The sequence below is a fragment of the Pseudomonas sp. D3-10 genome (assembly GCF_051132175.1).
In the GTDB taxonomy this organism is placed as follows: domain Bacteria; phylum Pseudomonadota; class Gammaproteobacteria; order Pseudomonadales; family Pseudomonadaceae; genus Aquipseudomonas.
In genome coordinates, this window is the sequence record NZ_CP071669.1 from 57,672 (window position 1) to 111,652 (window position 53,981).

Annotated in this window: 69 protein-coding genes (2 of these 69 cut by a window edge); 32 read left to right on the plus strand and 37 right to left on the minus strand. The window is 54.6% G+C overall.

Annotated features, from left to right (window positions below; genetic code table 11):
- The 9 genes from J3P90_RS26455 to J3P90_RS26495 all read right to left on the minus strand — a co-directional run.
- Positions 1-324, minus strand: partial view of a hypothetical protein gene (locus J3P90_RS26455; RefSeq protein ID WP_434676730.1) — the 5' portion only. 144 nt of this gene lie to the left of the window's left edge; only the first 324 of its 468 coding nucleotides appear in the window; its start codon is at positions 322-324; its stop codon lies beyond the left edge, outside the window.
- A 473-nt stretch (positions 325-797) separates the two neighbouring features.
- Positions 798-1,049 (minus strand): hypothetical protein, encoded by a 252-nt coding sequence (locus J3P90_RS26460; protein ID WP_434676731.1) that lies wholly within the window; start codon positions 1,047-1,049, stop codon positions 798-800.
- Positions 1,050-1,282: 233 nt separating this feature from the next.
- Positions 1,283-1,771 (minus strand): hypothetical protein, encoded by a 489-nt coding sequence (locus J3P90_RS26465; protein ID WP_434676732.1) that lies wholly within the window; start codon positions 1,769-1,771, stop codon positions 1,283-1,285.
- 347 nt (positions 1,772-2,118) lie between these two features.
- Positions 2,119-2,799: a VRR-NUC domain-containing protein gene (locus J3P90_RS26470; protein ID WP_434676733.1), complete on the minus strand. Its 681-nt coding sequence runs from the start codon at positions 2,797-2,799 to the stop codon at positions 2,119-2,121.
- Positions 2,800-3,131: 332 nt separating this feature from the next.
- A complete protein-coding gene (locus tag J3P90_RS26475; RefSeq protein ID WP_434676734.1) occupies positions 3,132-3,356 on the minus strand; it encodes a DUF2188 domain-containing protein in 225 nt (74 codons plus the stop codon).
- Positions 3,357-3,425: 69 nt separating this feature from the next.
- Positions 3,426-3,701: a hypothetical protein gene (locus tag J3P90_RS26480; protein ID WP_434676735.1), complete on the minus strand. Its 276-nt coding sequence runs from the start codon at positions 3,699-3,701 to the stop codon at positions 3,426-3,428.
- A 35-nt stretch (positions 3,702-3,736) separates the two neighbouring features.
- Positions 3,737-4,705: a non-homologous end-joining DNA ligase gene (gene ligD / locus J3P90_RS26485; protein WP_434676736.1), complete on the minus strand. Its 969-nt coding sequence runs from the start codon at positions 4,703-4,705 to the stop codon at positions 3,737-3,739.
- A 326-nt stretch (positions 4,706-5,031) separates the two neighbouring features.
- Positions 5,032-5,244 carry a hypothetical protein gene (locus J3P90_RS26490; protein WP_434676737.1) on the minus strand — a complete coding sequence of 71 codons (213 nt, stop codon included), beginning with the start codon at positions 5,242-5,244 and terminating at the stop codon, positions 5,032-5,034.
- Positions 5,237-5,896, minus strand: coding sequence for an SOS response-associated peptidase (locus J3P90_RS26495; protein WP_434676738.1), 660 nt, complete (start codon positions 5,894-5,896; stop codon positions 5,237-5,239). Before J3P90_RS26495 ends, J3P90_RS26490 begins: the two co-directional genes overlap by 8 nt.
- A gap of 130 nt (positions 5,897-6,026) precedes the next feature.
- Here J3P90_RS26495 and J3P90_RS26500 point away from each other — a divergent pair, with 130 nt between their 5' ends.
- Both J3P90_RS26500 and umuC read left to right on the plus strand, forming a co-directional pair.
- Positions 6,027-6,452 (plus strand): LexA family protein, encoded by a 426-nt coding sequence (locus tag J3P90_RS26500; protein WP_434676739.1) that lies wholly within the window; start codon positions 6,027-6,029, stop codon positions 6,450-6,452.
- Positions 6,445-7,719 (plus strand): translesion error-prone DNA polymerase V subunit UmuC, encoded by a 1,275-nt coding sequence (gene umuC / locus J3P90_RS26505; protein ID WP_434676740.1) that lies wholly within the window; start codon positions 6,445-6,447, stop codon positions 7,717-7,719. Before J3P90_RS26500 ends, umuC begins: the two co-directional genes overlap by 8 nt.
- Before the next feature lie 140 nt (positions 7,720-7,859).
- On the opposite strand, the gene J3P90_RS26510 is transcribed toward umuC, so the two are convergent.
- The 5 genes from J3P90_RS26510 to J3P90_RS26530 all read right to left on the minus strand — a co-directional run bounded on the left by J3P90_RS26510 (position 7,860) and on the right by J3P90_RS26530 (position 12,557).
- A complete protein-coding gene (locus J3P90_RS26510) occupies positions 7,860-8,663 on the minus strand; it encodes a hypothetical protein (protein ID WP_434676741.1) in 804 nt (267 codons plus the stop codon).
- A complete protein-coding gene (locus J3P90_RS26515; RefSeq protein ID WP_011077952.1) occupies positions 8,660-10,126 on the minus strand; it encodes a 3'-5' exonuclease in 1,467 nt (488 codons plus the stop codon). The genes J3P90_RS26510 and J3P90_RS26515 overlap by 4 nt, the downstream gene beginning before the upstream one ends.
- The gene (locus J3P90_RS26520) at positions 10,123-10,575 is read right to left on the minus strand and encodes a hypothetical protein (RefSeq protein ID WP_434676742.1); all 453 of its coding nucleotides are present in this window, start codon (positions 10,573-10,575) and stop codon (positions 10,123-10,125) included. The genes J3P90_RS26515 and J3P90_RS26520 overlap by 4 nt, the downstream gene beginning before the upstream one ends.
- A 120-nt stretch (positions 10,576-10,695) precedes the next feature.
- Positions 10,696-10,971, minus strand: coding sequence for an HU family DNA-binding protein (locus J3P90_RS26525; RefSeq protein ID WP_434676743.1), 276 nt, complete (start codon positions 10,969-10,971; stop codon positions 10,696-10,698).
- Between the two features lie 95 nt (positions 10,972-11,066).
- Complete coding sequence (locus J3P90_RS26530; RefSeq protein ID WP_011077949.1) at positions 11,067-12,557, minus strand: DEAD/DEAH box helicase; 1,491 nt, start codon at positions 12,555-12,557, stop codon at positions 11,067-11,069.
- 258 nt (positions 12,558-12,815) lie between these two features.
- Here J3P90_RS26530 and J3P90_RS26535 point away from each other — a divergent pair, with 258 nt between their 5' ends.
- Both J3P90_RS26535 and yejK read left to right on the plus strand, forming a co-directional pair.
- A complete protein-coding gene (locus J3P90_RS26535; protein WP_434676744.1) occupies positions 12,816-13,364 on the plus strand; it encodes a hypothetical protein in 549 nt (182 codons plus the stop codon).
- Positions 13,365-13,389: 25 nt separating this feature from the next.
- On the plus strand, positions 13,390-14,391 hold the full coding sequence (yejK, locus tag J3P90_RS26540) for a nucleoid-associated protein YejK (RefSeq protein ID WP_434676745.1): 1,002 nt from the start codon (positions 13,390-13,392) through the stop codon (positions 14,389-14,391).
- Positions 14,392-14,457: 66 nt separating this feature from the next.
- On the opposite strand, the gene sppA is transcribed toward yejK, so the two are convergent.
- Entirely contained in the window at positions 14,458-15,393 is a 936-nt protein-coding gene (gene sppA / locus J3P90_RS26545) for a signal peptide peptidase SppA (RefSeq protein WP_169859603.1), read from the minus strand.
- Positions 15,394-15,848: 455 nt separating this feature from the next.
- On the opposite strand from sppA, the gene J3P90_RS26550 reads away from it, so the two are divergent.
- The 19 genes from J3P90_RS26550 (at position 15,849) to J3P90_RS26640 (ending at position 27,635) form a co-directional block, all read left to right on the plus strand.
- Positions 15,849-16,085 (plus strand): hypothetical protein, encoded by a 237-nt coding sequence (locus J3P90_RS26550; RefSeq protein ID WP_020190244.1) that lies wholly within the window; start codon positions 15,849-15,851, stop codon positions 16,083-16,085.
- Between the two features lie 283 nt (positions 16,086-16,368).
- Complete coding sequence (locus J3P90_RS26555) at positions 16,369-17,250, plus strand: prohibitin family protein (protein WP_011077945.1); 882 nt, start codon at positions 16,369-16,371, stop codon at positions 17,248-17,250.
- Between the two features lie 108 nt (positions 17,251-17,358).
- Positions 17,359-17,889 (plus strand): hypothetical protein, encoded by a 531-nt coding sequence (locus tag J3P90_RS26560; protein WP_434676612.1) that lies wholly within the window; start codon positions 17,359-17,361, stop codon positions 17,887-17,889.
- 270 nt (positions 17,890-18,159) lie between these two features.
- A complete protein-coding gene (locus J3P90_RS26565) occupies positions 18,160-18,903 on the plus strand; it encodes a hypothetical protein (protein WP_434676613.1) in 744 nt (247 codons plus the stop codon).
- Between the two features lie 271 nt (positions 18,904-19,174).
- On the plus strand, positions 19,175-19,516 hold the full coding sequence (locus J3P90_RS26570; protein ID WP_016974347.1) for a hypothetical protein: 342 nt from the start codon (positions 19,175-19,177) through the stop codon (positions 19,514-19,516).
- Between the two features lie 22 nt (positions 19,517-19,538).
- Positions 19,539-19,772: a hypothetical protein gene (locus J3P90_RS26575; RefSeq protein WP_434676614.1), complete on the plus strand. Its 234-nt coding sequence runs from the start codon at positions 19,539-19,541 to the stop codon at positions 19,770-19,772.
- Between the two features lie 39 nt (positions 19,773-19,811).
- The gene (locus J3P90_RS26580; RefSeq protein ID WP_434676615.1) at positions 19,812-20,048 is read left to right on the plus strand and encodes a hypothetical protein; all 237 of its coding nucleotides are present in this window, start codon (positions 19,812-19,814) and stop codon (positions 20,046-20,048) included.
- Between the two features lie 76 nt (positions 20,049-20,124).
- A complete protein-coding gene (locus J3P90_RS26585) occupies positions 20,125-20,349 on the plus strand; it encodes a hypothetical protein (protein WP_434676616.1) in 225 nt (74 codons plus the stop codon).
- Between the two features lie 66 nt (positions 20,350-20,415).
- Positions 20,416-20,769 carry a hypothetical protein gene (locus tag J3P90_RS26590; protein WP_011077937.1) on the plus strand — a complete coding sequence of 118 codons (354 nt, stop codon included), beginning with the start codon at positions 20,416-20,418 and terminating at the stop codon, positions 20,767-20,769.
- Positions 20,770-20,885: 116 nt separating this feature from the next.
- Positions 20,886-21,137 (plus strand): hypothetical protein, encoded by a 252-nt coding sequence (locus J3P90_RS26595; RefSeq protein ID WP_028622361.1) that lies wholly within the window; start codon positions 20,886-20,888, stop codon positions 21,135-21,137.
- A 105-nt stretch (positions 21,138-21,242) separates the two neighbouring features.
- Positions 21,243-21,692: a type II toxin-antitoxin system PemK/MazF family toxin gene (locus J3P90_RS26600; RefSeq protein WP_011077935.1), complete on the plus strand. Its 450-nt coding sequence runs from the start codon at positions 21,243-21,245 to the stop codon at positions 21,690-21,692.
- 358 nt (positions 21,693-22,050) lie between these two features.
- Positions 22,051-22,326, plus strand: a complete 276-nt coding sequence (locus J3P90_RS26605; protein ID WP_011077934.1) for a hypothetical protein — start codon at positions 22,051-22,053, stop codon at positions 22,324-22,326.
- Between the two features lie 12 nt (positions 22,327-22,338).
- A complete protein-coding gene (locus J3P90_RS26610) occupies positions 22,339-22,689 on the plus strand; it encodes a hypothetical protein (RefSeq protein ID WP_011077933.1) in 351 nt (116 codons plus the stop codon).
- A 58-nt stretch (positions 22,690-22,747) separates the two neighbouring features.
- The gene (locus J3P90_RS26615; protein WP_016502330.1) at positions 22,748-23,596 is read left to right on the plus strand and encodes an N-6 DNA methylase; all 849 of its coding nucleotides are present in this window, start codon (positions 22,748-22,750) and stop codon (positions 23,594-23,596) included.
- 377 nt (positions 23,597-23,973) lie between these two features.
- Complete coding sequence (locus tag J3P90_RS26620; protein ID WP_434676617.1) at positions 23,974-24,132, plus strand: hypothetical protein; 159 nt, start codon at positions 23,974-23,976, stop codon at positions 24,130-24,132.
- Positions 24,133-24,157: 25 nt separating this feature from the next.
- On the plus strand, positions 24,158-24,835 hold the full coding sequence (locus tag J3P90_RS26625; RefSeq protein ID WP_278917279.1) for a GNAT family N-acetyltransferase: 678 nt from the start codon (positions 24,158-24,160) through the stop codon (positions 24,833-24,835).
- A gap of 60 nt (positions 24,836-24,895) precedes the next feature.
- Positions 24,896-25,651 (plus strand): metallophosphoesterase, encoded by a 756-nt coding sequence (locus tag J3P90_RS26630; RefSeq protein WP_434676618.1) that lies wholly within the window; start codon positions 24,896-24,898, stop codon positions 25,649-25,651.
- 320 nt (positions 25,652-25,971) lie between these two features.
- Positions 25,972-26,379 (plus strand): hypothetical protein, encoded by a 408-nt coding sequence (locus J3P90_RS26635; RefSeq protein WP_434676619.1) that lies wholly within the window; start codon positions 25,972-25,974, stop codon positions 26,377-26,379.
- Positions 26,376-27,635 (plus strand): tyrosine-type recombinase/integrase, encoded by a 1,260-nt coding sequence (locus tag J3P90_RS26640; RefSeq protein WP_434676620.1) that lies wholly within the window; start codon positions 26,376-26,378, stop codon positions 27,633-27,635. The genes J3P90_RS26635 and J3P90_RS26640 overlap by 4 nt, the downstream gene beginning before the upstream one ends.
- Before the next feature lie 101 nt (positions 27,636-27,736).
- Here the strand turns inward: J3P90_RS26640 and J3P90_RS26645 are convergent, their stop codons facing one another.
- From J3P90_RS26645 to J3P90_RS26685, 9 genes are all read right to left on the minus strand, one after another.
- On the minus strand, positions 27,737-29,008 hold the full coding sequence (locus J3P90_RS26645) for a hypothetical protein (protein ID WP_434676621.1): 1,272 nt from the start codon (positions 29,006-29,008) through the stop codon (positions 27,737-27,739).
- Between the two features lie 65 nt (positions 29,009-29,073).
- Positions 29,074-29,559 carry a hypothetical protein gene (locus J3P90_RS26650; RefSeq protein WP_011600731.1) on the minus strand — a complete coding sequence of 162 codons (486 nt, stop codon included), beginning with the start codon at positions 29,557-29,559 and terminating at the stop codon, positions 29,074-29,076.
- Between the two features lie 144 nt (positions 29,560-29,703).
- Positions 29,704-30,063, minus strand: coding sequence for a histone-like nucleoid-structuring protein, MvaT/MvaU family (locus J3P90_RS26655; protein ID WP_434676622.1), 360 nt, complete (start codon positions 30,061-30,063; stop codon positions 29,704-29,706).
- Between the two features lie 187 nt (positions 30,064-30,250).
- Positions 30,251-30,877 carry a hypothetical protein gene (locus J3P90_RS26660; RefSeq protein WP_434676623.1) on the minus strand — a complete coding sequence of 209 codons (627 nt, stop codon included), beginning with the start codon at positions 30,875-30,877 and terminating at the stop codon, positions 30,251-30,253.
- A 65-nt stretch (positions 30,878-30,942) separates the two neighbouring features.
- Positions 30,943-31,932, minus strand: coding sequence for a hypothetical protein (locus tag J3P90_RS26665; protein ID WP_434676624.1), 990 nt, complete (start codon positions 31,930-31,932; stop codon positions 30,943-30,945).
- Between the two features lie 951 nt (positions 31,933-32,883).
- Positions 32,884-33,189 carry a hypothetical protein gene (locus J3P90_RS26670; protein ID WP_011077920.1) on the minus strand — a complete coding sequence of 102 codons (306 nt, stop codon included), beginning with the start codon at positions 33,187-33,189 and terminating at the stop codon, positions 32,884-32,886.
- Between the two features lie 393 nt (positions 33,190-33,582).
- Complete coding sequence (locus tag J3P90_RS26675; RefSeq protein ID WP_434676625.1) at positions 33,583-34,611, minus strand: ParB/RepB/Spo0J family partition protein; 1,029 nt, start codon at positions 34,609-34,611, stop codon at positions 33,583-33,585.
- A 232-nt stretch (positions 34,612-34,843) separates the two neighbouring features.
- Positions 34,844-35,977 carry a ParA family protein gene (locus J3P90_RS26680; RefSeq protein ID WP_016974331.1) on the minus strand — a complete coding sequence of 378 codons (1,134 nt, stop codon included), beginning with the start codon at positions 35,975-35,977 and terminating at the stop codon, positions 34,844-34,846.
- A gap of 201 nt (positions 35,978-36,178) precedes the next feature.
- Positions 36,179-36,658 carry a hypothetical protein gene (locus J3P90_RS26685; RefSeq protein ID WP_434676626.1) on the minus strand — a complete coding sequence of 160 codons (480 nt, stop codon included), beginning with the start codon at positions 36,656-36,658 and terminating at the stop codon, positions 36,179-36,181.
- Between the two features lie 1,049 nt (positions 36,659-37,707).
- Here J3P90_RS26685 and J3P90_RS26690 point away from each other — a divergent pair.
- On the plus strand, positions 37,708-38,574 hold the full coding sequence (locus J3P90_RS26690; protein ID WP_434676627.1) for a replication initiation protein: 867 nt from the start codon (positions 37,708-37,710) through the stop codon (positions 38,572-38,574).
- A 169-nt stretch (positions 38,575-38,743) separates the two neighbouring features.
- On the opposite strand, the gene J3P90_RS26695 is transcribed toward J3P90_RS26690, so the two are convergent.
- The gene (locus J3P90_RS26695) at positions 38,744-39,085 is read right to left on the minus strand and encodes a hypothetical protein (RefSeq protein ID WP_122810519.1); all 342 of its coding nucleotides are present in this window, start codon (positions 39,083-39,085) and stop codon (positions 38,744-38,746) included.
- 106 nt (positions 39,086-39,191) lie between these two features.
- Positions 39,192-39,506 (minus strand): hypothetical protein, encoded by a 315-nt coding sequence (locus tag J3P90_RS26700; RefSeq protein WP_434676628.1) that lies wholly within the window; start codon positions 39,504-39,506, stop codon positions 39,192-39,194.
- Between the two features lie 147 nt (positions 39,507-39,653).
- On the opposite strand from J3P90_RS26700, the gene J3P90_RS26705 reads away from it, so the two are divergent.
- The 4 genes from J3P90_RS26705 to J3P90_RS26720 all read left to right on the plus strand — a co-directional run bounded on the left by J3P90_RS26705 (position 39,654) and on the right by J3P90_RS26720 (position 42,972).
- The gene (locus tag J3P90_RS26705; RefSeq protein ID WP_434676629.1) at positions 39,654-41,156 is read left to right on the plus strand and encodes a 3'-5' exonuclease; all 1,503 of its coding nucleotides are present in this window, start codon (positions 39,654-39,656) and stop codon (positions 41,154-41,156) included.
- A gap of 80 nt (positions 41,157-41,236) precedes the next feature.
- Positions 41,237-41,602, plus strand: a complete 366-nt coding sequence (locus J3P90_RS26710; protein WP_434676630.1) for a hypothetical protein — start codon at positions 41,237-41,239, stop codon at positions 41,600-41,602.
- A gap of 17 nt (positions 41,603-41,619) precedes the next feature.
- Positions 41,620-41,805: a hypothetical protein gene (locus J3P90_RS26715; RefSeq protein ID WP_434676631.1), complete on the plus strand. Its 186-nt coding sequence runs from the start codon at positions 41,620-41,622 to the stop codon at positions 41,803-41,805.
- Between the two features lie 195 nt (positions 41,806-42,000).
- Positions 42,001-42,972, plus strand: coding sequence for a DNA replication terminus site-binding protein (locus tag J3P90_RS26720; protein ID WP_434676632.1), 972 nt, complete (start codon positions 42,001-42,003; stop codon positions 42,970-42,972).
- Positions 42,973-43,457: 485 nt separating this feature from the next.
- On the opposite strand, the gene J3P90_RS26725 is transcribed toward J3P90_RS26720, so the two are convergent.
- From J3P90_RS26725 to J3P90_RS26765, 9 genes are all read right to left on the minus strand, one after another.
- On the minus strand, positions 43,458-44,426 hold the full coding sequence (locus tag J3P90_RS26725) for an endonuclease (RefSeq protein ID WP_434676633.1): 969 nt from the start codon (positions 44,424-44,426) through the stop codon (positions 43,458-43,460).
- Between the two features lie 98 nt (positions 44,427-44,524).
- Positions 44,525-44,890 carry a hypothetical protein gene (locus J3P90_RS26730; RefSeq protein ID WP_434676634.1) on the minus strand — a complete coding sequence of 122 codons (366 nt, stop codon included), beginning with the start codon at positions 44,888-44,890 and terminating at the stop codon, positions 44,525-44,527.
- A 404-nt stretch (positions 44,891-45,294) separates the two neighbouring features.
- Positions 45,295-45,732: an RES family NAD+ phosphorylase gene (locus tag J3P90_RS26735; protein ID WP_432780649.1), complete on the minus strand. Its 438-nt coding sequence runs from the start codon at positions 45,730-45,732 to the stop codon at positions 45,295-45,297.
- Positions 45,729-46,178 (minus strand): antitoxin Xre/MbcA/ParS toxin-binding domain-containing protein, encoded by a 450-nt coding sequence (locus J3P90_RS26740; protein ID WP_432780651.1) that lies wholly within the window; start codon positions 46,176-46,178, stop codon positions 45,729-45,731. The genes J3P90_RS26735 and J3P90_RS26740 overlap by 4 nt, the downstream gene beginning before the upstream one ends.
- Before the next feature lie 415 nt (positions 46,179-46,593).
- Entirely contained in the window at positions 46,594-47,664 is a 1,071-nt protein-coding gene (locus J3P90_RS26745) for a hypothetical protein (RefSeq protein ID WP_434676635.1), read from the minus strand.
- Positions 47,665-48,038: 374 nt separating this feature from the next.
- Positions 48,039-49,283 (minus strand): DUF1173 family protein, encoded by a 1,245-nt coding sequence (locus J3P90_RS26750; RefSeq protein WP_434676636.1) that lies wholly within the window; start codon positions 49,281-49,283, stop codon positions 48,039-48,041.
- Between the two features lie 23 nt (positions 49,284-49,306).
- On the minus strand, positions 49,307-50,077 hold the full coding sequence (locus tag J3P90_RS26755) for a hypothetical protein (protein WP_434676637.1): 771 nt from the start codon (positions 50,075-50,077) through the stop codon (positions 49,307-49,309).
- Between the two features lie 67 nt (positions 50,078-50,144).
- Positions 50,145-50,513 carry a hypothetical protein gene (locus J3P90_RS26760; RefSeq protein WP_434676638.1) on the minus strand — a complete coding sequence of 123 codons (369 nt, stop codon included), beginning with the start codon at positions 50,511-50,513 and terminating at the stop codon, positions 50,145-50,147.
- Positions 50,514-50,628: 115 nt separating this feature from the next.
- Complete coding sequence (locus J3P90_RS26765; RefSeq protein ID WP_434676639.1) at positions 50,629-51,084, minus strand: RDD family protein; 456 nt, start codon at positions 51,082-51,084, stop codon at positions 50,629-50,631.
- 213 nt (positions 51,085-51,297) lie between these two features.
- On the opposite strand from J3P90_RS26765, the gene J3P90_RS26770 reads away from it, so the two are divergent.
- The 3 genes from J3P90_RS26770 (at position 51,298) to J3P90_RS26780 (ending at position 52,521) form a co-directional block, all read left to right on the plus strand.
- Entirely contained in the window at positions 51,298-51,531 is a 234-nt protein-coding gene (locus tag J3P90_RS26770) for a hypothetical protein (RefSeq protein WP_434676640.1), read from the plus strand.
- A 285-nt stretch (positions 51,532-51,816) separates the two neighbouring features.
- Entirely contained in the window at positions 51,817-52,086 is a 270-nt protein-coding gene (locus J3P90_RS26775; RefSeq protein ID WP_434676641.1) for a nicotinamide mononucleotide transporter, read from the plus strand.
- Positions 52,087-52,182: 96 nt separating this feature from the next.
- Entirely contained in the window at positions 52,183-52,521 is a 339-nt protein-coding gene (locus J3P90_RS26780; protein ID WP_434676642.1) for a hypothetical protein, read from the plus strand.
- Between the two features lie 115 nt (positions 52,522-52,636).
- Here the strand turns inward: J3P90_RS26780 and J3P90_RS26785 are convergent, their stop codons facing one another.
- Together J3P90_RS26785 and J3P90_RS26790 are read right to left on the minus strand one after the other, a co-directional pair.
- Positions 52,637-53,239, minus strand: a complete 603-nt coding sequence (locus J3P90_RS26785; protein ID WP_434676643.1) for a hypothetical protein — start codon at positions 53,237-53,239, stop codon at positions 52,637-52,639.
- 33 nt (positions 53,240-53,272) lie between these two features.
- Positions 53,273-53,557 carry a hypothetical protein gene (locus J3P90_RS26790; RefSeq protein ID WP_434676644.1) on the minus strand — a complete coding sequence of 95 codons (285 nt, stop codon included), beginning with the start codon at positions 53,555-53,557 and terminating at the stop codon, positions 53,273-53,275.
- 180 nt (positions 53,558-53,737) lie between these two features.
- On the opposite strand from J3P90_RS26790, the gene J3P90_RS26795 reads away from it, so the two are divergent.
- Positions 53,738-53,981, plus strand: the start of a protein-coding gene (locus J3P90_RS26795) for a PRTRC system ParB family protein (protein ID WP_434676645.1). Its footprint extends 1,517 nt past the window's final position; only the first 244 of its 1,761 coding nucleotides appear in the window; its start codon is at positions 53,738-53,740; its stop codon lies beyond the right edge, outside the window.

Genomic DNA, 53,981 nt, shown 5'->3' on the forward strand with positions numbered 1-53,981 from the left:
GAGTAATGGATCAAAACCATCATCAGTCAACGCAGGCAATCCTACCCGTATGACATAAACGGCTTCGTAATCTGTCGGTGGCATGGCGTTTGTGATCTCACCAACAAGGTTCACGTCAGCGCTGAACACGTCAGCCCAGCAATAATTGAGCGAACGCGCCTCAAACTCTTTGATATTGCGATCAGTACTGAAATGCATCAGATATCGAATTTCAGTGGCCTGGGGGTTACCCAGGATCGGAAGTTTTGTTGCGAAGGCCATGACATGGTTGAGGAGAGTTGTGGAGTTGTGCGTGCCGTAGCACTCGGGGTATAGATCAGCCAAGCTGTGATTTCCTTTTGAGGGGGACCGAATACTACCCCCGATACCCAAAATGCCCGCAGAGGCGGGCTGGTGGGTCATTCATCATCTTTTACTATTGCTTAACGAAAACAGCAGGAAAATGTTCTGCTGGATCTGCCATTTGGAAATGGCAAGCACAGGTTCTTTCGGATGTGAAGCCGGGAATGTAGACCGTAGGCTGATCCTTTGGACTCAGTATCAGCACCCAGCTTTCTCGTGATGCATCGGTTTGCACTAACGGCACAGCACTCCCTGCGTTATCGCCAGTGCAACTAAAAACCTTATCATAATCTTGCTCAAGGTATGTCGACGGCGAAAAGCTCACCTTGGTACTGCCAAAGGCCGCAAGGGGCTGGGTGGGGTGGCAACTGAGCTACTTTTCCGTGGATTCGTAAGTCGTTGGAAAACTTTTTGATCTTGTTCATTCCGCCACGCTTGGCAGCGGGTTGCCCGGTCTATTCCTGAATTCCATCGAGGGTCGAGTGCAGTGTCGCTAGCCCGGTGGGCTGTAGGGCCGCTCGCAGGTCGGCCCAGGGAAATTGCGGCTTGTCCTCAGCCACCGAGCAGCCGCACGCATGGTGGAATGCGAGGTTCTGCTCATACGAAGCGCGTTGATGTTGGCAGTCCACGCACTCGATCACCGCGCCGTTACCGGCGATCTGAGCGGGCAACAGGCGCCAGTTCTGGTGCCATTGTTCAATGTTCATGATCGTTTTCCTAGTGTATTCAGCGTTTCTTCTTCGCAAGATGCCTTGCGTAATTCATGGTTGTTCTAAGTTTCTGAAGAGCTCCAATGCTTCGTCGTCATTCGTCATTCATGAGCCTTTCTCCTGCTCGATCGTGGGGTGACAAGCGCCCCTCTCCACTGGCTCGGCCCAGGTTCTGATTGACCGGGGCTTGGGTGTACCCGGTGCGTTTTCCCGTTACTTCAAGCGCAATTCTATGCTGGATTAATATTATGGCTCAAAAATATTTGCTCATTTCTTATAGAGGTTTTCGTATAATTAATCGGTGGGTATTCACAATGGTTTTGGAAATACCACCACAACAGCTGCCCCTCAGCCTCGTGTAATGTTCCCCCAAATTTAGAGAAGTCACTAACCGCTATGCTGATTTTACCATACGCTTTTAAAATGTGCTCAAACTTTAACCTATTAGCTAATGAGGTTGTGTGAAGTTTAGCGTAGACAGCATATCGCTTTTTGAAGCTATGCTTTGTTTGGCCAATATAAAGTATGTCGCTCTCGCCTTTTAGACGAGCTACCTTTTTTTCCGCTCTTAGTATATAAACTATGTTTTTGTGCTTGCTAGCACACCCAGATTCATAGGCCTTACGGAAGCTCTCTTCTGATAAATCTTCTATCTCAGTTTCGAATCTATAAAACCTCTCGACTTCCTCATAGAAATTATTTTTATCTATTACTTTCATGATTTTTTTGCTGCCTCTGAAACAAGAAGAGTCATTTAAAAGTTTTTATTATCATCTCAATATAAACAAATCGTCAATCAGTCTCAACGACTTTTCTTCATCGGCTTCATAGAATTCGTACAAGGCAGCTTGGTCTGTAATCTTATATAGCTTAAAATAATTATAAAAAGCCTGTCCCATCCGCTGTTCTTGGAATTCGCCTATCTTCCAGAGCACTTGGAACTCTTCATATTTAAACTTTTCAATTTCAAGCCTTCGATTTACTATCAATTGCTATATCCGCAAAGTATTTGTTGATGTATGTAATGCTAAGGATGGTCTGAAGTAGCCGCTTGATTTCCTAAGCGTCATTGCTTTATCGCTTTCAGGCGGACCACCCCGCAGTCAAAACTCATGGGGGAAGCAATTCCTTCTGCAAACCGCAGTTGGGAATCCAGAAGCTTGTCGCTTGTCTTTACCTCTATCAGTTTCATTGCCCCACTCTGAATCACGATCAGATCTGGCCATCCAGCACGGTACTCATATGGAGCTGACGAGAATGCCAATAGGATGTCAGCGAGTTTGTCACTGCCCAGGTGGTCGAATAACTCCAGCATGAACGCTTCCTTCACCCTTGGAAAAAATGATGCGAGTGTCGAGCTCTTGGACAACTCGTTCACGTTCCGCGCAAGTGCATCTGGGGAAATGCTCCTGACAGTGTCTACGATCTCGGACGTGTGCTCCGCCAGAATCGTCATCTGCGCTTCCAGATACCTGTTAACTGCATCGACCCGATCGCCAAAAGAATTCCTTGCAGCTAGCGTTTCCAGCGCCGCAGCTTTCATGAGCAACAGGACAGACCCACCTTCGCAATAACTCACCCTGCCGCCGCTGCTAGCAAACATCTGGCCGACAACTTCCTCTGGTAACCCGGCTGGACCTCCATCCAACGACCAGAGGCGCTTGTCATGCTTCTGCGCCATAAATTCAGTCAGTGACCAGCCGACATTTGAACATTGTTCAGAAAGCGTGATTTTCTGCTGTGTCATTTTTTCCTCTGCTATCGGCCAGTAACGGATGCAACGCGAATCAGGTGTTTGAATTGTTCAGGGCGTAGCGAAGTTGCACGGCGGGGAGTCATTCGGGCTCTCTGTCAGGATTGGACGGGGATCGTGATCGTGGGCATGCCGAGACGCTGCCAGCTCGAAGGTGTCAGCGGATGCGATAGCTTTGATACGAGCGAGGCACAAATCCTTAACTGGGGTTCGATTGGCCAAACCTGAGTGTAGCTGGCGGGAATAAACGTCCCCAATTGATACCCAAGATTTGCTGGCGCAACGTCTGTGACACGCATTGCAAACATCAAAATCTTACGTTACAGCTAGCCTTTGCTGCGGCGTGGATCGGCGCTGCGTGGGTAGGTGCGCTCATCCTCGACTTGCCCCGTCTCAGTGTGAATTTTCACACTTCCGGTGCGTTCGGCCATATAACCGGGAAGTTGTTCCAGCAGCTCAGCTTTGGTCCGGGCACTGAGCAACGGACTGTCGCTGCCCTGGGCGTGCAACTTCCACCCTGAATCGCTGATAACTACGTGATAATTGTCCATGTGTCAGGCTCCTATGAGGGTTTCCATATGGGCGCCGGAAAAGCCCTAGAGTTCCGATGATTATTCTGCTCACGCAGCATTTTCGCGCTCAGCATCAATCTGCCGATATAACTCACTCTCGATAAACTCAGCGTAGCGCTCGGCCAGTTTCGCGCATCCGTTGCTGCCGAGATCAGAGGGGGTATCGTTCTCGTCATAGAGAACCCCCGATACCACGCGAAACTCCAACTCGCGGTAGCCTTGGGCGTCCCAATCACTGGTCCACGTCCCAGGATTGGATTCGACATCCACCAGTTCGGTAATTTCACACTGAAGCACAAAGCCTTCAAAGGCGACCTCGTACACAGTAACCTCCTGATGCACCTTCGGCACTGCCGCGTTCACGGCTCGTCGTGAGCATCCGTTTCAAGATTGATTTCAGACGCCGGTTTGTCTTCACGTAGCCCGAGAAACACGGCGTGCCGAGCCTTTCCGGTCGGGGTGATTTCGGTGTACTTCACTTCGCACACCAGCTGCGCAGCCACCCACACAACGATCAAGCCCTTGGACGGTTTCGGCACAACTCGGAGCGGTGATTCGGTCTGCTCTAGCGCGGCCAGCTTCTCGCGCAGCAGCTTAAGTGTGCGACCATCGAAACCAGAGCGCACCCGACCGGCGTAGACCAGTTGACCATCATCGTTATGAAGGCCAATCAGTAGGGAGCCGATACCGCCCACAGCGAGGGTGTAACCAACAATGATGAATTCTTGACGGGGCGAGCATTTGACCTTGACCCAACTCCCGTTGCGCTCAGAGGCGTAGCGGCTCCCGGATCGCTTGCACACGATGCCTTCCATCGATAATGCGCAAATATTGTAAAGCAGGTCTCGTGGATCGACATCCAGAGTCTCGGACAGACGCACGTGCTCCAGTTCAACCTGGGTAAGTAGTGTGCTGAGTCGCGAGCGGCGTTTCTCGATAGGTAGCGAGCGCAAATCACGGCCATTTTCGAACAGCAGATCAAAGGCAAAAAAGCACAGGGCATCGGTCTTGCCGCTGCTGAATGCTGACTGCAAAGCCGAAAAAAGCGGTCTACCATCTTCGTCCTGCACGATGACCTCACCATCCAGCCACGCTGAGCGAACCGGCAGCGCGAGCAGTTCTTTAGCGAGCTTCGGCATGCGTTTCGTCCAGTCATAGCCGTTTTTGGTGAACAGCGTGACGTGGCCTTGATCGATACGCACCATCAGCCTATATCCATCGAATTTTATTTCGTAAAGCCAGTTATCGCCAGCAGGCGGGCGGCTGGCCATGGTTAACAATTGAGGTTGGATGCGCTCAGGGCAGGATATGACTTTTGGCGAAGCCATCACAGCAGCCTCTCTACAAGGGCGATAAGCAGTGGATTCTTTGATACGCCAAAAGGTCACGGAAATTCGCCACGGAATCGCTCGCATGCTCGGTCGCGCTATCGACGCTCATCCCACCCGGCGCCCTGTTCAACCCCGCTTTTAGTGTGCGGTCTAACGCGGGAGCGTGCGCGGACCACAACGAGCAGCACTGCAAGAGGAATGGTCCCGGTAGGTGCAATGGTACAGCGAGCGGGGTAGGCCGAAGGCCGCAGGGGCGGACCCCTGTTAGGAGCGAAGGCGGAGACCTGGTACTGACACCCCCACGAAAAGTGGCCACGTCAGCGTTAAAGGGCTTCTTCCGACCGGTGGCTGTAGGCCGCATCTGCCAGCTCGCGAAGGTCGTGGGCCTGCAGAGAATCGATTGATCCACCTGCTTTCAGGTCGTCGACTGTTCGACGCAATGCAGCATGCCAGCTATCGATCCCATCCAAGTCGACAGGAGCATTCAACTGCTCGTACCAGTCGGCCAACAGCGTAGCGATCTGTTCTTCATTCATTGCCGTTCTCCTGTGCAACCGCGAGACGTTCAGCCGGGTATTGACGCATGAACTCGGTGCTTTCGTGGGCTGGAGCATCGAGCCAATCGCTGTAAAGCCCTTGCGGCAGAATCACGACCATGCGTTTTTCGTCATCTGGTTTGTGGTAGTTGCGCATAAACGCGTGGTCATCTGCGTTGACAGTCAGCATCGTGTAGCTGTGCAGGACCTCGCCGGTAGAAGGGTCATGCCAGCGTTCCCACAAGCCAGCGATACCCATGGGCTGCCCGTCCGCCCGAATGATGCGCGCCGGAAACGGTTTTCCCTTTCGGTAATCAGGTTCGTAAATAGCGGCCGCCGGAATTATGCAATGTTGCGCCTTGCGCCAGGCGTTACGGTAGGAGGGTTTTTCGGCGACCGTCTCTGATCTAGCGTTATAGGTCTTTCGCACGATCTTTTTCCGCTCCTTACTCCACCCTGGAATCAGGCCAAACGCACCGGTCAGCACTTCCAGGGAAGGTGTTTCTTCGTCCTGGACATTGCCATTAGCTGGACGGCGGACAAAGGGCCCGAGATATCCTGGCCATAAGTCAAGCTGGCCCTGTCGGTAAAGCTCGACGCCGAAAGCTTGGGCGAGCTTGCTCGGCGTTGGTGGCTCGTAATGGCTGCACATGGCGTGTTGCTCCTGTTACGGGCCGGCCCTAAAGGCGATCCGTTGGTCTGGTGGGACGTACATTAAAATTGACCGCACGCACCGGGCAAAGTTAACTGTATGTTCGTACAGTAATAGGAAGTCGTGCGTTATGAGTTATTCCATCCATGGCCAACTGGCGGAAGGCGGTGTTCGGCTGCCCTTTTGCCTGTTTAAGATCCCGGCCGGGTTCCCGTCGCCAGCAGCGGATCACATCGAACAGCAAATTTCGCTAGATGAGGTCCTGAACATACGGGCACCTCACGTGTACCTGGCCTCGATCAGTGGCGACAGCATGCAAGGCGCCGGCATCTTTGACGGCGACCTGGCCGTGGTAGACCGATCCATCGAGCCGACACACGGGCATATTGTGGTGGCCCTGCTCAACAACGAACCGGTTTGCAAGCGCCTGTGCAAGCGCAATGGCCAGGTGATTTTGCTTTCTGAAAATCCCAAGTACCCGCCGCGCTACGTACTGGAAGGCGATGAACTGGCGATTTGGGGCGTGCTGACCAGTAGCGTGCGTAGCCATGTCTGACGCCCCGTTGTTTGCCCTGGTCGACTGCAACAGCTTCTATGCGAGCTGTGAGCGGGTCTTCCGTCCGGACTTGGCCAAGGTGCCGGTGGTGGTGCTTTCCAACAATGACGGTTGCGTGGTGGCCCGCAGTTATGACGCCAAACCCCACGTCAAGATGGGCGAGCCGTACTTTCAGATCAAACATAAGTTGCAGCGCCTGGGCATCGTGGCATTTTCTTCGAATTACGCGCTCTACGGCGATATGAGCCAGCGCGTCATGAGCGTGATTGAATCGCTGGTACCGGCCGTAGAGGTGTATTCGATTGATGAGGCCTTTGCGGATCTGCGCGGAATTCGCGACCCCGAGGCCCTTGGCCGGCAGATCCGCCACCAGGTGCTGCGCAGCACCGGCATACCGGTTGGTGTAGGGATCGCTCACACGAAAACCCTGGCAAAGCTAGCGAATCACACAGCCAAGCGGCTTCAGGTGCAAACGGGCGGTGTGGTCGACATCTGCGACCCATTCAAGCGCGACTGGGTGCTGCGCAATACTGACGTGGCCGAGGTCTGGGGCATTGGCCGGAAGATGAAGCTTCACCTGGACGCCATGGGCATTAAGACAGCCATGGACCTGGCGAAGGCCGACCCGTGGACACTGCGAAAGAAGTTCAGCGTGGTGATCGAGAAGACGGCCCGCGAGCTCGCAGGTACGCCATGCCTGGAACTGGACGAGCCGGACCCGCCGAAGCAAGAGATATGCTGTAGCCGGATGTTCGGTAAGCGGCTCACCGAGCTGGCACCGATCAAGGAGGCGGTGGCCACCTACATGATGCGCGCCTCGGAAAAGCTACGGGCCCAGCACTCACTTTGCAAAAAGGTTAGGGTCAGCATCCGCACTGGTATGTTTAACCCCGCAGAAGCGCAGCATGCCAACGGCCTGGTGGTGGACCTGCCCTTCCCCACCGATGATGTACGCGTGCTCACTAGCGCGGCCACAGACGCCGTAGAGCGGATCTTCCGGTCGGGTTACCAATACAGCAAGGCCGAAGTCATATTGTTAAACCTCTGCCAGCCAGGCGAATTCACCGAGGATCTGTTTGCCCGCTCGCAACCAGGAGTGGCGACCAAGGTGATGTCAGTGCTCGATGCGATCAATTGCCGATGGGGACGAGGCACTTTACGCCTGGCCAGTGTGCCCGCCAGGCCTGAATGGGCCATGCGCCGTGACCTGATGAGCCAGAGCTACACCACTCGGCTTGATCAGCTCTGGCAGATCCATTGCAGATAGGCTGTCCGGCAAAGAAGTTTGCTGAAATAATAAACCACACCGAAGCAGGGCCTACGTCAGTTCAGCCGGTCGCGAAACCAGACGAAGGGCATGACCGATCTAATTCACTCTGACCACGGCGCAGCCCCCCGCCAAGTTTTTTAAACATGACCGCGGGCTCCATCCCAAAAGGATTTGAGATGGAAAAAGAACGCTGGGAGCAGGATCAGCACTAAGCTCGCTACTACAGATAAGGTCACCACCGTCACCGCACCGTTGAGTGCATGCCACATGCCGATCTCGAGATAGCGCGTCCCCAGATCCGCTGCTTTGATGATGAACGCCATTGCTATGCCTTCTCCTTGGAATGGGATCATCTGGAGCAAGAAAATTAATCCGCCGAAAGCGACCGCGATGATCGCGAATCCCTTGAGACCCAGGGCGATATCGGCTGTGCTTGGGATGGCGTGCATCGATATAACCAGGATGAGTAACGCCAGAGCAAACCCCTGCAATGAGCCAGTACCCAGGTCGACGATCGCGGTAACAGAACCGGTGGCTACAACGCCGATCCAGACAACCAACGGCACCAATCCCTGGTCGGGAAGGCTCTGATCGTATGATGTGCCAAGGGAGAGAACAGCGATTGCGCCTCCGGCCAACAAGGGCGCTATGCCCTGAACAAGGAGACCAATCGAGTTGCGTAGAGAAAACGGGCTGTAGGAAAACTCGACGTAGCCCAGCTGCCCAGTGATTGCATCCGGTGCGAATAGAGCAAGCTTCCTGATTCGCAGGCCGAAGAGCAGGCATGCAATCGCGTGCGCCATTTCATGTACAGGCCCGCCGATGATTCCAGTGTTCCGATAGACGATCCACGTCTTTACCGAAAACTGTGACACCAGCTTACCCCAGACAAAAATCGCGCCGGCCGGCACCAGTAAAAGCGCGAGATAGAGGTAGATCATGCGCGCTGCCCCGCTGCGGCTTCCATCTCCCGCTTGGCCTCAGCGTGACTTTTTTGGATCACGACCTGGGTGATGCTGTTGATCACCAACACCTTCTTTGCTCTTGTGGCTGCGACATAGAGCAAATTCAACTCATCAACCCGCTGATCAGGGGTGATCTTCTCTTCGTCGAAGATGTCTGGGAAATCTTCTTCCAGGACAACCACATCCCACTCCAGCCCCTTCGAGCGGTGGCAGGTGCTAACAATCACATCTGCATCAAGAGGATCATCTGTTGAGTTGCGGCGTAGCGCCGCGATCAACTTCGGAATGTCGTTGTGCTCCTTGAGTATCCTGAGCATCCGATTCATCTCGGCATCCTTCGACTCCTCTGCCGCTTCGGCAAACCCTCCAAAGTCGCTGAACTGCCCGAAAAGGCGTTTGTTGCGGATCTCATCCTTGCGGCCGACCTTCAGATGGTAAACATCCTCAAGGTCGGAGATTTGGTATGCCTCAATCCCCCCGTTCCAGTAGACAACTTGGCCGTCAGATACAGCATCGATGGCCGTCATGATCACGCCAATCACCGTTCGGTTGAGCACGGTGTAGTGGTTACATCCAGAGGGCAGCGATGTCGTCACTTTGTCGCGGGCACCGTACCCAACCAGGGGACGAGCTTCCCCTTGCTGTTTGAGGATCGCGTTGGCTACGCCGGCAATCATCGGCCCGAACCGGAAAGAGTTGGTCAAGAACATCGACGCTGCGCCCTGCACAATCTGAGTATCAAGCGCATTCTCAGCTCCTCGCCAACGGTAGATCTGCTGCCATTTATCGCCGACGAAAATCTTCCTCGCCTTCTGACCTGCGACCAGGGAGGCGGTCACAGGGTTACTGTCCTGAGCCTCATCGAAAAGGATCACGTCATACGGCAGCTGTGGATTGCTGAGCTGGAAGAGCTTCAGATATGCGTCATGCTGGCAGGGGAACTTGCTCTCGGTATCGATCATCGCGTCCCAGAGTTTCTGGGCAGAATTTATCGTCCGGTCAAGGTGATCGGCTCCGTGCTCCGCTGCCTCTTCCTCGCTGAGCGCAGCAAAATAATGCGCCTCACTGATTTCTTCGTCAGCGCTCGAAAGGTAGGCATTGAGCACAGCGATAGCGTCTCGAACATCTCCCCAGTTCCGTGTTTTGAGGAGCCCAGCAGCATCCGTCAGACGGATATTCCCGAGTTTGTGCTGATAGTGTCGGCCAAATTGTGGCCAGGCCAACTGGTGAGAAGTTTTGCACACGACGTTTTTTGGAAATTTCTCGGCACCTTCATCCCGAATTGCACGGTTGTACGCCAGATAGAGCATGCGCAAATGGCTGTGATGGTTGGCATAGGCAACAAGCGTAGTCGTCTTGCCGCACCCGGCATAGGCCTTCACCACCAGATGGTCACCTTGGTACTCGATGATGGGGAGCTGTTCTGCGGTCGACTTCATTGAGGCGACTCCATTCTGTTTTTTGCACATTTGCCGCCATAGACAGACAGCGCTGCTAAGCACCAGAACGAAAACACGGCATCAATCAGGTCGCCCATTGGGAGATGGCGAACAACCAGGGCTACCGGCTCTGTCACCACCAGGAACGTCGCATACCCTGCAACGGCATGCATGCCGAAGGTGCGCAAGGCCGCTGCGATGAGAAAGGCAAATAGCGCGCAAGACACCAAGCTATGCGTGGAGCTGGAGCCTGGGGCGAAGTGGGTACAGGCGACGACCATGCCAACCGCTACTGCCATCAAGCCAGCAGTGTGACGACTGGATATCGAGCGCAGCTCTTCGCCGCTGTGCCTGAATGTCAGAATCATGACTGCGTGCGAGCCGATGCCTGCAAGGTAGTCAATGAGTAGTGATCGGCATATCGCCGGAGGATATTTTTCGCTGGGCATGTGAGTCTCCTAAGGTGAGGAGATCGTTTCATGCAGGTCTCGGGGAAAGGTCTGGTTTCGGGCGGTTTTTTGGTCTGAATTACGCAGACGCCGCCCCAGATCGGGGCGGCTGGAGGGGGCTTACTGGTTGACGCGTTTCTTGAAGGACTTGCCAGGGGTGAACTTTGGCTTGATCGAGGCAGCGATGGTGATCGGAGCCCCGGTAGACGGATTACGGCCCTGACGCTCGGCCTGCTTGGTTGACTCGAAAGTACCAAAGCCCACGAGGCTAACCTTGTCGCCGCCGGCAACGACATTTTGAACCGTCGAGATAAGGCTATTCAGCACCTCTCCCACGGTTGACTGACTGTGCCCGCTTTCGTCGGCAATCGCTTTGACGAGTTCTTGACGATTCATTCGCTTTTACTCCTTGGTTTTTGAAAAGTCGCATGGGTGTTGAGTCCCAGCTGAAAGCATTGAAACATGGCTCTGGATAATCCCAAGCCGCCGGCTCACCCGAATCGGCGTTTGCTTTTGGCGCGACGGACGTTATAGCCCTTCACCCAGCTTTTCATGTCTTCGCTCGGTGGTTTGGGTTGCACGGTACCGATCCATGCGCGATCTGGCAGCTCTTTCATGTATGCCTGGTATGCGTACTGAGCCCACCCGTCTTTTTTGCCGGTCTCACGGGCGTACCCAAGCAGCTCACAGAATGTGTGCTGTTTACTGGTCGGCCCGAGCACTTTGCGTCGATCGTCTAGCTTCACCAGTTTGCCGGTGGCCACCGCCACCCCATCCGGTATTACGATTTCATTACCACACTTCGGACAGAGCAATCCGCTGAAAACAAAGCTGCACTTCGGACATGGCTTGGTTTTTTTCTCCTGATCGCCTTTGTCCTGCGGGCGGCGGTCAAGACGCTCCCCTTCCCCATTGTCCATGGCGTCGGGCACCTCGTCCGTTGGCTTCCCGTTAAGCAAGAGGTTCCCGGAGTGGTCAATGATAATGCAGTCGATTTTTCCAGTTTCAGGCGAGAGTCGCAGCCCGCGGCCAATCATCTGGTAGTGAAGCATCAGGGACTTGGTAGGCCGCGCTATTACAAGGCAACTGGTCGAGGGGTCATCAAACCCCTTGATCAGCATAGCCACTGAGACCAAGACCCTTATCTTGCCCGCTTTGTACTGGCGCAAGATCTCCTCGGTCTCATGCGGCAGCATATAGCCATCGATATGGGCTGCGGCCACCCCAGCTTTTTGAAACTCAGCAGCGAGCTTTTTGGAGTGCTGGACGTTGCAGGCGAAAACCATTGTTTTGCGGTTTTCACCCAGTTCTTTCCAGTGCGTTACCACGTCACCAAGCAGCTTGGCGTCACCCATGACCGTGGCAAGCTCGTCCTCGATCCAGTCACCATTCGGCTTCGTGCTCACCCCCTTCAGAGAAGGCACGGAGGGCGCGTAGCACTGCGTAGGTACAAGGAAGCCTTGGTCTGTCAGCTCAGAAAGGGAGATGCAATTGATTAGCCTGTCAAAGATGCGCCCCAGGCCCCGCCGCCATGGGGTAGCGCTGAGCCCTATAACAGGCACCTTGTTCCGCCGGCACCACGTAATCAGCTCGATGTGGGCTTCATGGATGACATGCGCCTCGTCAATGAGAACAAGGTGAGGTTTGTGATGGTTGAGCATGTAGTCGAGGCGCGGACGCAAGCTCTGGATCGTTGCAACCTGGATGGGTTTTCGGTAGTCCGTGCAGGGATGGTCTGACTGAATTGCACCGGCGACCAATCCATCTTTGTAGAACCGCTCAAGCGTCTGATCGAGCAGCTTCACACTGTCGACTATGAACCAGGCCCTGCGGTTCTTCGCCTGCGCACCGGCAATGATGTGCTTGGCCACCTCTGTCTTACCGGAGCCCGTGGGACTCATCAGCATCTGAATGATCGCGCCAAGGCTTATGCCCTTGCGGAGTTCAAAATCCTGCTGTTGTTGGTAGGGTCGAAGCTGCATCGAGGTTTCTCGCTGTACGAACTACAGGTAGGAAACCATCGCTTCGAAATAACCCAAGCCAGGTGGTCGAGCCGTGGGATGGAGGCGGCAACAGAGCGCAGCCTGATTGAGGGGGATATTTTTTCCTGCCAATGCACGCCGATACAGGCTCTTCCTGATGCTCGCGCCTTGACTTGGGTTTTCCGGCCGGCGTGCGACTGTGTTCGACATTGCCTGAGCTTTCGCACAGGCGTCGACGCAGGCCAAGAGATAGGAGGCATGATGGATGACGTAGGAGAGGCGCGTGCTCGCAAGTTCGCTGAGTCACTGCGCGATGCAAGCTGGGTTATCGATGATGGTGCAGCCGGCGCACGAAATGCCGTTGGATTCTGGCTGTACTCATACAACCTGGTGGCTGGCCCCCGACTCGTTGGCCAGCTGACGCTGGATGGCTATCGAGCAATGCAGGGTGGCGAGGATCTGAAGAATCTTGGAGGGCTTCAGCCAGCCGATGTTCTCGGCGCAACCCTCACCGCCTATGACGCTTTGCCAGAGCAGCGCCGCAATGCAGCGGAGTCCCAAACCGTAATATCAGCGCTGTCGCTATACGCCAGTTCTACTATGACCTGGCAGGCGCTGCCGCCTCTCAAAACTGGGGCACACCAACACTTCATGGTGTTCGATTGGCTCACGGCTTCCGGCAAGAGGATTTTTCGCCCCGCAGCTGCAATCACCGGTTCCGTTCTTGCTCCTGAAATTCTGACCGACTTCAGTAAGCAAGTGCTCACCGCCCATTTGTCGAAACACCCCCACGAAACGCCTTTCTAACCCCAAAACTACAAGGACTTTGCTCATGCCAATACGTCACATCATCGTTCATCAGATCGACAAAAAACCCGATGGAACCCCCGCGGTGTTGCATGCCCGCGATACAGAGTTGGGAGCTTCGCAGGCCATCGAGAACATGCTCGCGGACCTCAACGAAAGCTACAACGCCAAGCAGGGCAAGGCCTGGGGTCTCTTCCACGGGGAGTCAGGCGCTTATCCCTTCAGCCGATGGTTGAAGGATTACCTCGACGAAAGCCAGGACTTCACCGCCTTCAGCCGCCATGCGGTCGAGCACCTGCAAAAACTGATGGAAGAGTCGAACCTCTCAACCGGCGGCCACGTCCTGTTCGCCCACTATCAGCAAGGCATGACCGACTACCTCACCGTCGCTCTGCTGCACCACAGCGAAGGCGTGGCGGTGAACGACACCCTGGACGTGACCCCCGCCAAGCACCTGGATCTCGGCCAACTTCACTTGGCAGCACGCATCAACATCAGCGAATGGCAGAACAACAAGCAGTCCAAGCAGTACATTTCGTTCATCAAGGGCAAGAACGGTCGAAAGGTCTCGGACTACTTCCGTGATTTCATCGGTTGCCAGGAGGGTGTAGACGCCCCCGGCGAAACCCGCACCCTGCTCAAGGCATTCAGTGATTTCGTCGAGAGCGAGGATCTGCCCGAGGAGCAGGCGCGGGAGAAGACCAATACTCTGGTTGGCTACGCCACCAGCCAGGCGAAGTTGGGCGAGCCGATGACGCTGGAGGAGCTGTCCGGGCTGATTGATGAAGATCGACCAAAGGCGTTCTACGATCACATCCGCAACCGCGACTATGGACTGTCGCCTGAGATTCCAGCGGATAAACGCACCCTCAACCAATTCCGCCGCTTCACCGGCCGCGCCGAAGGTTTGTCGATCAGCTTCGAAGCCCACCTACTGGGTTCCAAGATCGACTACGACGAGAATGCCGGCACCCTGACCATTCGCAATCTACCCACTCAGTTGCGTGATCAACTCAAGCGCGGCTAAAAAAATGCCCCGTCCATCTCTGGACGGGGCAGATCCTGCTTAGTCTGGCAGTGTTCCTGCTGGGCCTTAGCGCAAGCTCAGGCCGTCGAACCCAAGCCGCAATGAGAGCTGTTCGGCAACCGAAGCGCCGATCTTGCTGGCAAAGCGATCCAGGGGATTCTGTTTGCGGGTGAAATCAACGATCTTGCTCACACCTACGACTTCACGAGCCACGTAGTCAGAATCACCAAGGCGATCAACCAGCCCCAGTCCCACCGCTTGCTCGCCCGTCCATATCAGCCCCGAGTACAGATCGGGATTCTCCTTGGCTTTCAGACGATCTCCCCGACCAGCCTCTACCGAGCGAATGAATTGGTTGTGGGTTGTTTTGAGGACCCCTTCCCAGAACTTCCTCTCCTCTGGATTTTGAGGCTGGAATTGATCCAGGAAAGCCTTGTGTTCGCCGGACGTATAGGCGCGGCGTTCAACCCCAAGCTTTTGCATGAGCTCGACGTAACCGAAGCTCGCCGCGGTGACACCGATCGATCCGACCAAACTTGCCTTGTCCGCAAATATCTCATCGGCTGCGCTGGCGATGTAATAGCCACCGGAGGCACCCAGATCTGTGATGACGGCATAAACCTTCGTGTCTGGATGCAGTGCACGCAAGCGACGAACTTCATCGTAAACATGGCCCGCCTGCACGGGACTTCCGCCTGGGCTGTTGATTTCCAAAATCACAGCTTTCGTATTCTCATTTTCAAAGGCCTTGCCGAGGCTGCGCTTCAGGTTCTCAGCGCTCGCTTCCTCCCCATCCGCAATCACTCCCCTCACCTTGATTTTTGCTGTTACCGGCACATCGGCCCCAACGCCATCAAGGTCTGCCCTTCCGCCGACCACAAAAGCAGTCACGACGATCCCAAGGGTCGCGAGACGGAAAAAATTCTTCCAGCGACGTGCTGCACGCTGCTCTTTGATGCTTGCTTGCAGCGTTCGCTCCAAGACTTCGAGGCTTTGATCCATGGAATTTCCGTCAGAAAATTTATACATGGCTATTAAACACTGCGGAGAAGCAATCCAGAACAGGCAACGGGAACTTGGGATTCTCGGCGGTCGTGAGAGAAGGAGGCGGATCACTTATACGGAGAACCATTTATGCAGGTCGTCACGCCCCAAGCCCGGAATCGGGCTGGACTTACCCTCAACCTGGTCATTGGAGTTATCGGCTCACCGCAAGCGCTTTCTCGGCTGAAAGCCAAGCTCGAATTAGCTGTTGAGGACGCTTTGCAAGGGCTCTCACAAGAGGCCAGCCATGAGCTTGGAATTGAGATTGGTCGCTGGAACATCGAAACGTCCACCTCCCAACCAGAGGGCGACGGGTCGGCATCGAGCGCGCCACCCCCTGGTCATTCGGTAGAACAGCTGGAAGCCCCCCCGAAGCCAGCATTCCAGGCCTCCCTGAAGGCAGGATTATGCCTATGAGCGCCACATCCGCCGTGACACAAAACCTCGAGCACGAGCGCTTTGTGGTGCGGGATATCTCTGACCAGTATGAGGCCCCGACCTTTGACCTGATTTTCCGAGACCAGGAGCACGGAGTTGAGCGTTGCTCCGACAGCGTGTGGAGTTCGCACGAGCAAGCCTCGGTAGCAGCGGAGGCACTGGAAAAGGCGGATCGCCGTCCAGTTCACTGGGGTGTGTTGAAGAGCCTCTAAATGGAGACCCATAGAACTCAGGCGACCATTTGTGTCGCCTTTTTTTCGCGCTGTCAGCCCCCCTGACTCAATCAGCCAGGTAGCCGGCAGTATCGAGGCGACTTGGGTATTTCAGGCATGCCTATAGCGTGGCCAATGCAACGCGGCCGAAACCGAGGAGAAAAACACCGCAAACCACAAACAGCTTAGCCCGCTTTCAGGCGATAAAACCGCCTGAAATCGGGACATTCCTCAGTCAATACCTAACAAACTATCCGGCGACCAACCACCAAGGATCATCAGTATGCAATTCAACAATTTCTCATCCTCCTCCAAATCTCCCCTGGCTCTCGGCTTGATTGCCGTTTCGGCCGTTATTGGCGTGGGTCTGCTGCTGGGTTCGTTTTACACCGTCGACGAGAAAGAGCGCGCAGTAGTCCTGCGCAACGGTGCCTTTATGGAGGTGGCAGATCCAGGCCTGCATTGGAAAATCCCCTTCATCGACAGCGCCAAAGCGATCTCGATACAGAACAACGCCACCAAGTGGGACGGCTTGCAGGCGTACAGCCGTGACCAGCAGGCTGCAACGCTGTCGGTCTCGGTCAGCTGGCACGTGCCGGCAGGTGAGGTCGCGGATGTCTACAAGAGCTACGCCGATCTGGACGGCCTGCTGACAAGGGCGATCAGCCGCCATGTCCCGACACAGGTAGAAAACGTCTTCGGTCAGTACACCGCCGTCAACGCCGTACAGCAACGCGGCAAGCTGGTTGCCGATATCGCCACCGCAATCAAGGGCGCAATCAGTGGACCGGTGGTGATCGACAGTGTGCAAGTCGAGAACATCGACTTCAGTGACGCCTACGAAAAGTCGATCGAAGAACGCATGCGCGCTGAGGTTGCCGTGAAGACTCGTGAGCAGCAACTGGCCACTGAGCAGATCCAGGCGCGGATTGTCGTCACCCAGGCCCAGGCTACCGCGGATTCGGCACTGGCCGCCGCACGTGCCGAAGCGGAAAGCATCCAGCTGCGCGGCGAAGCGGAAGCAAAAGCCATCGACGCCCGCGCCCGCGCCCTGGGCAGCAACCCCGGCCTGGTCGAGCTTACCAAAGCCGAGCGCTGGAACGGCGTGCTTCCTACCACGGTACTTCCAGGCGGAACCCTGCCGTTCATCGACGCCAAGAAGTAATCCATCCTTCCACACTAGAAGCCCGCAGCCCTGACCAGCTCGCGGGCTTTTTCATTGAAAAAGGGATCTATCAATCCAGTAGTCATGCCGATGGCAACGGAGAGACAAATGCACCGAACCATACCCAGCTGCATCTTTTTATCGCGCAGCGACGCTGAAGCACACGCGCCAGGCCCCGACTGGCACCTGATATCGATATCTGATGGCCATGAAGATCAGGCCTGCATCGACGAAGCACGGTGGAAGAGCGTGAGCTACCACCACTTCATTGATGCTGGCTTTGACGAAGAAGTCATCGAGATATACGGGCCAGATTTTGAGCGGAATTACGTCGACTACTTGCTCAGCAGCAAGGCTGACGTGCTGCGGGAGCGCATCCGTGAAATTGCAGATCAAGGGGAAAATATCGCCGTCAATTGCCAGGCCGGGCGATCCCGGAGTGCCGCGGTTGCTTTGTATATCAGCAAACATCATGGGTACCAGCTGCATAAGCCGACCCCAGACGCAAACCAGTGCGTCTACCGGATGTTGGCCAACGATGTTCACCTGATGGCAGCCTACCGTGCGGCAAGAACACCAGTGGAACCAGAAGCGCCAAAGCGAAGCCTTCTTTCGGCGATCAAATCGCTGTTCTCCTGAGAGAGCAGAAGACCGCAGCGAGGCATGGTAAATTAGGCCCTGGGCAGCTTCATGGTAGAAGCTATGCTCCCAAGGCACTCCTCCCCCTCCTGTCTCGTCTGTGGTGCCGCTGAAGCTGCTCGTTTTATTACCAAAGCCCGCCAGGCTTAACCTCGGCGGGCTTTTCTTTGAGCAACGCACTGTCGCTCAACCAGCCATTGGGTTTTCGGCTAGCCGCAGTACGCTCATAGCTGAATCTTTTGTCACCCACATGCAGTCAAGGAACGGATCATGAATGTTGAAACAACGCGAGCGGCTTACATCGAAGAACGCCGGCAGACAGAAGCTGAGCGCAAGGCTCGTGCTGCCGAAAAGCTCAAGGATCACCAGTACACTTGCCTGGTGAAGCAATCCGATGTTGAAGTCTGGCGTTGCAAGGCTGAGGGCACCACCGCCTATGCCTTCGATATCATGATGACCCGGTTCGGAATCGCCGTTGTCGGCGATATCGGCGACCTGACGTTCAGTGTCGGCCTGGGCTATGGCATATCGTTCCTTGCGGGTGATGACGTCACCTACTACCTGCACACCAAGCTCAACGAGTCCCACAAAAAGCAGGTATTCAGCACAACCCTGTTCCGCCAGGTACTGGTGTCGAGCATCTGCCGGGAACTGCACGACAACTGCTCCGAGGAAATTTGGGACGCCCTGCCAGCCTGGGCGCGGGATGCGGACCTGGTTCGTGGTGAGCATTGGGGGGAGTTCCGCGCCCTGACCGTGACCAACCGCCGCGATCTGGAGAATGGCGATGATCGCTGGATGCACTGGGACGACCTCTTTGACCTCGCTGAGAACATCGGTTTCACCGAAGAGGCGCACCAGTTCATGCGCGACAATGCCGAGGTCCTGTGCCTCGGCGAAGAGTGGTACGAGCACCGGATAACGAAGACCTGCGACAGCCTTTATGCTCAGCTCTACATGATCAACCACGCGGCCAAGGCGATCATGGCTCAGGCCGATCAAGCCGCTGCTTGAGGGAAAACAAGATGATTAGGCACTCACCTTCAGATATACCTCGCTTGATTGACGGGGAGTCACCGAAACTCATCGCGTTGACTGCCACCTACGGCCTGCACGTCCTCAAGGTCACTGACTACAACTGTATTGATGAGGGTGACGAGCCAAACTGGAGCACGGCATGTAGTGAGGGCTGGGGCGTTGAACGGACTGACATCATCTGGTGGGCGTATGCGGATGAAGTCCGCGAGCTTCTGGAATTAACCCCCAACTTATCACGGAATTGAGCATGAACCGATTAACAGCAGGACTTCTATTGGGCTTGATCGCAGGCGTACCAGGAGGCGCGGCCATCCATGCGCTATACGTGCGCCAAGAGGCTCCTGTGAGCGAACCGGCGAAGGACAGCTTCAACTTTGATCGTTCCGGATCGCCGGAGGCTGCGATTGGGTTAGCCGGTGAATATGCAATGCACTCTTTCATCGTTGTTGGCGACCCGAGGATCTGGGCCGATACGGCAGCGGTGCCCATTTTGATTGCAGGTCGCAAATGTGAACTCACCATGCAGCGAGCGAAGGTCGACGCTGAAAATCGTACCGGGTGGCGGGTCACCAATCAGTCTTGCCAATAACTGAAGTGTTCAAGGAAATCACATGGGCCTGCCGACGCTAGCTGAATTGACTATGTGCCCATACTGCGGCGCAGACGAGTATTACGTGCGTTACACCTATAGCGGACAAGGGATTTATGCCCGCAGTTTTTCCGGCGATAACTCCGGCGTGGAAAATTCGGGTATGTACGACAAATTGGTGATGAAACCGGGTAACCGCGCCTTTTGCGTTGATTGTCACAAGCCGGTGGCTCAATACCACGGCGAATTTGAATGAGGCAAACGCGACCATGAGTAGCACGTATAGGAACCTGCCATGCTGAATCTCGTAACCGATCAGTGCCCAGGAGAGCCTGACTTGCTGTCTGCATTGAAGCACGCGGCTTTTGAAATCCGCTCCCTCGCCGGCGACGTGCTCAAGGCTATTGCCGCCCCAGCAGCGGGCTGGACGCATCAGCAACTGATGGCTGTTGCGCATGAGCACGAGTCAGTCACACGCGACGGCGCCGATGGCTACCTCGGCGGAGAGTGGATCGGCAGTAGCGAAATCTGACAAAGAAAAAACCCAGCCCTGAATGTGTTAAGCCGAGGCAGCACGACTCGGCCATCAGGTCTTTGGTGGCCAGGCCGTGTCTCCCTACCAGGCGATCGAGGTTGGACTTCACCTGATCGACGAACGCGCCCGGATGTGGCTCGGCACCGAGCCTGAAATTCCCCACGGAGTTTTTCCTCTGGATGGGAGGTTTTCAGACCAATACACCGGCATCAGAGTGCAAATTGATCCCCTGCCCCCTTCTGTCTATGAAATTCTGATCATGCCGCCATTTGGCATCGGCTCTCCCGAGGCTCGTTGAGTCCGGTTGGGATTTCCACCTCATGCCGTAACCTGATGGCATCTTCTGGAAAGCTCGGATCGCCTTATGTCTTACACCACCTCCACCATCAACGAACTGTTTCGTCTACGCGACAAGGTAGGCCTCTCAACAGCTTCGGGATTTAAGGCCCGTGTGCGCTTCGTGCAGCTAGCCTATCGCCATAACCTCGTGCGTGAGATCACCAGCTATCACTTGTGGGATCGGGGGTTTGAAGGACTGGGCGAGCGTACTTTCGATACCTGTTTCGAGATGGGAGACAGTCCCGAAGTTATCGCAGAACTGATCCGTGACGCCCGCGCCCATGGCTACGCCGGAAACATAGAGATGGAAGTGGGTAATCCCGACTGCTTTGCCCGTTGGTGCGGATACGCAGACCGACAGCAAGAGCTTGCGTTTTGAGGACTAGCACCAACAGCAATCCCAGCACGGCTCGCCGGGCTTTTTGTTGGCTTGGGATATCGCGTAATGGAAATAGCCTGAAAGCATCTCCCCCTCTGACAACAAGGAGTTGCCTCATGCAGTCCCCTACACTCAAGTCGAGCTATTTGCCGGAATACCTTGCATGGGTCATGTTCCTAGCCGGGGTGGCCAATGCCACGCTGATCTGGTCTGGGGTGTTCGAAGCCGCGCCTCAGGCCTTCCTGCTGCTTTTTGGCGGGCTTTTTGGCAACACTGGCATCGCCCTCCTAGGCTTCCTCATGTTGACCACCTGGTGCACTCTGGGATGGCTGCTTGCCGCACTCACCCGCTGGCTGCCCCGGCCTTGATACTCAAATGCAAATTGCATCGGTTGTCCCAGTACTCGTTCGCACGGGATGCGTGGCGCTGTGGCATCATGCAGCCTGGCAGCGATCCAGCTTTAAGGACGATTGATGGCTATTAATTTTGAACCCAAGATAGGGCAGATCTTGGAATGCAATTACGGCGATTATCAGTACGATGAAAACGGCGTCATAGTTTTCAAGAACTATGACTATCGCTTGAAGCCCGAAATGATAAAAAACCGCTTGGTTGTTGTGCTCAACGCGCGCATCGACCCAAATGCCTGCATTGTCGTGCCGCTATCGACAACAAAGGACATGGGCAAACTCAGCCGCGGGCTACACGTCGAGCTGGGGAGCGACCTGATTGACGAGCTACCGTACTTCAAGCAACAGACCAGGTGGGCCAAAGCGGACCTCGTTGAGCAGGTCAGCAAACAGCGCCTATTCAAGCCCAGGGCGATGCGTGGTCATCTTGAGCAGGTGCTATCGCGAGAGGTCGTTACCCTGATTCAGACAGCAGTGATTAAGGCCGTTAACGCCGGTGGATTGCTGAAATAGCCTAGGTCAAATGCTTACTGAATAGTTGACATAAGTGTCAGCTGACCCTATTATTTCCCACGTAGCCCTTGAGGCACTTGAGTTTTATCCCCCTAGAGGGACCTGCAAAGCCCGGTTAATCACTGGGCTTTTGCCTTTCTGAGATTCCCTCTCTCCTTCTCTACCCCCTTCCTTCAGAGGTTGCCGCTGGGCGTCACATCCCAACCAGGCAGCATCGGCTTTCTCCAACCGCACATCCTACGCTTATCAGGTAGCCACCAGCATTCCATCCCACCTGCTATGCGCTTGGGTTGTGCCTGGCAAATGGGATAATCGGAGCCTAGATTGCACTCGACCGCTCTGAAAAGGAACCCTATTCATGCGTACTCTGGTACTGCCGCTCAAAGGCGAGTATTTCGACGCAATCAAGGCCGGGATCAAGCCGGAAGAATTCCGAGCTGCCACGCCCTATTGGCGACGGCGTTTGGATGGACAGAGCTTCGACCAGATTGAGCTGACACGGGGCTATCCGAAGCGCGGAGACGACGCACGAAGACTTGTGTTGCCCTGGAAGGGCTATCGCTTGACGACGATCGTTCATCCACACTTCGGCGCAGATCCAGTCGAGGTTTTCGCCATTGATGTTTCGCGCTAAGGATGCGGTTCAGTGAATCCGATCAAGCAGCATTTCCGACTGAAAAAACCCTGTGCGAATTGCCCTTTCCTCAAGGAAGGAGCCATTCCGCTAAGCCGCGGGCGCTTGGAGGGGATTATTTCTACCCTGATCGAGGATGATCAATCTACTTTCCAGTGCCACAAGACCGTGCATTCAAAACGGGGTGGCAACTGGGACGATGAGGGGAACTATGAACCCTCGGGGCACGAGTCGATGTGCGCTGGAGCTGCGGCTTATCTCATGAAGAAAGGCAGACCGACCGTGGGTATGCGGTTCGCTTTTGCCACCGGCGATGCTTCCCCCAACGACTGGGATTCAGTGCGAGAGATCGTGATCGACTGACTTCTTGGGTTCTCATCACTTCGGGTTAGGTTCGTCCTAACGTTCCCGATAGCAGCTGATGAGCACCATGGCTAAATCAAGACACGCAAACGCAAAGACCGAATCCTCGAGCCCGGCAGAACACCGTAAAAACCTCATTCGCCTGCTCAACGCAAACAGCCATCGCCATCACTTGTGGGATGTGTTTGCGGACTTCTGCGAAATGGGCGCGCTAGCGATGAGCAACAGCGTGGACCTGGCCCAGCGTAATGAGCGTGAAAAACGCTACATGAGCGTCATTAAGAAGTATGAGCCGAGCGAGGTGCATCGGTTTCCCCAGATGCTCGCTGAACTCACCATGGCAATGGAATATGGGCCTGACGATGTGCTTGGCCAGGTATTCGGCGAGTTGGAGCTGGGGAACAGCTCAAGAGGACAGTTTTTCACCCCTTACCCAGTCTGCAAGCTCATGGCCTCACAACTCTTTGGGGATGGTGCAGATCTGCGCAAGCGACTAGATGAGCGAGGTTTTATAACGGTCAACGAACCAGCATCCGGTGCGGGAGCTATGGTGATCGCGATCGCCGAAGCGTTGGGAGACAAAGGCTTCAACTACCAGCGCTGCCTCCATGTGACTGCGCAGGATGTCGACTCCCGCGCAGTTCATATGACCTACCTCCAGCTCAGCCTTCTGCACATTCCCGCAATTCTGATCCTCGGTAACACGCTGGCGCTGGAAGAACGGGAGCTGTGGTACACGCCGGCACACGTTATGGGTCTATGGCGCGCCAGGCTAACGCGCCACCAGACCATGGCCAGCGAGATCACCAATCCTCCAGACGAAAATACTACGCCCGTCCTGTTCCGGGACTTGGCCACTCTCACTGCACCCCCCGCAACCAGTGGCCAACAAATCGCACTGTTCTGATGAGTATTGCTGGCGGAAATATCTCCGACACACCGGAGGAAGATACAACGCCCTGCTCCCGCCCAGGGCAGTAAATGCATCAACTTGAGTTGGCATTTTCTCCCGCGCTGGCATGCTTATTCCTCAAACATCATTGGAGCTCCATCTATGCGCAAGCTGTTTATCTACACCCTCGTTGGCCTCTCGTTGGCCGGCTGCGACTCGTCGCGAGATTCGGGGGCCGCAGTCGGTACCGGTGCTGTCGAACACGAGCGCACTTTGCACTACAGCAAGGCAGAAGACGGCTCGACCGTGATTCAAGCTACTCGCATCACAAACGGCCAGCTAGCAGTCGATACGGCAGCGGGGGAGGACGCGGTGCAAAGCAGGGGGGATTCATGAATCAGGTCGCATTCAAAGACTGTGGCCGTGTGAACTTTGCCAAAACGGGGCCTGGCGAGGGCGTTGTTCAAGGCATCCACACCGGGCGCGGAATGACTGCTAAATGCAAAATCCGAAACTGGGATGGTCAGTGGCATATTGTTGAAAGCAAATAACCGAAGCGAACACAAAGGAGCAATCATGGAAGTTGTTACAATCAAAAATATTAAAGAACTAGGTGATTCGCAGAAAGAAGAAATCTTGCGTATGGCCTATCGCTATAGCCAGGATTTGGTCAACCGACCAATAAGTACTACCCACCCGATGTTCGGCGTAGTTCGTGCGTGGATGCTGACTGACATCCAACTTCAACTAGACCCAGCAATTAGCCTGATGATCAATTCAGAATTAGTAATCGCTGTAAATGCCGCATCAACTATCATAGGTTTTATGACCCTAACCCGTGCTAACGACTCCGAAACTGCTTGTGGCATCAATTATATTTGCGTCGATTCAGCCCACCGCAATCAGGGAATTATGACTGCGATGATTGCCAGCCTAAAACCACGCTTCACCGACATAGCGCTGAGCTGCTTTCCAACACTCGTAGAGGCGTATGAAAAGATCGGATTCGTAATGTGCGAGGCCCAAGGGGCTCAAGTCGCTATGCGAATTGGCGGTTCCTACAATATGAACGTCATAGACCCGAACTTCCTGAACAGACAAAGTGCGGTTTCTCAAGAAGCTCAACGCTTGATTAGCGAACTTGGCGGGGATCGGGCTGTTGCTATCAACGATGAGTATGACGCTGAAACAAAGCGAATATCTCAAGAGGTTGCGTACTTCGTTGAGCAACGCAAGAACCCTTTATCCATCTAGGCGCTATCCGTTCCGAAAATGGTCTGTATGCCAACAATTCCAGCGTATCGCGAGCCTATTATGATGCCCAAATTCCTTCATCTTTCTGCAATTCATGCCCCGGTCAGCGTGAGCGCCAATGGCTATTACGCGAAGTATGGAGCAAATATTTTTGGGCGTGATTTCGTGGTTGGCGATATTCATGGTGAATTCAGCAAGCTATCGAAACTGTTATCTTCGGTAGGATTTGACGAATATGCAGACAGACTATTTTCGGTAGGTGATTTAGTTGATAGAGGGCCAGAATCACACCAAGTTGATGACTGGTTGAAGAAGCCTTGGTTCAAGTCTGTTATGGGGAATCATGACTACTGGTGTGTTGAAGGCGGACTAGATACCGAACAAGTTGGACACCGGAAGTACGGTGGAGAATGGTTTTATTCCCTTACCTCTGACGAGCAGAAGTCCATAGGGCTTGCTTTACATGGTCTACCCATCGCTATTCAGGTCGAAGGCCGCAACGGCGAAAAGTTTGGAATTGTTCATGCTGAATGCACATGCCTAAGTTGGTCGCGCTTCGAAGAGGCTCTGACAGGTGAGTTAGGCGACTCTTATAGGAACTACCATGCCACGGAAGCAATGTGGCGTAGGTCTCGACATTTAAATCAAACAACCATCCCCGTTGCTGGTATCGACAGGATCTTTGTAGGCCACACGAAAGTCGCTGCCGTTCTTGATTTAGGGAATGTTCGATATATTGATACTGGTGGTGTTTTTGAAAACGGGCTATTGACCATAGTTGAAATTGGCGGCTCAGAAGCCATCCATTCAATCTGATCAGGCAACAACCCGGCCGAGGATTCAGGCCTGCTGCCGGGTAGGCGGCTCCCCCTCTCCTCTCCTCTCCCCTACCTCACCTGGTCCAGGTACTCATGCTCTCGTCGGTCGGCCTCCTCTGCTTCCTGGAAGGGTCATTCTGCTCGATAGCAACTGTGGGCTATGGTGTGGGACGTAATATTTGGGTTTTCTAGAACCCCTTATAGGTTCTGGCCTGTAGCCGTTTTGTATGGGGATACCTTATCCTCCTACATTCCGGCGAGATCTGGCGCGATTGCAGTATCAGCGCCTGCGAACAAACGAGCCGCGAGGAATCCGTAGTGAAAAACCATGCTTCGAATGAGCACGCTCAAAGCGAGCCGATTTCTGGTGAGATTTACCACGTCACGCCAACCCGTAATCTTGAGTCCATTTTCCGTGACGGTTTACGGCCGCAGATTGGACCTCGCTCCGAACTACTCGGTGAAGCCAAGGAAATGGTCTATTTCTTTGGGTCGATGCTGGGAGTAGAAGACGCACTCAGTAACTGGCTTGGTGAAGCGCTTGATGACGAGCCTGGAGCGATTTCCGTTCTCGCCGTTGATCGCTCCGGTTTACACCTCGTTTCAGATGCGGGGTACGAGCTTGCTTGCCTGCACCTTGTCCCACCGGAGAACATTTCTCTCGCTTTTCAGGATGACGTGCCGGTGGATGAAAAGAATGGCCCGGTGACCGAGGGCACCTCATGAGCAAACTGACCCCTAAGTTCGTCAAGGATATCGACCAGCCCGGCTCCTACCAGGACGGCCGAGGGTTGATTCTTCGTGTGTCAGCTACCCTGCGGAAAAGTTGGGTCTTTCGCTATATGCTGGCGAAGCAACGGCACGATCTAGCCCTGGGGACCTTCCCTGCCTTGAGCCTCAGAGACGCGCGGCTGGAGGCTGACAAATACCGGCTCGATATCGCACGTGGCGTCGATCCAGCCGCTGAGCGTGCGAAGGTCAAAGCTGCCAAAGCCTCACGAACCACAACGAGCCACACGTTTCGGGCTTCGGCAGAAAGGTACATCCGCACGCATTCATCAAGCTGGTCTAAGAAGCATCACCAGCAATGGCAAAATTCACTCACGAAGCATGTCTACCCTGCCATAGGCGGATTTCGGATAGCCGAGGTCGACACGGACGATATCCTGGATGTGCTGACGCCGATCTGGAGCAAGATCCCCGTCACGGCGAACCGCGTCCGGAATCGCATAGAGCTCGTGCTCGATGCAGCGAAGGCACTGAAGCTTCGGCAAGGTGAAAACCCCGCACGGTGGCGTGGTCATCTCGACAAGCTCTTGCCCAAGCAATCGCATACGGTAGTCCCCTTCCCGTCTCCGACACCTTTACGCACTGCCGAGCTGTTGGCCAGGCTCGATTCCCTGGATGGGTCAGCAGCTCGTGCTGTTGAATTCGCAATTCTGACTGCGACCCGTAACCAAGAGGTGAGCGGGGCCCAGTGGCCGGAAATAGATTGGGAGGAGAAAATCTGGTACATCCCAGCAGAACGCATGAAAGCGGGCAAGGCTCATCGGGTACCCCTTACGGAGCAAATGCTCGAGGTGCTACGGCAGCAGGTCGGAAAGCATGACAAATGGATATTTCTCAACTCCTGGCGAACAGGCCCTATTCCCGGCAATGCCATGGCAAGGGTGCTCGATCAGCTCCAGGTCGATGGCGTCGTACCGCATGGGTTCAGATCTACTTTTCGGACGTGGGCCGCGGAAGAAACCGATCACCAGCGAGAGGTTTGCGAAATGGCTCTCGCGCATACCCTCAACAGTAAGGTTGAAGCAGCATATAACCGAGGTGACTTGCTGGATAAGCGTCGCGCCCTGATGAAGGATTGGGGGGACTTTCTTATCGCCAACGCTCCTCAGGTGCAAGGTGAGGTATCGGATCTGGTTTCGGAGCTTGCCCCTGATGCTGGGTCACATCTGGCCAAGGTTCTGCCGGCCGCTTGACCACCGAGGTGAGGGCGCTCTGTCAGAAGCGCCCGAATAACAACCAATTTTGCCTGAACTGTGCCCCCCTCCCTCGCAGTTCCTATAATTCATAGGTGAGATCAGAATGGAAGTTTCTGCTCCACTACCATAGCTGTGGCGGTGTACTTCCTGCCGATCCGGAATGTGTCTCCCATAGTCGTGATAGTACGACCACGAAGATCGGTCGCTTTCTTGCCCTCAGCCAGGAAGCGCATGGCATCGGCAATCCGGTGCGCGAGCTTGCCGATCGCCTGGTTGTATCGGTCAGCACTACGACCGATCTCCAGGGCAGCATCCAAGGTTGCACCGTGCAACAGGGCGTCGGCCACCCACTCACCGACCTCTTTAGCCGTGTCGTGATCGTTCTTGCGGTCTGCGACCTTACCGAGCAGATAGAACAGAAAATCGTCGTCACGGTTCGCCGCCCACCCGTTGATGAAGTGGCACTCCATCTGGAACACGTCGAACAACAAGTAGAGGGTGCCATCCGACAGCATGGACAGTTCTGGGTAGAGAGCTCGCAGCTGCGGGAATTCTTCCTCACCGTACTCCGGCACCTCATCCGTCGGGTCGTTCAGCGTTTCCAGGCGCAGGCCGGCAGCCTGGGCCCAGACCTCTGCAGCTCGTTCTTGAGCATGCTTGGCGGCATGAGCGATATCGCCACGCCACTTCGCTTCAGTTTCCTTCACGGCGTTGAACATCACCTCCGAGACTGGCTCAAAGCCCGCCTCGAACTCGACGTTACCCAGCGCCGTGTAGACCCAGCCTTCAGCCGCCGGCCCTTCGGGGATTTCAGGCCGGGCCGGCAGCAGCGCCAGATCCAGGGGATCGCGCAGAGTCATCGGCTGCCCGCGATAGGTGAAGTCACCACTACCAGGGAGAACACCACCCACCAGTAGGTTGGCGAACGCGGCTTTCACGTCGCCCTCCTCCTGCAAATCCCCCGGCAGTCGAGCATTGAAGGGGCGGTGCAGGATTAAGCGGCCAGTCGCCCGAGATTCAAGGGTGGCTGTGTCCATCGCCGCAAGAGTTTCCGTTTGGTAGGGAACCGGCACTACTCCCCAGGCCTCGACGGCTTCCTTGGCAGAAACAGTTGCTTCGGCAATCAAGCTGCGGGCCATCTCTTGCAGCTGTGCATGCGGCTGCTCCTTCTGGCGCTCTTTCACCAGGTGCACCAGCTTGTCGAAGACGAATACCTTCCCGTCATTGACCAGGTAGGTTGCATTCGGGACGCCAGACACCTTTCGCAACTCTTCCTTCAGCGTGTCATTCAGGCCCCCGAAAAAATTGCTGTACTCGTCCACGACCAGCATCCGCGGCGGCTCAGTTTTATCGTTTTTGTCGTCAGACATGACTCATTTCCTTTCCAGTGCCTCAATAGGCATAAACGGTGACCAGTCACTCGCCGAGCAACAATTCATTCGCTGGCTTGGCCGAAAGAGGTGCCTCGAATATTGTTGGCTTCGTCGCAGATCCGGGCCACCTCCAGCATCGCTTTCAGCGCTCGCTCCTCCGTCTCCCTCGTGGCGAATGCAATCATGAACCCATGCAGCAGGCCGGCGAGCATTGCCCCACTGTCCGCAACGTTACGGTTCCCTGCCACGGCGGAAAATTGCTCCAGGAGGGGAGCAGGTGCCTTCAGAAGGAATTCCTGGCCGAGGGATTTTCCGATACTTGCCGCATGGACACACTGGTGAGCCAAGGCTTCTTCAGGCGACATCGGTGTACCGTCATAATGCTCGAATGACGCCTTTACATGGTTGCGACCGTGCATCCCGGCGGCGATGCTTTCAGCTCCCTGGCGGATCTTCTCAACTGCAATACTGGCTATGCTGAAGTCTGTTTGCGCTTCATCCATAACCGCGGCCAACAGGCGTTCATCGACATTTTCAGTGCTATCCATTTGATCCTCCGTTGATAAATATTTACCTCCATTTCAAGTTCGCATTCAATTGAAAAAACCCAAGCTCCCGGTGGCCAAACCTAACTCACAAAAAAGGCCGGGTTCACCGGCCGTTTATTTTAGAAGATCCGCGGTAGCGCAAACTCACTGGGTTCGCCATGTCTCGACTACAGCAGCGCCATGCTCTTGCTTCCACTCCTTGAGCGTCTTGTGGTTGCCGCCCTTGGTCTTAGCGAGCTCACCCGTGTTGGGGTTGCGGTAGACCTTGACTGCTCGTTGCGCACGAGGTTTGCCAGGCTGATGGGTAATTTGCTTTCGATAGTCCGGGTCAAGAATCGCGATGATGTCGCGCAGGCTCTTGCCATACTCAGACATCAAGGCCCGTAGCTTTTTCTCGAACTCCATCTCTTTCAAAAGGGCTTCATTTCCGCTCAACTTCTCCAGTCGGTCCTGAAGCTCCTTGATGGCTTCCTCTGTGGCTCGGTACTCGGTGATGAGGGACATCTTGTCTCCTTGGTTTGAGTTTCATGGCCCTGAGCCGTGACGGTGCGCGCCAGGCTTGCTAGGGCTGCTGGTTAGATCATGCCTGCCGATGCAAGGAATGCATAGCCCGCAAGGAATCCGGCGGAAGGCCAGAATGCGTAAAATTGAATGTCTACGAACAGTTTCTTGTTCATGGCGTCCAGGAGGGCTAAGCCTCCTCCTCCAAACGGTTGATTTCGGCAATTACGCCCTGCATGTTTTCGATCGCACTTTCGGCGGCTTCCCGGGCCTTGCCGAACAGTGATTCCTTACCTTCAAGCAGGGAGTCGAGGCGGTTGTTCTCGCGCCGGAGCTGCTTCGCAATGGAATCAAAGTCTTCACCCTCGGGAGGTTTCTTGCCCTGGAGCTTGAGTTCCATGGCTTCGGACTGCTTTAACATTAGATCGCGAACGACAGTACGCTGAGTCGCACTTTGCTCGTCGAAGCCATTGATGCTTTCGAAAACCTTCACGGCTGCTTTCACACTGGACAAGGCTTTGGTGCCAACTTCGGACTTCCCTGCCTTGGTTTGAGTGGCTGCCTGTTGAGTATTCACGCCAGGTGCAACATTGCTGCTCGAGGGAGCGCTGCTACCACCAGCCTGGCCGCCGCCGGCCTCGGCCGTGTTTTCTTCGGTACAACCTTCAGTCATCTGATGAGAAATACTCGCCGTACCCTCCTGGGCCTTGTTCGTAGCATCTGCATCATCAGCGGAAGGGATGGACGCAGAGCCACCCTCGCCACCGAAGAGGTTCGGGCCAAAATCCATTACGGTGTCGTCCTGAGTTGTTTGCATGCGGGGTACTCCTTTTCTGTTCGGGCTTTAACCTATGAAATCACCCTTCCAGAAAATCCCAACACTCATGTCTCCTCAGCATATCGGGCCTGCATTTTTGCCTTCACCCGATTTTCTAGCCTCTTGGCTACGTCCACAACGAATGCAAGGAACTGAAGATCCAGGCCCTCTTCAACCTCATTCATGATGTCGTCGGCAACGCCCTCAGCTTCTCGGCCAAATTGCATTCCAGCATCAGCCATTTCGAACAGGAGCTGAGCCGCCGGCTTACTCTCATAGGTATAGAAAACGTCCGATTCTTGCTCAATCGCGGCTATTTGGTTTGCCAGTGCATCAGGTGCTGATGCGCCATCTTCATTTTCATCATCGTCAAGCGGTACTGGCGGAGGGAGGAGACCATTTTTATCTGAGGGCGGAAGTGGCTTATTAGACATCGCAGGTTTCGATCTGCCCTCCTCCCTCATGTCCTTCGCGGCCTTACGAATTGCCTTAGGCCCGCGACTACACAGTTCTTGCTGTGTTTTTTTTTCCAGCTTAGCCACCTGCTCCGCTGCGGATACGCTCACTTCGCCGGCCTTGACAGCATCTAGCAGCTCCGGTGTGCCGTCTCGGACAACCTTGCACGCAGAAGACACAGAGCGCGGACTGATACCCAGGACCTTGGCCGCCTCCTCAATCGCCATCTTCGCCGCTTCCAACTCCTGCCCCGCTGCTTTCTCCAGGTCGACAGTGATAGCGCTGCTCCCGCGCAGTGAGGACAGCTCGGCAGCGATCAATGCCCGTTGAGCCACAGTGAGCTGCCGTCGATAGAGGTTCAGAGAGAGGACATACCCCAGAGCATCATCCCCTGTGTATTCCTCTGTTCGGGGTTCGATCATCAGATCCTTGCAAACGCGATATCGGTTACGCCCATCAAGGATCTTTCCTTCATAGAGAACGATCGTGGCACGCTGTCCGTTGACATCAATATCTTCAAGCAGGGCTTCGTAGTCATCTCCGATGATTAACGGAAATAGCTGAGCGTAATCGTGAAACTCAAGATCATAGCTTTGCATAAGCAGCTTCTCGTTCCTGTTTTATCCAAGAACGATACGTCGAAGAAACGAACAAATGACGCTTTTTCAGGTCGTTTTTACGTCTGAATTCGCGACCATTGTTGCTATCCTAGGCTCAATATTCACTCAAAAAAAACCCTGCCGTATAAGCAGGGATTGGTGTTCTAGAGAAGCCAAGACAATAAATTAAATCTAAATTAAATCTTCTCTTGAAGTTGGCTTATTAGTTCTTCGAGTGCTGCTTGATCCGGTTTTGTGTCAACGAACCTAAGCGACTTGTCTGAAAGGACTTCCATGACACCCCATTTCAATTCATGCAAATCCTGGCCCGGCTCTGGTGGCGTTTCCCAGTAGGGAAAGCTTCTGACTACATGGGGGGGCATCTTTGTGATCATGGCTGAATCTCGGTATTTTCTGTAAGTCAAAGGCTGCATGCTATCAGTGTATAAATATACAGTTCCGCATCAGTACACAAAAACGGCGTCAAAAGGTCGTCATTTTTCCGCTCGTAAACGGGTAGCAGAACGGCAAAAACCTATAAAAAGTTGTCTCATAGCACAGCATAAGCTAGGGCCATGTCTACAGCAAACATCAGGCCATCACCGACCATTTAAGGCGTAATTAGTTTCACTAAATTGATGCTTTGAGCTATAGCTCGCCGTAGCTCGATCCTTTACAAACCAGGAAAATGCAGGCTGGTGAAAGCATAGATTACTGCGGGGGTCTTTGTAGATCATTTCCCGACCGGGAGTCGGGGATGCTTCGGGACAGCCTTCTTTGAGCTTCCCTGCTAGGCCTGCGGCCTCCTGGCCTATTCTCTACGCGCACTAAACTAACAAAGTAACGAGTGAGCTGGAGGGTCAATTGCGATTCGTGCAAAAGGATGCGCTTGTGCGATTCCCTGAGGTCAACTTCACTCGCCCAGTCTCGGAGCAAGGCACCGATGCTGGTTCACCCGCACTCGCTCACTGACACCTTTGGCCCAAGCCAACCTTGCCTGCGCACCTCGTCCATCGCCGCTTCCAACTCAGGGATCGAGGATATGTCGCAAGAAACCGTTGGTTTTTTTCCTTTGCGGTCTGTGGGCAACTGCAATATCACCTGTTCAGGATCGCTCAGTGACACCTGGAACTTTACGCTCGGAAGCCCGCTGAAGGTGATGCTCGCCTTCGTTTGGTTCACCTCGGCTGAGGCCTGTCGCACCTCCCCTTCATGCTCATACGCCAGCGAGATACGGTGTTTGGTTGAATTGCTCATAGATAATCCCTGGAGCTTGATCTACGCAAATTTGCGTAACGCTTAATGCTTTGTTCTGAGCCCGCGCTTCACCGCGGATGAACCGATCTTCGCTGCTCAACATGTGAATCCGAGCCGGGGCTGAACACTTCAGCCAGTGCTCTGAAATTACCGAAAACAGCTCAATACGGCTCAAGCCATGCAGGTGCTCAGGCTCAATCTTTGACAGCTGTGCGAGAGCGGTGAATCGTGTCTGCGGTTGCACCACTCTGTGTTCTGGTTGCGCGACTCCGGTTGCCATATGTCCTTATCTCGTAGTCTAAAAACCATATTCTGTCATGGCACATCGCCTTCGTGTGCACGTTTTCTAACCTGTTTTGCGTCTGAAATATATAGTTACAAAGTAAATGTGAATCATTCGCTCTCAATCAAAGAACGGTCAATTGTCTTTAAAAAGGCCTCGAACTGCTCCGCAATCAGTTTCGCGTCGACACTTTTCTCACAACGAAGCTCGACTTTTTTTCCTTCTACGCGAACCCGTCCAATACCACTGATCTCAGTATCGGTGAATTTGCTGGACGAGTTTTGCTGGGTCCGTGAAGCAATTTCCTTGGCTAGCCAACGCAGAGCGTGTTCTTGTGTCCATTGCTCATCACGCATAGCCGTCACGGCTCGCAGAAGTAGTTCGGGCTCTTTGCTGCTGAATTCAATAAAATCCTTTGCCCGCTTCCCACCGATGAGTCCTGGATTCGTGTCCAGAATGGCTTTCACTTCATTAGGCAGGTCCATCAGCAATAGGCATCTACTCACTATCGAGTGATTGACTCCTAACCGGCGGCCCAGCGCCCTGACAGATGGTTCACCACCAGAATCCAAAATTTTTGCGTAAGATTTACCTCGCTCGTACTCCGTGAGCGCTTCTTGGCCTTCGTTGTCCGTCAGCGCAAGGATCTGCGCCAAAGCGTCGTCCATTTCACGGACGTATGACGTAATGGTCTCCCTTCCGAGCAATTTGTGAGCACGCCATCTGCGCTCACCGCCGACCAGCTCATAAATGCCATCACCTATCGGCCTGACAGTGACGGGCTTGGCCAAGCCAACAGAAGCGATCGAATTTGCAAGGTCTTCGATAGCTGCCTCGCTGAATGCCAGACGTGGCTGGTATGGCGATACCCGTATATTGCTGGTGCTGATTTCAGCTATGACACCGTTTGCGGCTCCCGCTTCAAGAGCCTTGCCGGAGACTTTAGCCTGGCTATTCTCGCCCTCGATGCCTGCTACCGCTTGCTCAGCAACAGCCTCATTAACCTGTTGCTGAGCAAGCATTTCCCTAACCGAAACTCTTAGATTGGGTTCCGGCAACTCCGCCGGCGTCCTTTTGACGCCAGACATCCAGGTAGGCGCATCTTTTGGCTTTCCTGGAAAATCCTCTGACTTAGCCATAATTTCTCCGTCAATTAACCGCTGTAACGTGGAGCGCATCCAATCTCTTGGGCCTGCTGAAGATCTCAAGTGGTGCTCGGAGCACCAGTGAAGTTCAGCAGACTGGTGCTGCTCCGAGCACCAGTGAAGCTCAATACCCAGGTGGTGCTCCGAGCACCAGTGAAGCTCAATACCCAGGTGGTGCTCCGAGCACCAGTGAAGATCAAACCCTAGGTGGTGCTCCGAGCACCAGTCACTGAGAAGCAAACTCTCGGACTTTTTGGAGTGCTTCGCTAAAAACTGAGCGCATTGAGTCAATGGTTTTGCTGGTAGCGCCTTTCCATACGATCAGAGGAATGCCTTGATCCAGCGCTTTACCATAGTCTTCTGAGTAATAGAGCTTTTCTTCAGCAACCCGACCAGGGAAGAGATCGTTCAGAACAACAAGGTTATTCAAAATGCGTTTACGGTTTCTGATGAACATGGTCGGGATTGCTAGAACAACAGGGGAGCGACGGTATGCCTTGGCAAATCGAACCATCCATTCATTCAGCCGCATAAGGGCGCGAAAAGAGAATTTATCCATCCGAACAGGGCAGATAACAAAGTCGCTAGCGACGATGGAGTTTTTTGTGAGTCGAGAAGCGGTAGGGGCATTGTCGAAAAGGATCACGTCATAGGCTGACGTATCAATACCGGGAATCTCTCCAGTCCTGGCTCGCTCCAGCCAGTCTGCATACCAGAAATCCATATTGTTCTCTGCGTCTAAAGCAACAACAAGATCCTCGAGGTACGCATCAGCTGGGATGAGGTGGGGGCCGTTCTCGCCGAATGGCTTTTTGATGACTTGCTCAAAAGACAATGGCTCGAATTGTCGACCTCTCAGCTCTGGGCTCAGAAGGTTCCCTAGGTTGCCCTCAACATAGCGCTCTGGAGGAATTCCCATCGATTCAAGGTCAGACCTTGCCAAATCTGGGTCATACCCCAGCTCACTCGACGAGTCGCCCTGGGGATCATTATCAATGATAAGAATCCGGAGCCCTTGCATCTGTAGGTAGATTGCTAGGTTGACCGTTACGGTCGTTTTTCCCGTTCCGCCCTTGGGAACGAAGGTTGATATCACAACCTGCCGTGGTAGCCCCTTTGCTTGACCTTTCGCTCTACGGATCGCTGCGATATCGAAAATATCACTCAGGGTATAAGCCCGAGTTGGGACAGTGCCGCGAGCAATGCGGCGAATTTCCAGCCCGTTTTCATCCTCAATGTCTTGAAGACGACGGGTAGTCAATCCAAAACAATCGGCTGCAAATTTAGGGGGGTAGAGGAGGGTGGAGAAATCCGTGAAATAGACGGATTCCTCTTCAAACTGCTCGCTTGGCTGCTGCATGACGATCCCTGCATTGTTGAATACAGGTGAATCATAATACGTTAAGTCGCTTTTTCAAGAAAAATCATGGTACAGGGTGGGTTTTGGCCTTTAAAACCGAACTGTAAACGGCTTTTTCCATCTCACAGTTCGGCTTTGATCAGGAATTTTGGAGACTAAACCCGAACTCATAATAGGTAAAGCGAGAGCCCATGTCAGCGGTCAGGCGTACTGTTTTTGGGCATCGGTGCGTGCGCGCTTAAAGACCGAGCTTATGTAGTTGACTGTGAATTGGGTGTCCATGGGATGCGATTCGACCACTACCTCGGTGGAGCCAGACAAGAATGTGATGTTCTCAAAACCGTGGCTGGACTCGTCTGTGCCAATTTGCAGCTGGCTTCTCAGCCCGCTTAGCACTTCCTCCAGGTGAAGTTTGTCAGCTTTTACCGTAGCGACATCCAGTACCCCTTCAGCGTTGAATGCCAGCTGAATGTCAGTGACACCCTCGAGGTTTACCTCCCATTCTGAGAGATTAAGCACCGGGCCACCGGTGTAGGATGTACCAATCTTGTCGATGATGGTGTAGTGCTGCTGGACGTCGACGATCGTCGTAACGCCTACAGTCAGGCTTACCGGCTCCGGCGCTATGACAGCCATGCTGAGCAGATAAGCTGCGACGCCCGCGAAAGCGGCAGTATTCATAGGGTTCCTCCAGGTCATATTCGGATGGGGTCATTTTCTCCTCGCCGACCTGGTGGGTGTGCTGCTTTCGAACCGAATTCTCGTCGGAAAAACAGCCATTGGATTCTGAGTCTGTTTTTTGCTTTTCAACCCTCAGAAAATTAGCTTCTCAGTTTTAAAAGCCTTTTAATTGTTTTTCTCTTGTTGTTCTCTTGTTTTTAGATTGCTGGAGCCCTTGTATTACGCGGCCTCCAGAGGATCATCGACTACACATTCCGGTATTGCGACTACACATTCCGGCTTTGCGACTATGGATTACGGCTGAAGCGACTACAGATTCCGGCTGTGACGACTACAGATTACGGCCGTTATACACAGGCCGGATGGAGGGCCTGGGCTGTGTCTAACGACTACAGATTCCGGCTGCCGGATGCTGCACGTAGCACGAGTTTGAGTTTTTATGGCTCGATTTCAAGCAATTTTGTGTTCTGAATTTGCCTGATTGGCGTTTCTTTGGATCGAAACCGCAATAACTCATTGTTTTTAAACGATAAATTAAATTAGCTGTCGATTATTTGACGATTTTCAGTGGTTCGCCCAATTCCTTGGCGGATTCGCCAATAAATAGTCTTTGAGCTACACCGCTGGACCTATCGACTACAGATTACGGCTGTTTTTATAGTCGTCAGCTCGATGCGACTACAGATTACGGCTGTGCGTGGACGAACATGACCAGGCAGTTTTGCAGCCGTATCTTCGGTATCGACTACAGATTGCGGCTGTGGATCAAAGGTCTCCCACTCTATCGACTACAGATTACGGCTGTGGATCGAGGGTGCTTCACGCTATCGACTACAGATTACGGCTGTCCTACGTGCCGGACGGACACCAATCGACTACAAATTACGGCTACTGCCTATCGACTACAGATTCGTCCATTGTCTTGCGATCGGATGGGGTGGTTGGCTGCAAGGCCCATTTTTACTAGGGTCTAGAGCCTAACCGACTCCTGGGTATCGACTACAGCGTAATCTCTCTGTAGGGTTCCGTTACTAATCGTGGGGCCAGACATGTCCAATTTACCTAAACCTGCCAAGCCGGAACCTAAGCCGCTCCGGGTTACGAAATCCAATACGCTGATTACCGCGTCATACCGGCTGACACTCAACGAGCAGCGGTTGATCCTCGCGGCTATCAGTAAACTCGACCCAAGAAGGCCCATGCCGAAAAAGGTGTCTGTCTCGGCCGCGGACTATTCGGATATCTACGGCGTCCAGCTCAGGCATGCATATGAGCAGATGAAAGTGGCTGCTGATGAGCTGTACGAGCGCGATATTAAGACCTTTGACGGGTCTGGCATGGAGCGGAAGCGTTGGGTCGATCGGGCCAAGTATTTGGATGGTGAAGGTCGCGTTGAGTTGTCGTTCACCATCCATGTCATGCCCTATCTCACGATGCTGTACAGCAAAGTGACTAGCTATGATCTTCGGCGGGTTGCCTGCCTGGACTCGAGCCATTCGTTCCGGCTGTTTGAGATGCTGATGCAGTTTCGGAAGACAGGATGGGCCTACATTGAGGTCGAATCCTTGCGGGTCGCCCTCGGATTGTCGGATGCCTATCAACGATTCAACAACCTCCGCCAGAGAGTCATAGATCCGGCAGTTGCGGAGCTGAAGAGTAAGAGCAACCTGGATGTAAGCTACGAGCTGAAGAGGGAAGGGCGGAAGGTGATCGCAATCAAATTCACCTTCTGTGACGTCGCACAGATCCCGCTTAATCTGGAACTCGACCCTGAAGATCTTCCCCCTCTTCCTGAGTTTGACCCCGGAGAAGATAGCGAATGGCTGGCCACTCAGCCGTTGGGTGAGTTGGCGGAAGCTCAGGAAGCTGGGCTGCTGTTCTCTGTTTCGGCAGAGGAAGAAGAGCAACCAGATTAGAATGCGTCGTCATCTGGCGGCCGTTTGTGCCTTTTCTAGCAATGCTCCCGGTGCCGTTCATTCCTGTCCAGGCATTCGAGTCGTCATTTGCCGTCCGTTTGGTGCCAATTCCATAGCAAAAACCCGCCTTGGTGGCGGGTTTTCTTGACCTGTCTTGGACAGGTGATGCTCAGTAATTGGGTACCAGCGTAAATAGGCTTCGCCGCCATTGGCATACATCCTCGACTGATGCTCGCCCTGCGGTTTTGAGCGCGTCGAAGACGCTCAAAGCAAACGACATTGCAGCCTGGTCATCTTCGTGAAGGTCGACAATCACAACAGGAAACTGGTCGCCGTCATCAGCCTCTGGTGTTGCTATGGCGACTGTCTGAATTCCCCAGGTGATGCCGTCATCGTAAGGTTCTACAACAAATCGCTTGAGCCGGCGAATCATGCCGTCACGAATCATCTGAATCAGATCGGTGCATACCGGCTCCGATTGGCACTGCTGGAAATGTTGGATGGCTGTCATAAGCTACGGCTCCCTTGATATGCATTCATGCTGCCAGCAGTCTCGTAAATCCCAAACGGAATTCCCCTGGCTTTGTTCGGCATCGCATTGGCGGCGAACCCTAGCATTATTTTTCCCCCTGGTTGGGCGTGCTCTTCCTCGCGGGTGGTGGCGGAAGATCAACAAAGGCTGGAGCGGCTACGCAAAATGCTGTTTGCATGCCAGAAACATCACCGTCCCAACACTCGCATTCGGCGTCCCAACCTTCAGGGTCAAAATTGAAGATCGTCCCGAGATCAACAGCCCCATCCAGGGTGGCGTATGCCCCGCTCAAGGTTCCGTTGATCAGTACCGCGTAGCAATCGTCGCCGATTTTCAATGCTTTCCCTGGATTGGCTTCAAGAAGACGCTGATAGGAAGCAAGGGTCTCGTCGTAAGTCATGGTTGCTGCTCTGATTCCGGGTGTGAGTAGACATTGCCACCGCTCCAGGAATACCCAAATCCTGTAGAGGGCAGAGCTGGCAGCCCCCGCTTGGGTTTGTGCGTGGCTATGCAACCATGTAGACATATCAGAACGGAGATCCAAGGCATGAACTTCACCCACGAACAGGGGCCAGCGATTAACTCGTTGGCCCGTATCGTCAAGCTGGTGGCTTTTGCTGGAACAGGGAAGACCACCACGCTTGTTGGCTATGCCAAGGCTAGACCTCAATGCCGTCTGCTCTACCTCTGCTACAACAAAAGCGTCGAGATTGCTGCCAAGCAAAAGTTTCCGCCGAACGTGACGTGCAAAACAGCCCATGGCTTGGCTTATGCGTCGATCGGATCGAAGTACAGACACAAGCTCACGAGCAATCTGCGCCTGACCGACATTGCAAGAGTTATCGGCTCACAGAACTGGGAGCTGGTGCGCAGCGTGCAAGAGACGTTGAACAATTATCTGGCCAGCGCGGATGACGATATCGAGCTTTGTCACTGCCCTGTAAGCAAGCTCAAGACGGATCGAATGAAGCGCGCCGCCGGCAGCATCGTCGAAGGAGCCAGGCAGCTTTGGTTGCAAATGTGCGACATTCATAACGAGGCAGCGAATATTACGCACGATGGGTACCTCAAGCTCTGGGCTCTCTCGAAACCAAACTTGCGGGACCGTTACGATATTGCGCTTGGAGATGAGGCACAGGACATCAATCCAGTGATTGCAGGTGTTCTTGCGCAGCAGGCGGCATACGGTATGGGTGTAGTCGTTTGTGGCGATGGCCATCAGATGCTCTACCGTTTCAGGGGGGCTGTAGACGCTCTCAATGCGACCTGGCTCGACAAAGCGGAAGTCCATTACCTCACTCAGTCGTTTCGGTTCGGGTCTGCCGTTGCGCACGTCGCCAACATGGTTCTCGCGTTCAAGGGTGAATCCCGCCAACTGGCTGGGCTTGGTGGCGAGACTCGTGTTTCAAAGGCGCTACCGGCTGACCTTGAACATCGCACCGTACTCTGTCGGACGGTGGTTGGAGTGATCGAGACGGCGCTGGCCAATGTAGAGACTGGTGCAAAGATCTACTGGGTTGGGGGGATCGAGGGTTACAACCTCCAGGATCTTGAAGACCTACATGCGCTATCGAAGGGGTGGCGTGACCGAGTGAAGGGGAAAAAACTCCTCCAGGAATATCCTGATTATGACCTCTACAAGCAGATTGCCGATGAAAGCCAAGACCCTGAGATGAACCGATCAATCAAGATCATCGAGCAGTACAGCGCGGATCTCCCGGAGTTGTTTGCCAAGCTGCGGCGCAATGCGGTCACTGATGAGCTTGAAGCCACCATCACCCTCAGCACCGCGCATCGCTCGAAAGGCTTGGAGTGGGATGCGGTGCAACTGGCTGAGGATTTCACCTTCGATCCGTTCAATCCGGACAACGAAAAGGAACCATGGATCGATGAGATGAACCTCCTATACGTCGCGTGTACGCGTGCTATGCATGTTCTGGCTGTCAACTCGACGATGTTGGAGATCATGAAAGAGTTCGTCGACCGGCGTGATGGTCGCAAGCCAAACACCCCAATGGTTTTCAGGACGAAACAGGCGGCTGCCGCGTAGTGCTCCTCGAGCATCTCATTGGGTTATCCGGTGCACACACTAGGATTGGATTTGACCATTAGATTACCGATGGACCGTAAATGAGTCGGAAAAAGCCAACCCAGCGGGATCTGGATCTGCTCGCGATGTCGAGCATTGCCAGCCAGCTACCTGTTCGTTTTGAGAATAAAACAGCCTGGCATGTGTTCGCCGGTGAGTGCCGCGGCTACAACCAAACGATCCCGGACGAGCATCTGAGAGGAGCTATCACCCGAACTGCCCAGTGGTGCTTCACGATTGAAGCAAGCGGCAATTGCCCTGAGTGCAGGAGCATCACCAGGTTCTTGTTGCGCCTTCATGATGATTTGACAGCTTCAGGCCAAATGAACGGGCTCTGGCAAACATGGAAACCGAAGCGAAAAGCAGGCTTCGCCTGGTTGCTTCGATTCTTAAAACTCACCCGCTAAACACAGGAGATATTCTCATGTCCATTTCCAGCCACCAGGCGGCTTTGCTTCAGCATCTGCGGGATCAGGGCTATGTAGTTTTGCTCGTTGAGCCGGGCGAAACTGAACACATCAGTCGAGACAGGTTGGAGAGCCGTTTGCGAGCCGACGCTGCGGATCACATTGAGGATCTGCTATCTCTGGAGGCAGTCCGAACTCGCTGAGCTGACACGTAGCAAAAAAGCCCGTTTCGAACGGGTTTTTTTATGAGCGGAATTTGTGATACTTGGTAATACCACCCCTTCATTCGCGAGATCGCTTTCGCACCCTCTGCGTTGCTCCTGGTTAACATGGAGCAGAGGGGGAGGAGGGCACATGGCATAGCCGTAGTGAAGGGGTGGTATTATGAGGAATCCTAGATGACTGACGCAATTGTTTCCGCTTACAAGCGTTTGGTCGAAACCGTTGGGGCTTTCAATGAGAAATGGCCCGCATTGGTTGTCGGCGGGATGATATGGCGCATCCCGCTCCTCTCTGAACAGAGGACGCCATCTCGAATCAACGTCCAGGTACTGACAGGAACTGACGCGATCAAGGCCGCCGTAGAGGCGTTACGCGAGTTTGAGCGCGATCTCGGCCAGGCTCCAGGTACCGTGCTGCGTTTGCCGGGGTACTTTCTCCTCTCCGGATCGATACTCGATGAGGGTAGGGCGGTGAATCGCTGCAAGAGCGCGCTGGTGGATGCGATCGAGGCTGAGCGCGTGTTTCGCAACGTCGCCGTCAGCCGCCGCTCCAACATCATGCGCCAGGCCCTGGGGAAAAATTTCTCTCTCAACCAGCTGAAGCGCGCAATCCAAGTTTTTGATGCGGCCCCAAGGCAGATCACATTCACCTGGGCCGGCCACACCTCAGGTAAAGAGCGAGTCACTGTTGGCCACGTCCGGGAAGTACTGCTTGCCGCGGCACATGAAAGATCCGTGGCCACCGGCGAGCCAGTGGAGAATAGCCCCCAGTGGATCGATCTACGCACCATCGCGAACATGGCTGAAACCGACCTTTTAGATGCGCCAAAGCCTATCGCTCCGCATCCACGGGCCATGCTGTGGTTTTCCGAGCGAAGCCGGTATGACGCAATGCTGCATGCCAACCTCCCATTCTTCGTACTCGATGGGCAGCCCGCTGCAAAAGTCGTTGGCCTCAAGGACTTCGATAGAGACTCGCGATCAGCAAAACGGCCTGACATAAAGCACCGGTTGCCGGCACTCCCTGGTGGGCGCTTTTTCGTATCCTCATCCACTGCGGAACCAATTACCCAAGAGCCCGGCGGGCCAGATGGCCCCGAGGTGCTTTCGACCTACCGAGAATCAATAAAAGACATCTCTGAGCGATAGTTTATCCATAAAAATCAATGGCTTAGAGTTCGCATAATAGGGATTATGTAAAATGCCAAGCTACCTAATAATTAGGATGCGAACATTATCCCTACATCCGCTGAGCTGTTCAAGCCACTTGCGGCCGGCCAGCCCCTCAAATCTGCGATTGCCACCTCGCGGATACTCACGATGGAAGTTGTCCGGGAGTCCCTGGCAAAGAACCTGGCAACAAAAGCGGCTCGGTGATTACTCATACCTTGGCCACGACGCCTGCCCAACCTGAGCCGGTAACGCCCCAGCAGGCCGCAAAAACGAAACAGCACCAGACAGTTGATTGATCATTGAGGTCGGCCGGGAGGTCTTTGTGATACACCCAGCCGTGCCTGCGATACCAGCTGCCTCACCTGACTCTTGCTGTAGCCACCGTACAACGTCCTGGGGGATGGAAAAGGTTCAGGCTTGCCCCAGCACTACAAAACCGCATATCCGCTCCGCACGGCCCTCTATCGGCAGTTTCCGGCCCGTTTAAAACCCGCAGCTTTGGCGTCCGCAGCGCTGGCAAACTCTACCCGGTTGCGCGTTCCGACCTTTCCATAACTCGGACAGCCCACTGGTAGGTGGTAAACATTACTAGTGCGGTTGCCAATCACCGGCGAGATCGAGCTGGAGGCGTATCCACCAGATACCTGGTGCTGAACTGGCTCACTCCGAATGGCCTGTGCCATCGTGTCGTCTCCCGTCACTCGCATCCCGAGACTCCAAGAACGCTCACCTGTTACGAATGGATTGCTGTGCCCCATTATTCGGGCAATCCGCCGGTCACGCTCCTGTTCCCACGCGGTCACCGGGTATTGACGATCCCAGGCCATCAGCAACTGCTGCTGTGCCTTGGACATCGACAGCCCGTAACGGGCGTGCATGTAGAAATAGATGCGGGCAACAGTGCCCTTTACCTGGTCGCGAGGTTCTGTCACCCGCTGCTGGAAATCTGTTCTGGTCGGGCAAGCGCCGTACTGCTTTGGCGTTGAGGGTAAAACGCCATAGCGAAAGTTGCTGCGATCAGCATTTACCTCTCCGACACTCACATCGAGGTTGTGCATGTCGGCTTCCATTTCCCGAAAAACCGCATCGGTATCAACGCAGTTTTTGCGCCCGCCGTTCTGCCAACATTTCCGCTGGCTACCGAAGGCGTATGCCGGCAAGACGTGTTCCCATTCGATGCGCTGGGCGCGGTTTTCTTGAGCGCGAGTCTCATAGCCACACGAAGCGAAGTCGATACGGCCGCCTGACCGCCCTACCCATTTCCACTGACACCCGCAATATAGATCGCCGTCAGTGCTCGTGTTGCGGTCGTAATAGACCTTCTCGCGCAGCTCAACCTTTGCGTCCTCGAACGTCAAGGGTCTTGCAGCAAGTGCGAAGTGAGAGATGGCCACCAGCCCGGCCGTCAGTAACACACTGATCCTTTTCACGGTACTGCCTCAATCTGAAATAGCTTTACCCGCCTAGAGCAAAAAATCCCTGGCCAAGCTTGGGTTGAGTGGTGATGGAGCGGTTATACGAGATTCGATCAAACATCATCGAGGGGGAGATAGAACGCAACCAGCGGCACGCACAGTCGAACGGCACCCCTCATGTGTAAGGTGGTAGGAGAATTTGCAATACGGTCTAGTAACCACGTCCAGGACTTCACGAGCCGCAGTTCAGAAGGCGTTGAACCTTCGAGCTCCTGCTTGAATTCAATGAACTTTGCCTGGCTGCGCTCGAAAATTACCGTCTGCCGGCAGATCTCCGCCAGGCCGCGGATATCTTGACTCTTCTCAATCAGCGCTGAGCGCATATCTGTATCGCTTCGATCCATTGTGGAAAGTAAATCGATCATCATGCGGTCGATCAGCCGAGACTCGTCGTGTTGATGGCCATCAGCGTTTCGCATAGCTCTCTCCTTTGATTTGTTCGGAAATCGGTTTTACCCGAGACTTCAAGAAATCCAAGCATGCGGGAGCGATCGGAGCTCAAGTCGCGCTTTCAGGCACATTTACCGTCTGATTAAGAGCTACTAGCAATTCAGGGATTGCCCTTGGGGAGGGTTTTCTTCGAAAAAACGCCAGGGCATTTTGATCGCGGAGCGACCTACCCTAGCTGCAGTTTTGCCGGTAAACGAGTTCGGTTTGGCTGTGACAGCCGGAGGGCTGTTCTAAGGCTGGCTCAACGTATCAACGCATAGCCGATCCGGATGAGCGCCCCTGAAGAAAAACTCACATCTTCGGGTGCTTGCCACCGCATCGAAGGCCAATAAGCCCGGCCGCAACGCTGAACTTATGGGTGCTGAATCGCCGGTTAGAACAACCTCGAATCGGGAGTGAAAAGTTCGACCTGAATGGTCGCGCTCTGGGCTTCCGGGTGCCGAGGGTTGAAGAGGTAGTTAACAGTGCTTGGAATTATCGCGCTTGGCACGGGCAGTAGCAGTGCGTTGCATTCATCCAAGAATTGGTTACCTATGCCTCTGGTGAGATCAGTGTCTGCTGACCAACCTGGCGGGAGTGTGGGCATCTGGACTTGTGACACAGAGTCAGGCACTTCGATGCGGAGAAGCTGCATCGTTGCCGGGAAGTCTTCCGGATCAATTTCCAGATGAACCAGCACCTCAAGCATCGCTCCCGGTGGGCTGGTCGCGGTGTAAACGACCGGTCTGCCAGCATGGTGCCAACGACCGCTAACGCGGAGACCTCCGGTACCGCTCAAGTCAGCATAAGAGCTGATTCGCCACAGAATCACAGAGCGAAGCCCTCCGCGATCTGCAGCAACATCTCTTCAACCTGGCTGGTTCCTTGCTGAGTTGTGAGCAGCTGCCTGGGCGTCAACCCAGAGAAGCGCTCCTTAGGCTTGGCCAGCCACCGATTCGCCTTATCAGCATCCCCAAAGATGGCCTCAGCCATCGCGGTGATGTGCGCCGATCGGAAGAACCGGTCACTTTCTTCGACAGTGAGGGGCTGATCGCGCTCTACCCGGTTTTTCAAGGTGCGCAGCGGGATAATCTGGTCTCGCTCCAGCGGAGTAACCACACCCTCTTCAGTTAGCCTCATCAACCGGGCCGCGGAAAAGCCATGGCTGATTCTGGTGTGAATCTCGAAATCGCTGGCAGACTCAGGGATCTCCAGCAATATTTGTAAGCGCGAACGGTAAGCTGAATACCCGTGGTCGCGTAGGACTTCAGCAAGCATGATGGCTCTCCTATCCGGCGTTTCCCGGCTAGTATGCGGGAAATGCCGGAGAATGCAAGTTTACCGTTTGGGTGGCCCGGCTGGCGGTCGCCAGCCGGTGGAGATGTGGCGGTCACTTTCAACCCATCCAGGATGATGCTTGAGGAGCGCCTTTGGTGGGTCGGTCTACTGGCTGCGTTGGCCAAACATGTCTGCTTGTTGGTTCGCTGGATCTGTTTTCGACGTGTTCAGCGGGTGGCCTAGCTGCCGGCGCACCTCGGCGAGCCACGCCTTGTAGGGAGTGTTTTTTCGTTCTCCCCACGGGTATGCCTCGGCCAGCGCCTTTCGCAGGCCCTGCTGATCGCTTCGCCCTACGCGGCGAATTACCTCCCCAACAATCGGTGCTGCTCGATCTGCCCAGGACATACCGATTTCCTCAATCTTGATTTCCTAGAATTTTTGTAGATCGCTCGACTGTACGGGCGAACACTTGATGCGAATCGCGGATCAACGAGCGCAGTTGCTCCGCAGATAACGAAGGCAGGTCATTCATGCCCTCGGCATGCTCGTGCTTGAAGTGCGCCATGAACTGGCCGAGCTGCTTGCCCGTCAGCCCGGTGATAGCAGTCACCACCGTACCATTGAAGCAGGCTCGAATCGCTTTGGCCTGGTTTAGCTTGGCCAGGCTGTATTCGTAGTCCCCACGCAGCGAAGGGAACGCAGCCATCACCTCCTGCAAGTACAGGGCCTTGTCTTCGTTCCAGTCAAAGTGGCGCAGCCCACGCTGGGCCCCGATCCATTGCAGGAAACCCATGTAGACAGGACGTTTCTTGTCTCGCACGCGGGCAGTGTGATTGCGGTGCTCCAGCGGATACAAATCCGGGTTGAAACGCTCGCCGCTGGCTACGAACTGGTAGATGTCATCCAGGCTATCGAAACCCTCCCGCCAACGTGCTGCGTCAAATCCCAGGAAAGATAGAGCTCGCTCGAAGTCGCGCGTGACCAGCAGCTCGTCATGCAGGTTCGTGGCGTCGCGCATTGGCAGCCAGAGGCCATTGTGCCCAAACTTCAGCCCCATCTTGTGAGCAACCCGCCCCACCAAGTTGCCCATGTCATTCCAACTGAAATAGCCCAGGCTGAATTCGAACTCCGCCGCCGGCGTGCTGATCAAGTCGAGTTGTAGGCACTGATCGTCACTCGGAAGTGGTAGGCCCACACTAAGGACGGGACCATTCTTCACCCACGGCAACTCCAACCCGTAGGTGTTGTTCAACGCTTCAACCACGGTTTGGGGTGGCATGGACTGGAAGACCCGGCTATCCACCAGCACATCTAGATCGCCGAAATCAGGCTTTAGGCGATATGCCGCGATGGGCTCAACCCGCGCTGCATTGCCAAGGTGGCCTGTGATCTGCGCGAAGCGCGCTTGAAAGTCATCCAGTATTTTCAAGGCTACATCACGCGAGCAGCGCGTTGATCCGAATGAGGCCAGAGCATTACCACCCATATCAGGGTTTCCTCAACTGTCGAGCTTTTGGCTCGGGTTTGAATTCTTCGCTGTATCCGCCAGGTCGTGCAGCGTGTGGCAATTTCCACAGGAGAGGTAAACGGCAGGGAACAGTTCACCCTCTATGTCTTGCCCTTGCGGGTCAATGCGGTATGACCACATATCGTTGCAGCCACAGTTGCCGCAGATGAGGTGGAGGCGAGTACGAGCCATGGAACATCCTTATCACTGAGGGGTTAGCGCCAGCGCCACAGCCTCACCATTGCACACTTTCAACCAGTGGTCGAAACCGGCAGGCTTATTGGCGTATTTGAGGCTTTCAGCTTCGCACGAGATTTAGAGAACCCAAGAACGCATGCTATCGACGAAGAAGCTCAGGACTTGGCCGGGAAAGGAGGGATATTTCTTCCTTTCGGATCATCCGCAGCATTCCACGACCACCACCCTGCCCCGCCGTACTCCCGATTGTACCAAGCCGTTTTGACGGCCTTCCGTTCCAGGTAGGCCGGTGTGCTCATGCCGAACACTTCCAGGGGGTAGTCCTTACCGGTGTCCAAAAGCCAGAAGTCAGGGAAAACTGCGCTTTCATCAGCGTCGTAGCGTAGAGGTTTATCGAAGCTGCGGCCGGCGGCGTGGAGCTTGGCCTCAATCACCCCTTCGTAATCTGAGTCGACAGGAATCCAACGCTCACTGACCTGCATCAGGGCCAGCTCAACGACATCTGCTTGCGCAAACGACTCGCCCTTCCGCGGCGTGACCTGAGCGATGGCGATAACTCGACTTCCGCGCTTCCAGGCGGAAAGTTCTCTCTCGAATCTGCGGGCGGCGGTTGCCCAGACTGCCGGGGGCAAATTCAGCATGGGCATCCCGAAGGGCCCTGCCAGAGGCAATCTGCTGATGTCTCCAGAATGGCGCTCAGGGTTGTAGCGTGCCAGCGGCGATATCGCGACGAGGCGCAGATCCCGCGTTATTGCAGACTTGGCGATTGCCTGATTGCGAACCGCTCCCTTGCTGTCCTTTTGAGCAGCCAGCAGCAGCACTTCGCTCAACTTCATTCTGCTTGCAGCGACACGTTCAGCGGCCTGTAGAAGCGCGTAGTTCACAATGCCACTATTGCGCTTGCCCTCCATTGCTGGATACCAGGTAGAGAGCCGGGACTCAGACCAAAGCAGGTGCAGAAGCCCAAGCAACGTCATAGCAGGCTTGCTCTTTCCAGGCGATTTTGCCACCGATGGGCTTTCGCTTTCCTCGGCTCGAGGAGCCTGGACTCGAATGCCTCGAGCCAGGCGCACGCGAATGCTGCCATCGTCGCCCTCCTCGACTACGCCAACTGCATACCCTTGCATGCCAGAGCGTTCCGGGGCCGGCGCGTAGTACCGGCACTCGTTTGAGTGCTCATGACCTGTACCGGCGAACCGCGCCAGGTGAAAGCCATCGCTATCTTCACGCCGCTTGATCGAGAGTTTGCGGGAGCCGCTGCTTGGGCACTGGCAAATTGCATGAGTGCCGTAGGCCTTCTCCAAAACGATTTTCCAGTTTTTTGCGTACTGCTGGTCGGTCTGGAACTCCGGCGAGTAACGTTTCCCAGAGATCAGTACCGGATATCGACGGTTGAGCATGATCTTTTCTCTCCTGATTCGGGTCAGGCAATAGCCCGTTGCCGGCGGGCATAGGCTGCTTCAGCACGGTTTGCTTCGATCTGTATATGCAGCTTGACCAGCAACTCATATCCAGACTTGGGGCTCATGAGAGCAATACCGAACAATTCGTCTGCTGGAATGCTCCCGCACTGCCCATGAAACCGGCCCTTTCGCTCAATCATGGAAAATATCCCTTCGAGGTATCCGGTCTCAACGGCCTCAGCAGAAAGGCTGGGGTTTTTCAGATCGAAAATCTCTCCGGTTGGCCACTCCAGCCCATCAAGTGGGGGGAGGTTTTCCAGCGCCCAGTAACCAGTACGCATGACTGCACGCGCTATCTCGTAATGTTCCTGGTCAGTCTGATACCAGCTATCGACGGAAAGGAGCTGGTGGCGCGCCTGGTCAAGGCATTCGAGCTGCTTGGCGCGTGTAGCGTGCTCATCATCAGGAAGGCTGTCAAAGCCATCAACCCATACAGGGATGATACGCAGCGCCTCCCAGCGCAGCAGGCATCGCATCAGGGACGAGCGGGTACCACTCATGACTACCTCGCCTGGTTCCAGCATCTGGTTGTGGCTGTTGTGCAGGCCGACGATGCAGTTTGCATGGAGCCAGCGGTTTCTCTGGATGAAGTCGTGGATCGCTTCAGGCTCGTGCTCAAGCGGATCTGCGCCGGCGGGGATGCTGAATGCCTTGGGCGAGAGAGTGACCATTTGTCGGTCAGCGGAGTACGCCCTCATTTTGCCGAGGGCGCAGAGACTGCGGATTTTCATGAGGGCGAATCCTCCTGGTGTATTCGATCAGGAGGCTATCGCGGGAGGAGGAGTAGGAGATTCGTTTTCAGGATGCTGGAGCGTCGGAATTACTCACGTTGTCTTGCGGGCGGTACTCGGGCAAACCGCAATCACCAAGCATCGCCGGGTTAGAGCGCAGTTTTTCCACCTCATCCAGCGCCATGGTCACGTTCATGAAGCCCAGCGCCTTAGCTTTTTCCCATACTTCGTCATACAGCTCGGCTTTGTAGCTCAGGCCAGAAATTACGCGCTCGGCGTCGGATTTGAACACCAGGGCATCATCGTTGACCGCATTCTCGAAGTTGATCCGATCGCTGCGGGTTTCGATGTAGGTCGTTTCTTCGTCGTAGCTCATCACTTCGATGGTGGCTACGACTTCAAGCTGCGGTTGGGTTTCGGTGGTTTGCTTACTCATTACGCTTCCCTTGATCAGTTGATGTGGCCAGCATCCCATGGGTTGAAAAACTCCCAACCACGGACGGCTGGTGGATGAGCCAGAACGCCACGTCAGGCTCAACTGAGCACGGTGATCAGCTCCGGAATTTCACCGGCTGTGTTCTGAGCTCGCGTACCACCACTGTTCCGGCGAGCTTGTCGTGCCAGCCCTGCTTACGGCGATCGAATGCCGCCCAGAAGAAGCCAAGCCCCAGCGGTAGAGTCGACACTACATAGCCGAGGTACCGGCCGATGCACTGTCGAACGCTTGCGGTGTTGCCGCTTTCAGCGTCGAGCACCCGCAATTTCAGCGCCATCTTCCCCGGCGTAGCCTGGAGACGACGCCACAGAACTACCGTCAGGATCGCTGGCAGGAAAAAGTTGATTGCTAAGTCCGCTGGACCTTGGATCAGTTTGTCGCTGATGAAATAGCCCGTGCCATAGATCATCAACAGGAGCGGCAGGGAAACCAAGGTGAAAAGGATGCCGTCAACAATGCACGCCCCTGTTCTCGCCCAGAAACCCGCGTATTCAAGTTGTTCGTTCTGCATGAAAATATTCCCTGTGATTGGTTGGCAAGCCACGTTGGCCTGGCCTGATGCTATCGGGCTGAGAACTAGGCGGGGCGCGTTTTCACGCTGGTTTTGTGCCTGAAATCGAGGTCGTCCAACAGCCTGTTGGACAAATACGGCCCGGCTATTGGAGTTGGGTTTTCTGGGGACGCATTCACCCTGAAGGCTATCCAGTTCAATCGAGTCATTTGCATGAGCCAGAAAAACTCCAAAGAGCCACTGACCTTCACCGCTCGCTTGGTGAACTCCCATCACGGTTTCCAGGATTTCGATATCGACGGGCATCCTGTGGTGCGGCGTGCCTGCGTTCCGAATTCGATCAAGAAGGGCGAGCACTTCAACGTCTATCACGGGGACAGCTCGAAGTCGGGCGCTGTACGGACAGGGACGCTTGGTGACTCCCTCCGCAAATTTGCGCTTATCTGAGGGGTGCCTATGTGTTTCCCTCGTAAACCAAGTCTTGGCCGGTACCGCGCGACCAGGGCTGATTGGAGTCGGTGCTACCGGCAAGCCCGCATTGCTGCTGGCCGCGGCTTAGCTCCCGACCCGAAGTCGTCTGGTATCGCCTGGAAGGCCCAGCTCATCGTCGCCTTTGAACGTCGAGGCCACGACCCTCTGGCGTATCCCGTCCAGTGTCGGCTCAATGCTCATCGGATCATCAATGAAATTCGAGCCGAAGAAATCTCCCTGGAATATCTGAAGGACTGACCTATGACCCTGTATTTCGAGTGGATCGGAAGTATCTGCGGCGTCCTCGGGGCGCTGATGATCTCGACCAATACCCGTGTGTCTCCGTGGGGATGGTGGCTATTCCTCGTGTCGAGCTTGAGCCTCTGCTGCTACGCCGTTCTCGCGCAGGCCTGGGGATTATTGCTGCTGAATGGTTGTTTCGTTGCTACGAACATTACCGGGTTGATCCGCTGGTGGTACCCCGCTGTGTCGGCCATGCGTTCAACTTGCCATGCAGGCGTCAAGGGGTAAGCCGCTTGCTCGACCTTCGGCAGAGTGCGTGCTTGACGGCTTGGGTTTTGCGGAATGCTCGGCATGCTGGGGGCATTCGTCACTGGGAGCCACCACATGCAACTATTCAACCCGATCCACAAGGCAGAGCTGATCTCTATCGTCGAAGAAGCGTCAGCAAAAGCAGCGAAGAATGCGGGTGTTGTCCAGGAGTTGGTTTTCCCGCACATCTACTTCGTTCTCAGCAAACGTCTCAGCGTAGTAGACGTGGCATCGGCTACTGCGGATGCCCAAGAATCTGCTCTATTGGCTGCTCTCACTGAGGCAAAAAAAGCGCTTCAGGACTGCGTGTCGGTGATGAGCAACGACCTGGGAGGCTTAAAGCTGATACAGCCTGAGCTTGAGGGGGCGCGCCAAGCCTTGGCGGCGGTTGAGGCGGTGTTTGTTGGTCAATGATTCTCTGTTTCTATGAAAAAAAGCCCGGCGTTGATCCGGGCTTTTTGCTACTTGAAACATGCACCACCAGCATCACGGGTTTCTCCGGGGCAGTCTTCGCTCATCGTTTGGGCAGTTACACCAACGGAGGGGGCGAGCCTTGAATAGCGGTTTTCAGCAAGTGATTTGCGTGCCAGTTATCGTTTACAAAGTTTCCATTCCGCCAGTCTGGCGAGTCTTCATCCATTGCTTCGCAGATATATGCCCAGCGCTCGACGAGCCTTTCCCATACCAGAGATACATCTCTCATTTGGGGTAGCAGAATAGTGAACTCAGGCACTTGTTCCAGGAGTAGTCGGCAACGCCTGAGGTCAGAAAGATCGTGAGGATAGTTGCCCTCCTCCAAACCAGGCATTCCTGTAAATCGCTGGAACATGCTTTCGCTACTGGCTCCCCGCTCACCTTCTTCTAGCCAAAGAATTGCTTTGTCCGACAAAGGAAAATCCCCTCGCAGCTCCTCGGTCAGCAGCTTGCTGGTTGCTCGTGTGTCTGGATCTGCTACTAGTTGTTCCAGGGCAGCAGGCGTGCCAAACACCGTGTTCGCCCCAAGACGTTTGGCCAGCAAAGGAGACATGACAGCGCCTTCCGCAGCCTTGGCCATAACAGCGCATAGTTCGGTGACGGGGATCATCCCGTAGATGATGGTGCAGCCATACTTCTCGGCGATTTCATACTTCATTGGGTGTAACTCCAGGTTCAGTGTTTGCGATTCTTACTCAGCACGGGATTCTCCCAAGAAAGCTGAGGATACCCATTGAGCCACGGCTAATAAGCAGAGCAAAAACACGGCCTTACGAAGCTCCCTCCGTTTCCCGCAGATGTTTCTGGCCAAGACTGCTCCCAGGATCGCGCCAGCTAGCATCCAAGCGCCGAAGGAGAGCCACTTCATTTGGAAGGCAGAAATAGCTGCTGAGGCGAATGCGGCAAGCATGGTTTCGGCTGAAGCCAGAGCCACCGGCGTGAGCGTGAGGATAAAAAAGTGAGCGGTCTTTTTCATTTCGATCAGGGCCGTGGGTTGCCCTACCAGGGAGTGATGCGCTTAACGTACCCCGAAAAAAGCCCCCTATTTTCAGTTTTCAGGCGCGATTAACGTCCGAAATAACCGGCGCGACTTGAAGCTTGGGTTTTCCCGAACATGGGTGAAGCTGAACTCATTGCAAACACGGAGTTTAGCCAAGTGAATCAGCAAGTAGCAGAAGTCCTCCCCCTCAGCCGTATCCGCCGCAACCCACAGATCGACCCGCGTAAAGGCCGGAAGAAGTCCGCGTATGAGCAACTGGTGCGTTCTATCAGTGCCAAGGGCATCATCCAGCCGATTCTGGTCAGGCCAGTAAGCGATGACCCGAACTACGACCATGAGGTGGTGGCTGGCAACCGGCGCTGGACGGCGGCCCACGATGCGGGCTTGATCGAGGTTCCGG

Bases quoted from the DNA above. Each gene is read 5' to 3' on its own strand.
- J3P90_RS26460 (WP_434676731.1), bottom strand. From the start codon at position 1,049: ATGAACATTGAACAATGGCACCAGAACTGGCGCCTGTTGCCCGCTCAG.
- J3P90_RS26465 (WP_434676732.1), bottom strand. From the start codon at position 1,771: ATGAAAGTAATAGATAAAAATAATTTCTATGAGGAAGTCGAGAGGTTT.
- J3P90_RS26470 (WP_434676733.1), bottom strand. From the start codon at position 2,799: ATGACACAGCAGAAAATCACGCTTTCTGAACAATGTTCAAATGTCGGC.
- J3P90_RS26475 (WP_434676734.1), bottom strand. From the start codon at position 3,356: ATGGACAATTATCACGTAGTTATCAGCGATTCAGGGTGGAAGTTGCAC.
- ligD (WP_434676736.1), bottom strand. From the start codon at position 4,705: ATGGCTTCGCCAAAAGTCATATCCTGCCCTGAGCGCATCCAACCTCAA.
- J3P90_RS26490 (WP_434676737.1), bottom strand. From the start codon at position 5,244: ATGAATGAAGAACAGATCGCTACGCTGTTGGCCGACTGGTACGAGCAG.
- J3P90_RS26495 (WP_434676738.1), bottom strand. From the start codon at position 5,896: ATGTGCAGCCATTACGAGCCACCAACGCCGAGCAAGCTCGCCCAAGCT.
- J3P90_RS26500 (WP_434676739.1), top strand. From the start codon at position 6,027: ATGAGTTATTCCATCCATGGCCAACTGGCGGAAGGCGGTGTTCGGCTG.
- umuC (WP_434676740.1), top strand. From the start codon at position 6,445: ATGTCTGACGCCCCGTTGTTTGCCCTGGTCGACTGCAACAGCTTCTAT.
- J3P90_RS26510 (WP_434676741.1), bottom strand. From the start codon at position 8,663: ATGATCTACCTCTATCTCGCGCTTTTACTGGTGCCGGCCGGCGCGATT.
- J3P90_RS26515 (WP_011077952.1), bottom strand. From the start codon at position 10,126: ATGAAGTCGACCGCAGAACAGCTCCCCATCATCGAGTACCAAGGTGAC.
- J3P90_RS26520 (WP_434676742.1), bottom strand. From the start codon at position 10,575: ATGCCCAGCGAAAAATATCCTCCGGCGATATGCCGATCACTACTCATT.
- J3P90_RS26525 (WP_434676743.1), bottom strand. From the start codon at position 10,971: ATGAATCGTCAAGAACTCGTCAAAGCGATTGCCGACGAAAGCGGGCAC.
- J3P90_RS26530 (WP_011077949.1), bottom strand. From the start codon at position 12,557: ATGCAGCTTCGACCCTACCAACAACAGCAGGATTTTGAACTCCGCAAG.
- J3P90_RS26535 (WP_434676744.1), top strand. From the start codon at position 12,816: ATGATGGATGACGTAGGAGAGGCGCGTGCTCGCAAGTTCGCTGAGTCA.
- yejK (WP_434676745.1), top strand. From the start codon at position 13,390: ATGCCAATACGTCACATCATCGTTCATCAGATCGACAAAAAACCCGAT.
- sppA (WP_169859603.1), bottom strand. From the start codon at position 15,393: ATGGATCAAAGCCTCGAAGTCTTGGAGCGAACGCTGCAAGCAAGCATC.
- J3P90_RS26550 (WP_020190244.1), top strand. From the start codon at position 15,849: ATGAGCGCCACATCCGCCGTGACACAAAACCTCGAGCACGAGCGCTTT.
- J3P90_RS26555 (WP_011077945.1), top strand. From the start codon at position 16,369: ATGCAATTCAACAATTTCTCATCCTCCTCCAAATCTCCCCTGGCTCTC.
- J3P90_RS26560 (WP_434676612.1), top strand. From the start codon at position 17,359: ATGCACCGAACCATACCCAGCTGCATCTTTTTATCGCGCAGCGACGCT.
- J3P90_RS26565 (WP_434676613.1), top strand. From the start codon at position 18,160: ATGAATGTTGAAACAACGCGAGCGGCTTACATCGAAGAACGCCGGCAG.
- J3P90_RS26570 (WP_016974347.1), top strand. From the start codon at position 19,175: ATGAACCGATTAACAGCAGGACTTCTATTGGGCTTGATCGCAGGCGTA.
- J3P90_RS26575 (WP_434676614.1), top strand. From the start codon at position 19,539: ATGGGCCTGCCGACGCTAGCTGAATTGACTATGTGCCCATACTGCGGC.
- J3P90_RS26580 (WP_434676615.1), top strand. From the start codon at position 19,812: ATGCTGAATCTCGTAACCGATCAGTGCCCAGGAGAGCCTGACTTGCTG.
- J3P90_RS26590 (WP_011077937.1), top strand. From the start codon at position 20,416: ATGTCTTACACCACCTCCACCATCAACGAACTGTTTCGTCTACGCGAC.
- J3P90_RS26595 (WP_028622361.1), top strand. From the start codon at position 20,886: ATGCAGTCCCCTACACTCAAGTCGAGCTATTTGCCGGAATACCTTGCA.
- J3P90_RS26600 (WP_011077935.1), top strand. From the start codon at position 21,243: ATGGCTATTAATTTTGAACCCAAGATAGGGCAGATCTTGGAATGCAAT.
- J3P90_RS26605 (WP_011077934.1), top strand. From the start codon at position 22,051: ATGCGTACTCTGGTACTGCCGCTCAAAGGCGAGTATTTCGACGCAATC.
- J3P90_RS26615 (WP_016502330.1), top strand. From the start codon at position 22,748: ATGAGCACCATGGCTAAATCAAGACACGCAAACGCAAAGACCGAATCC.
- J3P90_RS26620 (WP_434676617.1), top strand. From the start codon at position 23,974: ATGAATCAGGTCGCATTCAAAGACTGTGGCCGTGTGAACTTTGCCAAA.
- J3P90_RS26625 (WP_278917279.1), top strand. From the start codon at position 24,158: ATGGAAGTTGTTACAATCAAAAATATTAAAGAACTAGGTGATTCGCAG.
- J3P90_RS26630 (WP_434676618.1), top strand. From the start codon at position 24,896: ATGATGCCCAAATTCCTTCATCTTTCTGCAATTCATGCCCCGGTCAGC.
- J3P90_RS26640 (WP_434676620.1), top strand. From the start codon at position 26,376: ATGAGCAAACTGACCCCTAAGTTCGTCAAGGATATCGACCAGCCCGGC.
- J3P90_RS26645 (WP_434676621.1), bottom strand. From the start codon at position 29,008: ATGTCTGACGACAAAAACGATAAAACTGAGCCGCCGCGGATGCTGGTC.
- J3P90_RS26650 (WP_011600731.1), bottom strand. From the start codon at position 29,559: ATGGATAGCACTGAAAATGTCGATGAACGCCTGTTGGCCGCGGTTATG.
- J3P90_RS26655 (WP_434676622.1), bottom strand. From the start codon at position 30,063: ATGTCCCTCATCACCGAGTACCGAGCCACAGAGGAAGCCATCAAGGAG.
- J3P90_RS26660 (WP_434676623.1), bottom strand. From the start codon at position 30,877: ATGCAAACAACTCAGGACGACACCGTAATGGATTTTGGCCCGAACCTC.
- J3P90_RS26665 (WP_434676624.1), bottom strand. From the start codon at position 31,932: ATGCAAAGCTATGATCTTGAGTTTCACGATTACGCTCAGCTATTTCCG.
- J3P90_RS26670 (WP_011077920.1), bottom strand. From the start codon at position 33,189: ATGAGCAATTCAACCAAACACCGTATCTCGCTGGCGTATGAGCATGAA.
- J3P90_RS26675 (WP_434676625.1), bottom strand. From the start codon at position 34,611: ATGGCTAAGTCAGAGGATTTTCCAGGAAAGCCAAAAGATGCGCCTACC.
- J3P90_RS26680 (WP_016974331.1), bottom strand. From the start codon at position 35,977: ATGCAGCAGCCAAGCGAGCAGTTTGAAGAGGAATCCGTCTATTTCACG.
- J3P90_RS26685 (WP_434676626.1), bottom strand. From the start codon at position 36,658: ATGAATACTGCCGCTTTCGCGGGCGTCGCAGCTTATCTGCTCAGCATG.
- J3P90_RS26690 (WP_434676627.1), top strand. From the start codon at position 37,708: ATGTCCAATTTACCTAAACCTGCCAAGCCGGAACCTAAGCCGCTCCGG.
- J3P90_RS26695 (WP_122810519.1), bottom strand. From the start codon at position 39,085: ATGACAGCCATCCAACATTTCCAGCAGTGCCAATCGGAGCCGGTATGC.
- J3P90_RS26700 (WP_434676628.1), bottom strand. From the start codon at position 39,506: ATGACTTACGACGAGACCCTTGCTTCCTATCAGCGTCTTCTTGAAGCC.
- J3P90_RS26705 (WP_434676629.1), top strand. From the start codon at position 39,654: ATGAACTTCACCCACGAACAGGGGCCAGCGATTAACTCGTTGGCCCGT.
- J3P90_RS26710 (WP_434676630.1), top strand. From the start codon at position 41,237: ATGAGTCGGAAAAAGCCAACCCAGCGGGATCTGGATCTGCTCGCGATG.
- J3P90_RS26715 (WP_434676631.1), top strand. From the start codon at position 41,620: ATGTCCATTTCCAGCCACCAGGCGGCTTTGCTTCAGCATCTGCGGGAT.
- J3P90_RS26720 (WP_434676632.1), top strand. From the start codon at position 42,001: ATGACTGACGCAATTGTTTCCGCTTACAAGCGTTTGGTCGAAACCGTT.
- J3P90_RS26730 (WP_434676634.1), bottom strand. From the start codon at position 44,890: ATGCGAAACGCTGATGGCCATCAACACGACGAGTCTCGGCTGATCGAC.
- J3P90_RS26740 (WP_432780651.1), bottom strand. From the start codon at position 46,178: ATGCTTGCTGAAGTCCTACGCGACCACGGGTATTCAGCTTACCGTTCG.
- J3P90_RS26745 (WP_434676635.1), bottom strand. From the start codon at position 47,664: ATGGGTGGTAATGCTCTGGCCTCATTCGGATCAACGCGCTGCTCGCGT.
- J3P90_RS26750 (WP_434676636.1), bottom strand. From the start codon at position 49,283: ATGCTCAACCGTCGATATCCGGTACTGATCTCTGGGAAACGTTACTCG.
- J3P90_RS26755 (WP_434676637.1), bottom strand. From the start codon at position 50,077: ATGAAAATCCGCAGTCTCTGCGCCCTCGGCAAAATGAGGGCGTACTCC.
- J3P90_RS26760 (WP_434676638.1), bottom strand. From the start codon at position 50,513: ATGAGTAAGCAAACCACCGAAACCCAACCGCAGCTTGAAGTCGTAGCC.
- J3P90_RS26765 (WP_434676639.1), bottom strand. From the start codon at position 51,084: ATGCAGAACGAACAACTTGAATACGCGGGTTTCTGGGCGAGAACAGGG.
- J3P90_RS26770 (WP_434676640.1), top strand. From the start codon at position 51,298: ATGAGCCAGAAAAACTCCAAAGAGCCACTGACCTTCACCGCTCGCTTG.
- J3P90_RS26775 (WP_434676641.1), top strand. From the start codon at position 51,817: ATGACCCTGTATTTCGAGTGGATCGGAAGTATCTGCGGCGTCCTCGGG.
- J3P90_RS26780 (WP_434676642.1), top strand. From the start codon at position 52,183: ATGCAACTATTCAACCCGATCCACAAGGCAGAGCTGATCTCTATCGTC.
- J3P90_RS26785 (WP_434676643.1), bottom strand. From the start codon at position 53,239: ATGAAGTATGAAATCGCCGAGAAGTATGGCTGCACCATCATCTACGGG.
- J3P90_RS26790 (WP_434676644.1), bottom strand. From the start codon at position 53,557: ATGAAAAAGACCGCTCACTTTTTTATCCTCACGCTCACGCCGGTGGCT.